We start from the raw sequence: 57,671 nt of genomic DNA, 5'->3' as shown, positions 1-57,671 counted from the left end.
AGCGGGAGCCTTATGCCCCATAATTAAAATGCGTTCCGCAATGGCATCCACAGCTTCGGCCAATTCTTTATATTGCATTTCAAATAATTCATGCAAACTTTTAAAATGCACTCCCTTAACATGCCAGTGATAATTTTGCGTTTTAAGATATAAAGCATAAGTATCGGCTAAAACTACTTCCAGCTTTTTAATTATTGTTCCCATCATGACTCCTTTTATAATTCTCATTATTTTGGATGATGCATTCCAAAAAATCTAGGCTAACTCCTGAAAAAACTATAGGGACGGTCCGGGACGGTCCGGGACGGTCCGGGACGGTCCGGGACGGACCCCTGCAGAAGGTGCACAGAAGGTACAAAAATTCCAAAGGCTGTTTATATTTCTACCCTTTTGGCTCAAGCTAACGAATATAAACAGCCCCTATAAATAAAAAACCCGTCTTGAAGACGGGTTTTTAAAGGAATAGGAGTTGAGCTGGGCTTACATCATGCCGCCCATGCCTCCCATACCACCCATACCACCCATGCCGCCCATATCACCAGCAGCTTCATCTTTCTTTGGTAAATCAGCAACCATGCACTCAGTGGTCAGCATTAAACTAGCTACAGAAGCAGCATTTTGTAATGCCATACGAGTTACTTTAGTTGGATCCAAAATACCCATATCAACCATGTCACCAAATTCACCAGTCGCAGCATTGAAACCATAGTTATCTTTGTTTTCAGATACTTTGTTCACAATTACTGAAGCTTCATAACCAGCATTTGACACGATCTGGCGCATTGGTGCTTCAATAGCACGACGAAGAATGTTGATACCCATGTTTTGATCGTCATTGTCGCCTTTCAAAGAATCCAGAGCTTTTTGAGCACGAATTAAAGCAACACCACCACCAGCTACAATACCTTCTTCTACAGCGGCACGAGTAGCATGTAATGCATCTTCAACACGAGCTTTCTTCTCTTTCATTTCGACTTCAGTAGCAGCACCCACTTTGATGACCGCAACACCGCCAGAAAGTTTAGCAACACGCTCTTGTAATTTCTCACGATCGTAATCAGAAGTAGTTTCTTCGATTTGAGCACGAATTTGAGTAATGCGCGCATTGATTTCAGAAGCTTTACCTTCGCCATCAATAATTGTGGTGTTTTCTTTGGTTACTACGATACGTTTTGCAGTACCTAAATCTTCTAAAGTAGCTGCTTCTAAGCTCTTACCGATTTCTTCGGAAATGACTTGGCCACGAGTCAGAATCGCGATGTCTTGTAACATTGCTTTACGACGATCACCAAAGCCAGGAGCTTTAACTGCACATACTTTAACAATACCACGCATGTTGTTAACAACTAGAGTTGCTAAAGCTTCGCCTTCGACATCTTCAGCGATAATCAACAATGGACGTCCTGATTTTGCAACCCCTTCCAATACAGACAACATGTCACGAATACTGGAGATTTTCTTGTCAACCAACAGAATGAATGGATGCTCAAGCTCACAAGTCATGTTTTGTTGATTGTTGATGAAGTATGGAGAAATATAACCGCGATCAAACTGCATACCTTCAACAACAGACAATTCATTTTCAAGCCCATTACCGTCTTCAACAGTAATAACACCTTCTTTACCCACTTTATCCATTGCACTAGCAATAATAGAACCAATTGCTTCATCAGAGTTAGCAGAAATAGTACCTACTTGAGCAATTGCTTTATTGTCTTTGCAAGGCTTAGACATAGATTGCAATTTTTTGGTGATTGCAGTAACAGCTTTGTCGATACCGCGCTTCAGATCCATAGGATTCATACCCGCAGCAATTGCTTTGTACCCTTCAACAACAATCGCACGAGCCAATACAGTAGCTGTAGTAGTACCATCTCCAGCAGTATCAGAAGTTTTAGAAGCAACTTCTTTAACCATTTGCGCGCCCATATTCATGAAGCGTTGGTCAAACTCGATTTCTTTCGCAACAGATACACCGTCTTTAGTTACAGTAGGTGCACCATAAGCTTTTTCTAATACCACATTACGACCACGTGGGCCCATAGTCACTTGCACTGCATCAGCTAATGCATTAACACCAGCTAACATTTGTAGACGAGCATCGTCACCAAAACGTAATTCTTTAGCCATTATCTCTCTCTCCTAATGAAACGATTACTTCTCAATTACACCCATGATGTCGTCTTCACGCATCACAACCAGTTCTTTACCGTCGATTTTGACTTCAGTACCTGAGTATTTACCAAACAGGACAATATCCCCCACTTTTACTGCTAAAGCGCGAAGATCACCGTTGTCTAATATCTTACCTGCACCAACAGCGATGATTTCACCACGCATTGGCTTTTCAGTAGCGCTATCTGGAATAACAATACCACCCGCTGTGGTACGTTCTTCTTCCATACGACGAACAACAACTCGATCGTGTAAAGGACGAATTTTCATGCTTCTATCTCCTGATTAATTAATCTTTAAAAGTCAATTTGCAATGTTACTGACTGGCATATGGGGACAAGGAAAAGAGTTTCAAGGGTTAAAATAAAAAAAATTTTAGCTTTAATTTTTTTACACCAGACGATGTTCTGATATAGTTACAATATATATTATTAAAAACCCTTGTAGTGGCTAGTAAGTTCATGATGTTCAGAAAACCCGGGTTCCGCTTCGCTGCACCCAGGCTACATTTATTAATAAAGGTTTCAGAATGAGAAAATGTTTTTTATTGTTACTTTGCTGGATAACCACATTTGCTCTGCATGCAAACCCTCTTCCTGCTGCAGAAGTATTCCATGTAAATGTAACTACAGTGGACCCTAATACGTTTGCCATCAATTTTCAGATAAAGCCCAATTATTTTCTCTACAGCGAACGGATTAAATTAACCACAGAAAAGAACAGTACGGTTCAATTAGGTACCCTTAGGTTTCCTCCTACAGAAAAAAAGGTAGATAAACAAGGTCATGTGTATACTGTCTATCGTAATCAAGTCACCATTCCAGTAGGTATTTTAGGAAATAAACCTGGAAAAGCTTTAGTTGACTTACACTATCAGGGATGTTCGGACGATGGTTTTTGCTATGCTCCAGAAACTAGAACAATTCAGTTAACTATCGATGACAGTTTGGCTTTAACCCAAGCAAGCCTGGGACAACCAAACAATATCCAACCTACGGCCACTGAAGAAACTCAAAATGAGGGAATCACTAAAGTGTTTTCGAGCCATAATTGGTTCTTAATTTTGATTACCTTTTATGGTTTTGGTTTGCTTTTATCGTTCACGCCTTGCATCTTACCCATGGTTCCAGTTTTATCTGGAATTATTATTGGCCACGGCAAGGAAATTACGACAAGAAAAGCCTTTTTTCTCTCATTAAGTTATGTGTTAAGCATGTCAATTACCTATTCGATAATTGGTGCAGTTGTTGCTTTACTTGGAGCCAATCTGCAAATTAGCATGCAATCGCCTTGGTCCGTAGGTGTATTTAGCCTGGTTTTTTTGCTATTGGCTTTATCCATGTTCGGATTTTATGAATTCAAGTTGCCGCATTCCTGGCAAGCGAAAATACACGGTTCCAGCAATCAAAGAGGAGGTCACTATCTTGGGGCTGCGATCATGGGTTGTTTATCTACCTTGATTCTTTCACCTTGCGTTACAGCTCCATTAATTGGGGTATTAACTTACATTGCTCAAACTGGAAATATTCTTTTAGGTTGTCTGACTTTATTCGTTTTAGGTCTGGGAATGGGTACCCCCCTGCTGCTCATTGGTACTTCTGCGGGCAGATGGTTACCTGAAACAGGCAGCTGGATGAATACCATCAAAGCGCTCTTTGGTATTATTTTTATTGGGGTGGCCATTGAGCTCATTTCGCGTATAACACCTCCTTTGCTTAGCATGCTCTTATGGGCAAGTTTGCTTATTTTCTCGGGAATCTACAGTGGCGCACTCACTTATTCAGCAACACATCGCGAAAAATTCAATCAAGGAGTGGGTCTCATTCTACTCGTCTATGGTTTCTTGATTTTGGTTGGAGCCAGCATGGGTGCAACAAATCCCTTACAACCCCTAACAACAGCACAATCAGCAAGTGCCGCTCCAATTAGCGCTCAAATCAAAACACAACAAGAGCAAAATTTAGGCACTATAAAAGAAGCTTTAGCTGATGCCCAAGGTAACCCAGTGATGCTTGATTTTTATGCTGACTGGTGTACATCCTGTAAGGTAATGGAAGCAACAACATTTAAAAATCCTCGAGTACAAGAGGCTTTAGCTCGTTTTACAGTAATTAAAATTGATGTCACAAAAAATACCGCAGCAAATCAAGCCCTACTGAATCACTTTCATGTCGTGGCTCCACCAACTTTTATATTTTTTGATACGCAAGGCAAAGAGCTTAATAATCTCAAGTTGGTTGGTGAAGTGTCCGCAAATAAATTCTTAAAAACCTTAAAGCAGATAGACTAAAATTAATTTTAAAGTCATAAACTGGATCTCGAGAACAAGTCGCGGTACGTAGAAAGATACGGAAGCAATGGGAGCCGGTATTCCAATCATCGCCAGTAAAGCGGGCGGTGTACCTGAAATTGAAATGATACGATTAATAGATTTTTGATTACCCCTGGTGCTCCAGGCTTCGAGAATGCATCATAAAATTAATTAAAGATCGGAACCTATTAAAAAACTAAGCTTTACTTCTCTTGCTGCTTACCAAAATTTCCCTGCTGGGATGAAACCATGGCAAAGGTGTATGCATTTTTAAAGCAAAATAACTTAAAAAAATCTACCTCCCCCCAAAAGGAGAAAGTTAGTGAAAGGCGGGCTAGGGTCTAAACATAAATACCCCTCACCCCTGCCCCTCTCTCGAAACTGGGGAGAGGATTTTCTTTTCAAATTTGTACAGAAGAGAATGCTTTTGGTTTCGCTAATAAAAAGCTTTAGAGGTGTTGCCCTTGAAAAATATAAAATTAAAATAATTTAATCCCCATGATCCTGTCGACAATAATACTCAATAAGAGGTATAATTCGTTCACTTTTTTTACAGTTAGAGTTTTATGAATCATAAAGTAGGTTTTGTTAGCCTGGGTTGCCCCAAAGCTCTGGTAGATTCCGAACGCATCATTACCCAACTGCGTGCGCAAGGATATGAATTGGTATCCAGTTATCAAGATGCCGGTGTCGTAGTGATTAATACCTGTGGATTTATTGATAGCGCTGTTAAAGAATCTCTGGATACGATTAAAGAAGCAATGGCAGAGAATGGGCGTGTTATTGTCACGGGTTGCCTCGGTGCCAAAGCCGAGATCATCAAAGAAGCATGTCCGGATGTTCTGCATATTAGTGGTGCACATGCTTATGAAGAAGTAGTTAACGCAGTTCATCAGCACCTACCTCCACCCGCAGATCCTTTTACACAGCTGATTCCCCCACAGGGAATTAAATTAACACCACGTCATTATGCCTACTTGAAAATATCTGAAGGCTGCAATCAAAAATGTACGTTTTGCATTATTCCAACTATGCGTGGAAAATTGCAAAGCTATCCAATGGCCCAAGTCTTAACTGAAGCCCAAAAATTAAAAGATGCCGGTGTTAATGAAATTCTAGTGATCTCCCAGGACACAAGCGCTTATGGAGTGGACACTCGCTATCAACCCATAAGCTGGAAAGGAAAAACCATTGATACACGTTTTTATGATTTATGCGAACAATTAGGGGAGTTAGGCATTTGGATTCGCCTGCATTATGTTTACCCTTACCCACATGTAGATGAGATTATCCCTTTAATGAGAGATGGGCTGATTCTTCCATATTTAGATATCCCATTACAGCATGCTAATTCACGTGTACTTAAAGCAATGAAACGCCCTGCGAGTAGTGAAAATACCTTGCTGCGTATCGCTTCTTGGCGAGAAATTTGCCCGGACATTACATTACGATCGACTTTTATTGTTGGTTTTCCAGGAGAAACAGAAGCAGAATTTGAAGAATTGCTCGACTTTCTCGAGGAAGCTCAGTTAGATCGGGTGGGGTGTTTCAAATATTCTCCTGTGGAAGGGGCTAAAGCGAATGAATTAAGCGACCCTGTACCGGAAGAAATTAAAGAAGAACGTTACCATCGCTTTATGCAATTACAAGCGGAAATTAGCCGCGATAAACTTGAGAGTAAAATTGGCAGCATACAAACCGTATTAATTGATGAGGTCCATTCAGATCAAATCATTGCGCGAAGTCAAAGTGATGCGCCAGAAATCGATGGACTTGTAATTCTGCCACCAAACCCCAGCATTAAAGTCGGATCTTTTGCAGAAGTCATGATTACAGATAGTGATGACTATGATCTCTATGCCGAATTCCAATAAAGGGATTCACTTGCTCCCTGGGTTACGGCTTCGCCTTCACCCAGGCTACAATGATAAATGTAGCCTGGATGCAGCGCAGCGAAACCCGGGTTCTTGATATCATCCTTACTTCGCCTGATTAAAAAGTTCTTTGCACACGCTCAATATCTTATCTTGCATGCTTTTTTGATTCATAACCCCTGGACGCAGTAAATTCTGATGCAGTAACTGATGATGTTTTTTATATGCTTTCTTTAAAAAACTATAGTGCTCTTTGCTTAAAACACCCGCTAAAAACAAATGACGGAGTTGACTTAATGTGTGTGTATATCGTGCTAAAGAAGGATCACCTAAATGAAGTATTAAAAACTGGACCAGAAACTCTAAATCCAACAAACCACCAGAAATAGGATTCCGGTCTTGATGTTGTTCCATTTTGGATCTCATCGCCAATACATCTTGCAGCAGCGTAGGTTTATCACGCGTTAAGAATAATACTGATTTTTTCAACTGCAAAAAAGTATGTTTAATCCGAGTATTTCCTGTCAGGATACGTGCTTTTAATAAAGCCTGATGCTCCCATGTCCATGCTTGATTTTTTTGGTATTCGACAAAAGCTTCAACATGACTTACCAAGAGCCCCGCAGCTCCAGAAGGTCTAAGACGCGTATCTACCGTATACAAGACCCCTGATTGGGAACGAGTAGTCAACATATGCAAAATTTTTTGAGTTAAACGGGTAATCAATGCTTCTTCTGACAGAGGTGCTGAATGTAAAAACACTAAATCCAAATCAGAAGCATAATTCATTTCACGGCTGCCCAATTTACCATAAGCAATGATTGCAAAGTGTGATTTTGCTCGCTTCATTTCTGGATACCGTGCATACAATTGCTCACTGGCAATTATTAAAACCTGGTTTACAATGACTTGGGCCACATCCGACAAAAATTGTCCAATACGCACAGCATTACACAAACCATAAAGCTCTGCCCGTGCCGCCATTAGCCAGTTGGTTAACTTAAATTGACGCAATATTTCTTCTTGTACTTCAACATCCTGGTGAAGGGTTAATTTTTCAACGAGTAATCCTTGTAATTGGTGCAAGGATTGAGGGCGCCATTCTTCCCCCTGATCCAACAATACTTCCAACAAAAAAGGTTGGTTCACGAGTAAGGAAGTAATAAATGGACTTTGAGCAAACCAAAACAACAACTCAGTTAAAACCTGAGGGTTCTCCGTTAACAAAGCAAGATAAGCACTTCGTCCTACTATATTTTCGAGTAAATGCATGACTTGCAATAAAACTTCATCTGTTTTTTCAACATGTGTCAATTCTGCAAGCAACATGAGCATGAATCGATCCAAACGCATTCGTGCGCCTTGTGTAAGACGTCGGCAACGGGGACTGTGACGAAAAGAGTGAATCATTTGATAGCAATGAGAAGCATTAGCAAAACCTAAACTAGTAAGCAAATTAATTGCCATACTGGTTTCAACATGTCCTTGCCAAAGACTGGCTAATTGATTTGCTAATAATCTTTTCTCATCCTCATAATCTTTGACCTTACCGAGCACTGAATGAAACGCATAGCTAATAATCCGTTGATATTTATGCAACTTATTAAGCAAATCGTCCCAAGACAGATATCCCATAGCCAAAATAATTTGTTCTTGTTTCAGCAAATCTTCAGGTAAAGAATGGGTCTGCTGATCATTTAAACTCTGAAGTGTGTTTTCAAGTTTGCGTAAAAACAAATACGCTTGCTTTAAAGCATCTGTATGAGGTAACAATTTCTCACGTTTTAAAATAGTAAGTGCAAGCAAAGCATTTTGCACTTGCAATTGCGGTAAGCGACCGCCACGAATTAGCTGAAAATTTTGAATAACAAACTCTACTTCTCTGATCCCGCCTTTGCCACGCTTTATGTCATCCAACCGTGGATTTAATTGCACTTCTCGTTCAATCATAGCCTTCATACTACGTAACGATTCAATCACACTAAAATCCACATACCTTCTGTAGACAAACGGTACAATCAATCGTTCAAACCAGGGATGCGGCTCCGCTGTTTCAGCAATTACCCTTGCTTTAACCATAGCATAGCGTTCCCAATCACGACCTTGCTCTTGATAATAAGTTTCCATTGCCGCCAAGCTAGAAACTAGTGGGCCACTGTCTCCATTAGGACGTAATCTTAAATCGACTCGAAAGACAAACCCATCAGGAGTTACATTTTGTAAAGTCTGCACTAATTGCTGCACTAATCGACTAAAATAGTGTTGATTATCGATACACTGCTCACCGTCAGTTTCTCCCACAACAGTATAGGCAAAAATGAGATCAACATCTGAGGAGTAATTTAACTCTCTGCCTCCTAATTTTCCCATGGCAAGCGTAAATAGTTCGACTTCATTTCCTTTTTCATCACGTGGAATACCATAACGCAAAGATAATTCTTTTTTGCAATAATTGATGGCATGCAAAATGAGTGCATCCGCACAATCAGACCATGCACGCATAATCTGTTCTGTATTGGCAATATCTGATAGTTCAAGAAGAAGTAAGCGCAAAAAATGCGTATTACGAAATTGTCGCAATGCACGAAAATAAGCTGCCTGAGGTAAGCTAATTGACACATTCTCTATGCTACGAAAATAATCTTCACGAGACAACAATGAACAGCACTCATCTTCCTTGATTAAGGCTTTTAATAATTGAATTTGTCGACACGCATAATCACTGACAAGGAGCAACTTGCTGACCTTATCAAGTAAGGGATGATGCAAATCCGACAGATGCTTTTCAATGAACCATGCTTTTGATTCCAGTAACTTAGGGATTTCTATTTGCATAAATTTGATATTTTTCATTCCCAAAATTAATACTCTCGTTATAATCTATAAAAATCAATAATAATTCCATAATTAAAAATGACACGATTAATTCTGATTGCATTTATTTGCTTCACTTCCTCACTTTTCGCTCAAGGAGAACCTCTAAATGTAGGGATTGAAAGCTTTGATCCTCCATTTGTTATGCAAGGAACTCGCAATGAAGCCTATGGCTTTGATGTTGATATGATGAACAGCCTATGCAAGATTATGGATAGAAAGTGTGTCTTCCATGTGATGCGTTTTGATAAGTTAATCGATGCAGTAGTTAATAATAAATTAGATATTGCAATTAGCTCCATCACGATTACTAATGAACGGGCAAAAATAGTCAATTTCAGTTTGCCCTATCTACTCAGTTACTCTCGATTTTTAGAAAGACAGTCTAATTCAAAAGAAGCTTTTAGCCTAAATCTTTTGAATAGTAAAAGAATAGGATTAGAAACAGGTACTGTATTTTTAGATCAACTTAAGGAAATGGGGGTAAATAATCCCAACATTAAGGAATATGCCGGTATTGAGGATCAACTTGCTGCCTTGAGCAGAGGAGACGTAGACGTTATCCTACTCGATAATGCGACCGCCATTTATTGGGCATCTAACTCAGCAGATACATTTAAATTAATAGGACCACCGTACATGTATGGATCGGGTTATGGAATAGTCGTTAATCCTGCAAATCCAAACTTATTAACCGAACTAAACCAAGCCTTGGTCAAATTTCAAAATTCAGATGAATACAAACAAAATTATAATAAATACCTGCTTGAATTCTAAAAGATAACACCGTTCAGGGGATATGTTTGAATCTTTGGGGAAACAGTTGGATTTGAGCACAGGTTGTGAGATTAATGTAACGTTTGTCCCTGAGTCAAACAACGGGTAATGACTTGTCGTGTTACAAAATCACCCTGGCTCACGCCATACATTGAATTAAAATGTTTTGCTAAAATAACAACCCAACCAGACAAACGGAAATTCATTTTTTTTTCCGCTTGATCTACAACAATTTCAAAAAGACCTAAGGTATCACTTTCGCGCTCAGTAGCATACTCTTCCATAATCACACGGGCAGCTTGTAAATCTTTGTCTCTGGTAGGCCAGTTTTGATTCATATTATTCTCCCTAAGAAGCATGATTAGGATCAAGTAATTCTGTTATCATATGGAGATAACTTTCAAATTACAAGAGCTGAAATAGAAGCATATTGTCTCATATTTTGACCAAATTCTCAAGATATAAGGCATAACGGGAAACATGAGACTTAACTTATTTAGACATAAAAATTAAAAAAGAAATTGATTTGAATGCAACACTCGTGGAATGTTTTATCAAGACAGAATATGATATACCTATTCGTCCAAATTAAAAAAATATTCTATGACTTATCATATATTACCCTCGATTTTATCTGCTGATCTCACTTGCCTGGGCAATGAAGTAGAATCTGTTATGAATGCAGGAGCTGACTTTATACATTTTGATGTTATGGACAATCATTATGTTCCTAATCTCACATTTGGTCCTGCTTTCTGTGAGGCTTTGCTTAAACGTTTCCCTAAACTTCCCATTGATGTCCATCTCATGGTTGAACCTGTTGATGCATTAATTGAATCATTTGCAGAAGCAGGAGCAAAACGAATTAGTATTCACCCTGATGCAACAATCCATTTGGATCGCAGCTTAAAACTTATCAACGATTTAGGATGTGAGGCAGGTCTTGTATTAAATCCAGCAACCCCCATTGAGGTACTGGCGTGGTGCGCTCATAAACTCGATTTTATACTTGTAATGACCGTAAATCCTGGCTTTGGGGGACAAAAAATGATTACTGAAATTATCGATAAAATACCTCAAATCCGCAGACTCTATCCTCAAATTGATCTTTGTGTCGATGGGGGAGTAACCATAGAAAATATTGCTACTTTGGCACGCGCGGGAGCGAACCAATTTGTGGCCGGTGCTGCTGTATTCAAGAGCAAAAATTATAAAGAGACCATTGACGCCATGCGACAACAATTAGCAGGTATTAACTAAGAAAGAGATTATGAAAAAAATTATTTTACTCTTATGCGGATTGATTAGTTCCCAGACATGCATTGCCCTCTCGGGAGAGGCATATATGGAACGTTTCAATACTTATTTGTCTTTTAGCCAAAATCTTCCTACTGCTACGCCCAGTAACTCATTCTTGGATTTTATTAATGGAACGACTCCTTTATCCACAAAATTACGTGAAAAATGGCTGTATGAATTAGCTAGAAACAAAAATTGGGTGAGCTTTAGCCAATACTATCAACCTTCTAATGATTTGAACCTTGCTTGTTATGAGCAAATAGCAAACTACAATACAGGCAAGCAAGAAGAAGCATTAAAAGCATCTACTCCACTGTGGTTAAGTGGTGATTCAAGACCTCCTTCATGCAACAGTCTATTTGACATGCTTTTAAAAGATAAGAACTTTGATCAAAATTTAATTACTCAACGAATTGTTTTGGCTTTAGATCGACGCAATATTCAATTAGCCCGCTATTTATTAAAGCAATACAAAATCCCCCATACATCCGAGTTAAATACTTTAAATATTGTTTATCAAAACCCGGCAAACATTAGCAAGCTGAATCCAGGTGGATTAAATAGTGAGATTTACCTTTACGGCCTTAAACGCATGGTTTCTATTAACATGAATAAAGCGCTGATGTTATGGCAACAAAGCAAAACACAAAAAATGCTTAACCATGCACAACAACAAGCTTTTTTAGCCCATGTAGCACTTTATAAAGCCATGCGCAATCATGAAGATGCACTGGAATGGTTCGACAAAGTTAAACCTCAATATTACAACGATGTTTTGCTGGATTGGCAAATACGTTTTGCTTTAAAACGTAAAAACTGGGCAGAGGTCGCTTCATTAATTAACGATTCAAAACATAAAGATGAGCCTTGCTGGCAATATTGGCTGGCACGTTCTTTAGAAGAACAAGGAAAAAAAGCAGAGGCAAAAGCAGTCTATGAACCTTTAGCCAAAAACAGGCAATACTATGGATTTCTTGCGAGTCTTCGGCTTAACAAAACGCCTAGTTTTACTAATGAAACGCCAACTACAAATCTTGATGTATTGAAGCCCTATCAAACATTTATTGATCAAATTCAAACGCTCTACATGACCAAACAAACTGTGCAAGCATCACGCCTACTCAATGATTTCATTAGTGAGTTACCTAAAGATGAGGCAAGTGCACTGGTTTATTGGATCGATCAGAAACTGCAATGGCATGGTAAATCCGTTTATTTAAGCAATAATGAAACACTTAATAATCAACTTTCGTTAAGATTTCCTTTAGCTTATAAAGACAGTATTTCACTCTATTCAAAAAAATATGCTGTTGCTCCAGAGTTTATTTACGCCATTATTCGTCAGGAAAGTGGCTTTAGAGATGACGCAACCTCTTCTGTAGGTGCTCGAGGCTTAATGCAAGTCATGCCCTATACTGCGCGAGTCGTCTCAAAAGCAGATAAGATCCCATACAGCGATCAAAAACAATTATTTCTGTCCCAAAAAAATATCAATATTGGAGTGGCGTATTTAAAACAACTTGCAAAACGATTTGATAATCACCCCATACTCATTGCTGCGGCATACAATGCAGGACCGAAGCAAGTTGTTTATTGGTTAAGAAAACATCCACCTAAAGAAATCGATGTATGGATAGAGACTTTGCCTTGGCAAGAAACACGTAACTACCTTAAAAACATTATGGCTTTTTATGTAGTTTACCAATACCGCCTGGGTCAAAAACCTAATCTAGGAAATTTCCTAGAGCCGCTATAATATTTTCTGGGTGTTTGTAGCCTGGGTGAAGCGCAGCGGAACCCGGGGGCAGTTTTATTGCATTTCCCGGGTTCCGCTGCGCTTCACCCAGGCTACAAATATCTTGCCAATATCGCCAATCAATACTCAATAATTAACCAATTTGTTCTATAATTATACAATTAAGACGAAAAGGCAATACGCTTGTATACCTTAAGGGGCGATTTTTATGATAAAGACTAGCTGCTCAATTAGTCTCTTAGGGACACTACTCATTCTAACAGGATGCGCTCCGACTGCTTATGTTGTTGGTACATCAAATCCGCCACTTAATTACTCTTTCGCTCCAGGATACAATCCCCCGCAAGCAGCATATCCCGATGTACCCTTGGATGCAAACACCTCAATAGACAGCCCTGCGGTTATCCAACAGGAAAACGCCATCAATGCCATGAATGACTCCATTGCTGCTACCCAACAACAAAATGAGGCCGCACAACAACAAGCAATTCAGCAACAACAAGCGATTCAGCAACAACTCAATGCCATGAGAATGCCATGACAATGCTTCAATGATTAGGGTAAATTAAACGAATTGCAGATCGATGAAAGCAAGCAGTGATACTGCTTGCTTACTGATTAATTACATGGGCATGCGGCAGTATGATGATAATCAACAAAAAGATGGTCTTGTATCAGTCTATTGAATTTTCGAACATCCCTTTCAGTCAATATTGTTTGATCCACTATGTCCAACATAGTTTTCAATTCTTCTGGCTGGAACGCAACAATCATAGGAAGATTACTTAATTCATCAATGACTTCTTTCCGATCTAATATATTATTAGTTCGACAAATTTTTTGATAATTTATCTCATCTAACATATCTGCATGCTGCAAAAGTTTCATAAAGTGAAATGCGCCAGCACCTAATTGACTTACTTTGACTACACTCTCAGGATTAGAGGGAGAAATAAGTGATGCTTCCCGTAATAACAAAACATTTTTAGCAAAGATATTGGCATTTTGAGGATTAGTTTCAAGTAAATCAAAATAGTCAGGGAATAAGCATTTTTCTGCGGCAAGCTTTTTAGCACCTTCATAAATTTTATCGATATATTTTTCTTGTCTTAGAAAGACATCAACTATCTCTGGATAATAGAGGTTATTTTCTAATAGTAAATCAAGCAAATTAAGCACTGTATCCATACGCTCCGCTGCAATTGAGGCTCCATAAAGTTTATTTACTATAATTGAAGTCTTGTAGGCATGCGCCTGGATGGTATTAAGCAATTGTGATATTTTTAATGCGAGTTCGGGATAAGCAAGCAGTAATTTAAAAGTATCTGCATCCAGAAGACCCATCTGTTCCAAATCTCGAGTGCTTTGAGCGATGGATGTATCAAATTTTGCAGCATTAAATAAAAGCTCCAAAGAAAGAGATTTTGGATCAATAAGTACTTCTTTTTTTATCAATTCGAACAAATTGACAACCCCACCGATTTGAGAAATATTATGTGTGATAAGGTCCACAAGGGTTTCAGTCAAGTCGATTCCATGCTCCTTAAGCGCTTTAAATAAAGAAATCAACCGGTTACCATAATTAGGATGTTTTTGAATAAGGGCCATCATTCGAAACTCATTTCCCAAATTTAATCGTCTCAAACGCTCGGCAAAAGAATCGGCTGGGCTACGTACTTCTGTGGCTGTACTTGGGTCTAATTTTTTAATAATTATGCTTGTGCTGTCATTATCTTTTCCAGCCATACATCGTCCCTTAATTGGTCTCTAAGGTCATAAATATAACACAAAAGACCATCTTAAAGCAATTTTTCGTTTCTTACAAATTGAATTTGCTGGTTAAAACATGCTTTTGAATCATTTCAATCAATTCATGTTTATCGGTATCACTGCTGGGCTCTTTAGTAATTAAAACAAGCATTTGTTTTAATTCTTCTTTCTCGAAAGCGACAAATAAGGGAAGGCTACATAAAGAGTCAATAACCTCTTGCTGGTTCAGTAAAGAATTATGATGGCACACTTTTTTATAATGTTCCGCATCCAACATCCCTGCTTGCTGCAAGTGCATCAAGAAGTGAAATGCACCAACCCCCAATTTGCTTGCTATTAAGAGATCTTCTGATTTTTTATAATCAACGAGTAAGGGGTTATGCAAAATAATATTAGCAAGAATATTGGCATTTTGAGGATTTTTTTCGACAGCGTCAAAATAATTTGATGTCAGTTTATTTTCTGCGGCAAGCTTTTTAGTGCCCTCACAAATTTTGCTGATGTATTCTTGCTGCCCTAAAAAAATGTCTAAGCACCCAGAGTAATAGAGGTTTTTATTTAAAAGCAGAGTAAGTAATTCAATTACGGTATTGATGTTTTTTGCAGAGAATTTACCCAGTTTTTCCACTATTTTTTCAGTAGAATATGAATGTGTTTGAAAATTAATGATTAAATCAGCAAGTAAGTAAGATTGCTCAGGATAAGAAAATAGAAGCTTTAAAGTGGTTGCATCAAGCGAGTTATGGGCGATAAGCTGGCGCATCCCATGCTTTAGTGTTGTTTCTGATTTCGCAACTTGAAACAACAATTCCAGTGAAATAATAGTAACATCAAAGCCTTCTTCATACAAAAATTCTAATAGATTAACCACATAACTGGCATTAGAAACATTATTTGCGATGATTTCATGGAGCTTATCATCCAGCTTAATGTTATACTTTTTCAAAGTATTGAATAAAGAAGTCAATCGATTGAGATGCTGGAAATTCTTTTCAAGAGTTTCCAGCATTCGTTCATCCGGCTCCAGGCCTAATTTAGTTAAGCGGGTCATAATTTTACTTTTTGTCTCAGTCATTTGATTGATCTTAGTATATGTCATTTGGTACCCTCACGATCCTGTGTCGTCTACCTACCTATAAAAATCTTTATCTGTTATCTCTGAGTTTATCATCAAAAAAGAGCACAGAGCTCAATATATTATCAAACAAATGAATTTTAAAGTACAGTAAGTGACAAAATAAACCCATAGCTCATTCACCATCACAAGCTTATATATTCCTGTTTATATACCCCGGATCCTTCACTTCCACCCCTTTAATAAATGATTAATTTATCCTCAATAAAAACACTTAATAGTCACTTAATATTCTTTTTGTATAATCGCCAACATTAAGTACGTTGGGATTTTCACCTCTCAAATTAAACAACAAAAGCACTTAATGGTTACTTAATATTTCTTTTGTATAATATCGAAGCATTAGGCGATCAAAACATTAGGCGAGAGATCACCTAAGGTTCAAATATAATTTATAAGGACCTGGATTATATTTTTAAATTTTAAAAATTATTCTATGGGGAGATTCTTATGGGCGCCAAAAGCGAAATTGTTGACAATCAAATTGCAAATCTTAAGGATTACGCAGATACAGTTGCAGCGGTTCATTTATTAAAAGAAGTTGTAACCAACGGAGCAGTGGTTACAGTAGGTTCGGCAAAAGACATTATTGCTATTGAAAACACAAAAAAGGATCCTAAGATTGCAAATATCGTTAAAGCGATTTTAGCGAAAGCAGGTTCGCCTGGAGAGCCCAAAAGCCAATGGACAAAAAAAGAAGACGAAAAGTTGCATCTTGAAGCGGCAATTACTATTGGTGGTGCTGTTTATACCGTGGATTTTACTTATGATGGTATAAAAGACTCTCAACAAGAATACACTGTTAATATAACCAGCAAATTAAGTGCGGAAGTGAACCGAGGTAAATTATTTTTCGATCACGACCATACAGCCACTGTTAAATTAACCTATGATAGAGAAGGCGATCTTCGTGCGGTGACTAAGAATGGGTTATCTATCTCCGATGATAAGAAAACTTTTATTCCACATGCATATCAAAACGAGATATTAGCCAAATTTATTGATAGCCTGATTGCAGGAAAACAACAACGCCTTGCAGTCATGGGAACAGGTTCGGGCAAAAGTATTGTTATGGCCGGGATTGCTCAAGCCGTTGGACGCACAGTTATGATTGTTCCTGATAAGACATTAGTTGATCAGCAATCATCTGAAACCCAAAAAATGTTAGGTGCCGGAAAAGTCAATGGCAGTACACATATTCCTACCGTGTTTACCTTGGAAGCGATCAAACCTAACGTCGATGTTGATTGGAGTAATCTAAAGGAAGATTTAAGTGATATGGAGGAAGACGATAAACAAAAAATTAAGGAATATTTTGCCAAAGTAATTGCTGGTACTGAGCCTTTTGATCAAATCATTCTGCAAGCTGAACATCCATTATTTAAAATCATTGCCAGCGAAATAAAAGACTCAATGGTATTAATTGATGAAAGCCATCGTCATACATTTACTGAAGAAGATGCACAAGTTTTGGAAGGATTAAAAAGCCGCAACTCAATGCTTGCATTAACAGCGACACCAACTTCTAAATTATATGCTCTCTTTCCTGGTGATCCTTTAGATGATTTAAGTCTTGGGGCTGCAATTCAGTTAGGGACAATTCGCCCAATTAAACCTGAAGTGGCTTACTTGGAAGAAAAAGATTTGATTGATCAAGCAGTGATTCATTACTTTGATGACTATTATCTCGAAGAAGGAATGAATGGTTATGTTGATCCGGTCGCATTAAAAGAACAGATCAAGAAAGGCGGGGTTGAAGATTCTGTTGCACAAAAACAAGCCATTGATCAAGCTTTAGAATTGAATCGCATCCGTGCTCAACGCAACATGGGCTTTTCTGATGACAAAGCAACTCGTGAAAAATTGGCTGACACTTATCAGAAACTTGCGAATGGAGATGGACCTACCCTTGAAAAATATCAAGCGAAAGTAGCGGAGCTCAGAAAAGAATCTGAATCTAAAGCCAGAGTAGAATTGGCCAAGAAATTTGGAGCTGTAAATGAATTAGCTGTGCGTGGAGAAGTTCCTTTACGTGAAGTGAATTTAAAAAATGATATTGATAAAGAACAACAAAAAGATATTCAAAGAACAATCAATAGCTTTGCTCTTGCACTTATCTTTAATGAAAAGTTCACCGATATTGCTGAGAAAGACCGGTCTCATAAACTGGAAGAGTATTTAAAAGACTGTGATGGACATATCAGTAAATATAAAACAAAAGATGGAGAAATACCTGCTCATATTTTAAGTAGGCTTCAAGAATGTGATGTAACAAACAGGGTAAAATTAAATAGCGCCTTAACACAATTGGGTGCACCAATTTCCAAGTTGCCTACTGCGCAAAAAGAAGCCATGGTCAAATTGATTTTGGATAGAGCGGAAGCAATAGCGGCTAAGATCAAAACGTCACAACCCATAACTGATGTTGTAACTAAGGCTGCACCTGTTGATTTGGTTGCGTTAAAAGCGACAGAGGGTTATGCCAGTGCTATTGATATGAAAACGAAGCAAGATGTAATTGATGCACAACTTGCTCAAATTGAGGTAGGACTGAGAACGCACATTATAGCAGATGAGGTTATTGCCACAGGGGTGAGTATTAGAGATATCTTGAATGTGCAAGTGATCAACTCCAATTCGCCAGTTATTGAATCCAATATCAATGCGATTAATGGAATATTGTCAGGACCTCAAGCAACTGGACGTTGTGTACGGAATAAAGATGTTGAAGCTCGTGCTCAACAGTACATTGATAAGCGATATCAAGACAAAGGTCTCATCCTTACTGTACACGATATCATTGATCCTAAAGATTCGGCTGCAAAAACAAGAGAAGTTATGCTGAATAGAGAGCAACAAGCTAAAAAAGAAGCAAAAGTTCTTCATCTTCTGAAGACCGAGTTAAAAGGTTTCGATGCGTTTACGTTGTTCCAACGATGTGTACCTTTACATGACAGGATTGAAGGGCTTATCGAAAAACTGGACGTAGCCAAGAATTTATTAATCGATAAAGAGAAAACTCTTGACGTTCAAAAAGATAAAGTAGCTAAAACTTCTGAAAAACATGAGTCTAGCAAGAAATCTCTTCTTCAAGAAATCGATACTCTTGATAAAGAATTGTATATTGTACCAGGAAGAAAAGATAAGGATGGAGCAATTCCACTTCCATCTGAGTATGCTCGAAATCCATCGCTTTATTTAACATGGGTAAAAGCAACTCTTAAAAGAGCGACACTCGCATCAGAAACAAAGGAAGTACTCGAAGCGATTAAGGCGCTTGAAGTCGAGATAGATAAACTAGAAAAAGATATAAGTGAACTTCAAGTAACGATCAAAGAGGGAAGCTTAGAACTAGCTAAACTGAAGGAAGAGGAAGAGCGAATGATTCAAAAAATGGAAGAAGTCAGCAAGCTTGAGTTGTCTTAATTTTCTACTGTATAAGACCCTCCCTCGTGGAGGGTTTTTTTTATAATTAATAACGCTTAATGTAACCTGGTTGCAAGGATTACATTCTTTAGTTGACACAGTGAGTTCTCACATCACTCATCCTTAATAATTAAATAGATTAAAAGAACTAAAAAAGTAATAAATATATGGAAGGCGGGTATTAGAGCCCCTCTAAGCGATGAAGACATCCATATACCAAACCACTCACCGGCAATTGACATAAAAGTGACCTGCCAGGTTAAAAAACCCAAAGTTAGACCAGCTACCGCCCAACTTTTAGTGCTATTAAAAATCAGCGCACTTGCATGCCTTACTTTAAATAACTTCCAAGCACCGACAACACAAAGCACCGTGGTTAACATTTCCAAGCCAATGATAATAAGATAGGCTATTTGATGCAGTATGGGATTGGAAATAGCTCGATAACCAATTGCAGAATCCGCAATTAGGTCGTTCATCATCAACGTTCGTTCTACCAAAGTATAATTGGTCTTATAATCGGTCACATTACCCAGAACAACAAGAAAACAGTAAAAAGCAATTGCGAGAACACAAAGTATTTTGGATATTCTTATCATTTTGATCCTGTAGTATTTCTCACAAAACGTGACAACACATGATTAGTGCGTACCGTTGATTCCCGTAACGCCTCATTAGGGGTTAAAAAGCCTGCAAACATCGCTTCCAAAATCTCATCGTTAATGCCACGAATTTGATTCTGTGGACCGAAACGCGGTAACGGTTTTTCCTGCAACTCCCCTGCTAAATCAATACGCGCCATCAATAAAGTTGGATGATGGCTGTTGCGCAAAATATCCGCGTAGACACCTTGTAACCCTATAGGCAGATAACCTGTATGTTCATGCCAGCGTTTTTGTGTTTCAGGTCTGGTGATAAACGCAAAAAATTGGGCTATCCCTTTATACTGTTCTTTTGTTTGTCCAGCTACTGCCCATAATGCAGCACCACCAGCAACATTTGCATGTCTTATCTTACTCGCCTTTGTATCTAATGGCATGCTGGCAATTCCTAAACGGAAGGGAACTAAAGCGGCTAAGCTATTATAAGCGCCAGAAGATTGACTAAATAAAGGACAAACACCACTGGTAAATAAAATAGTGGCATCATCAACCCTTCCTGCATAACGAAAATAATGCAATGTATACCAACGTTTCAAACGTTCAAAATGACTGAGTAATTGCGGCGTATCAAAAACAGCACGCGCAGGATTATCTTGGGTTAACGGCAACCCATGAATCGCTAAAAAGGATTCAAAAAGAACCCATCCTGGGTAAGCTGTTGTATAAGTACAATCATAGCCTGCTGCTTTTAACTTCTCTGCCAATACTTCCATCTCTGCCCAAGTACGTGGAAAATTAGCTTGGGAATACCCAACTTTAGCAAGAATATCCAAGTTGTAATATAAAGTTGCGACGGAGAGATTAAAAGGCAAGGCCATTAATTGGTCATTTTTGCTATAAAATTCACGTACAGATTGAATAAAGTCCTCTTTAGGCAAGCTTATTCCTTGCTCCTGCATCAGTTCATCTACTGGTTTGATTACTCCTTTTGGGGATTCCATAATGGCGGTTCCCACTTCAAAAATTTGTACAATCGCCGGTGGATGATGTGCTCTGAATGCAGCGGCAAAACTTGTTAATGTCTCAACATAATTGCCCTTGTAAACAGGTTTAATAAAGTATTCATTTTGACTTTGGTTAAAATCATCAGCAAGCAATCTGACTTCATCACCCAAATGTCCAGCCATTCCATGCCAAAACACCAGTTCAACCCGTTTTGCCTGGGCAGATAGAGTAAAGATGACGAATAAAAGAAGAATTAATTTTTTCATGCCAATAAGTCAGGATAATCACTAAAAACCGAATCAACACCCCAGCCAAATAGCTTATGAGCCAAACGTTTGCGATTCACCGTATAAGCACAAAGAACATAACCTGCTGCTTTAATTGCCTTAACACGCTCCTCAGTTAAAACCCTGCGATTACAATGAATTGAAAAACACTCTAATTGCTTTGCCTTTTGCAACCATTGTTCATCCCAAACATGCAGAAGTAAACCCAATGGCATTTCTGGAGCGATACTTCGACATAAAACTAAAGCATCCCATGAAAAACTGGAAACCAAGGGTAAATCTTTTCCCTGTGGCCAATAACGTTGAATGTGGCTCATCACCGCTACCGCAGTTTGTTCTTCAGCACCAGGATAGGGTTTGATTTCTACATTTGCCTGTACACCCGAAAAAGACAGCCACTTCAATACCTCTTTAAAATGAGGAATATGTTCGCCTTTAAAATGTCGTGAAAACCAGGAACCGGCATCCAAAGAGTGTAAATAAGTCGACTCAACCAAGCCTACATCACCACGTCCGTTCGTTGTTCTTTTTAAATTATCATCATGAATTACAAAAGGCTCTCCATCAACACTGCACATGACATCAAATTCAATGAAATGACATCCTAAAGCCAATGCTTTGTTGAATGAAGCTAATGTATTCTCAGGAGCATAAGCAGATGCCCCTCGGTGCCCAATAATTTTTTCAACAACCAACAAAATTCATTCCCCTTTTTGTAACATGTAATATCCCTTCTCCCCCTTGGGGAGAAGGTGCCCGTTAGGGCGGATGAGGGTGATATAATGCTTCCCTCACCCCTACCCCTCTCCCATCACTGGGAGAGGGGATTTCTTTTTAACATTAATGTCAACAAAACTACTTTGTACTTTGTTTCCTATTCGAAGCAACTTCAACCAGCGCTGTTAGAATTAATTCATTACTTACCGTTAAAGCAGGAGCTGCAGCAGATGCTTCACCTACCATCATGGTATTCATCGCCTTCGCTTGCAAAGGTCTTGGCTGAGATGGATTATTTCCTTCAACAAAAACCAAATTACTCACACTGTAACTTTGTCCTGGGTACGCCTTATTAATGCGGTCAAGCTCCTCATTCACCTGTTGATACAACCGTTGCCGAATTTGACTTAAAACAGTCTGGGTTTCATCAAAACTTGGTTTAAAATCCACACTGGATACCTCATATTTGGCACCAGGTAAACTGACGTCCTTGGCATTTTTATAAATATCAGTTAACGCTTCCTGATTGACTCGTGCTTGTGCCTGCACATAGAGCTTTTCAAGTCCAGAACTATCCTGAGAGCGATCAAACTCAATCAAGTGCCAATCCCCTTTCGCGATTTTACTTAATCGCTCCATAATATCAGCGCGCGCTTTGACCAAATCAGCACTCGTTAAAGTCACATTAATACTAACTCCCAATAAAGCAGTTTGCGTTGTGACCCACTGTTTCGCTGAAAGTTGGAAATCAATTTTATCAAGAACCAATTGAGGTTGCGGTGGAGGTGGTGGTGGTAGAACATCTTCAGCAAAAGCAAACGGTGTGATAACCAGTAAAACCAGGATTCTGGCAACTATTTGGCGCATAACACTCTCCAGTCTGATGAATAATCAAATTAGTGTATACCAGCAAGCCTGAAGATACCAAATTATTAACTATACCATTGATTTAATCAAAAAATAGGAATATAACTTCTGCAAAATATTTGCAAGAGGAACATAAACAATGATTTCTGTGGACAATATATCAAATAGTAACCAAATAATAACCGAAGATGATTTCCTCGATTACGCCCTCTCTCATGATTTTGGTGACTTACACTTTAAAGTAGATCCTAAAACTGGGATGAAAGCAATAATCGCTATTCACAATACCAAATTAGGTCCCGCTTTAGGTGGTTGTCGTTTCATTGAATATCCAAATACTTATGCAGCGATTCAAGATGCAATGCGCCTTGCCCGAGGAATGAGCTTTAAGGCAGCATCGGTCGACTTACCTTTGGGGGGTGGTAAATCAGTTATTATTAAACCCAAAGGTCCATTTGATCGTGCCCAATACATGCATCAATTTGGTCGATTCGTTAATGAGTTAAATGGCCGTTACATTACTGCCCTTGATAGTGGAACCGAATTGCCCGATATGGACATTATTGCGGAACACACGCCCTATGTAGCCAGCTTATCCAAATATGATGGTGACCCTTCACCGTCTACTGCCAGAGGTATTTTGCGCGGTATCCAGGCAGCAGTCGCTTTCAAACTAGGAAAAGAAAGCCTGAAAGGAGTTCATGTGGCCATTCAGGGTTTAGGTCATGTTGGATCTTTGCTCGCCAGACATTTGCATGAATTAGGTGCTACATTGACTGTTGCAGATGTTTCTCCAGCTGCAGTAGAGCGCGCTGTTACTGAATTAGGTGCTAAATCGGTCAGTACTGATCAAATTCATAAAGTTCCCTGTGACGTTTTTGCTCCTTGTGCTTTAGGTGCAATTATCAATGATATTACCATTTCTCAATTGCAAACAACTATTGTTGCAGGTGCGGCAAATAACCAGTTAGCGCACACCTATCATGGAAATAAATTGCATGATAAAGGCATTCTATTTGCAGTGGACTACGTCATTAATGCAGGGGGATTAATTTTTGCAGCATCTAAATACCTTCATACTCCAGAAGAAAAAATTAACGAACAGATCGATGCAATTTATACTCATTTAACTGAAATCTTTGTCCGTTCTACTCGAGAAAACTTACCTACAAGTGAAATTGCAGATAATTTGGCAAAAGAGAAATTATCTTAGAGGCTGTTGACACGTCATCCCGAGTACGCGAGGGTTCTCCTCGCTGTTACTCGGGATGACACTAGTATGTGCATATCGGAAAACATAAAATTCGCGCCATATTGGCCCAAAAAAGTAAAATTTTAGGAATCTATGAAACATTTAAGCCTGACTCCCGAGCTTTATGAATACATGCTGGACAAATCTTTGCGTGAGCATCCTTCCCTAGCTGGTCTACGCAAAGTGACCTCCACTATGGAGCTGGCGAATATGCAGGTTGCGCCAGAACAAGCACAATTTATGCAATTGCTTCTCCGTCTGATCCGTGCAAAAAATGTTTTGGAATTAGGAACATTTACTGGCTATAGTGCTTTAGCCATGTCCTTAGTTTTGCCTGATGACGGTAAACTCATTACCTGTGACATCAATTCAGAGTGGACAAGCAAGGCACATCCCTTCTGGAAAGAAGCACAGCAAGACCATAAAATTGAATTAAGACTCGGCCGTGCATTAGATACCTTACAAGCCCTCATAGCCGAAGGCTGGGAACAAAAATTTGATTTCATTTTTATTGATGCCGATAAAACTAATTATGTGCATTACTATGAATTGGCATTAAAACTGATTCAGCCCAAAGGGTTAATCGCTATAGATAATATTTTCTGGGATGGTAAAGTAATTGATAAAAATGAAATTGGCGGACAAACCAGAGAAATCAGAAAACTGAATGATTTAATTAAAAAAGATCAACGCGTGTTTATTAGTCTATTGCCTATAGCTGATGGATTATTTTTAGTACAACCATCCTGAAGACAAAAAATCCCGGGTTCCGCTCGCTTCACCCAGGCTACAAATGTCTTGCTTTCCCTTCCCACCTGAGGAGAGGAAAGGATTTTATAAGTACCAAATCATTTTAAAGGAGTAATCAATAATGCAAACAAACAACAACCCCTGTGGATTAGATGGTTTTGCTTTCCTAGAGTTTTCAGGCCCAGATAAAAAACGCCTGCATCAACAGTTCATGGATATGGGTTTTCAAGCTACTGCGCACCATAAGAACCAGGATATCACCTTATTTCAACAAGGCGAAATTCAGTTTATAGTCAATGCAGCAACCGATTGCCAAGCAGAAGATCATGCCAAAACTCATGGAGCTGGTGCTTGCGCCATGGGATTTAAAGTGAAAAATGCCAAGGTTGCGTTCGAACATGCAATCAAGCATGGAGCCAGTGCATTTGAAGATTGCTCTCATGCCCATCATGGTTTACTGGGTATCCAGGCTATAGGTGGTAGTGTGATTTATTTTGTTGACGATCAACATCAACCTTTCTCAGCTCATTGGGAACATCAACCCAATAAAAAAGTAGAAGGTAATGGCCTAATACTCATTGATCATTTAACCCATAATGTATTTCGTGGCAATATGGATAAATGGGCTCAGTTTTATGAATCCATTTTTAACTTCCAGGAAATTCGTTATTTTAACATTAAAGGAAAAATGACTGGATTATTAAGCCGTGCTCTTGGTAGCCCTTGTGGAAAAATTAAAATCCCCTTGAATGAATCCAAAGATGATTTATCCCAAATTGAAGAATTTCTGCATGAATACAAGGGCGAAGGCATCCAACATATCGCATTAACTACCAACAACATTTACCATACGGTACATACATTAAGAGAACAAGGTGTTAAATTCCTTGATGTTCCAGATACCTACTATGAAATGCTGCATGATCGTCTTCCTTGGCATCAAGAATCAGTGAATCAACTTCAAGAAGAAAAAATCTTGATGGATGGTGAAAGCGATCCAAAACATGGTTTATTGCTGCAAATCTTTACTGAAAATATCTTTGGCCCAGTGTTTTTTGAAATTATTCAGCGCAAAGGAAATCAAGGATTCGGTGAGGGTAACTTTCAAGCGTTATTTGAGGCTATTGAAAGAGATCAGATTAAGCGTGGAACTTTAAAAGAAAAATCAGCTTAAAAAAATAGCATTGTAGTTTGTAGCCTGGGTGAAGGCGAAGCCGAAACCCAGGGTTTCGGATAAAAAATACGCTCCCATAACCCGGGTTACGGCTTCGCCTTCACCCAGGCTACAATCACAACTACTAAATGGGGAACTTATGAAACTTGCCAGTTTAAAATCAACATCATCACGCGATGGAGAGTTATGCATAGTTAATCAAGCATTGACTCGTGCAATACGAGTACCTCAGATCGCACCCAACTTACAATATGCCCTAGATCATTGGGATGCAGTAAAAGAAAAATTGCACGAAGTGTATCAGCAACTTAATGAAGGACGCTTGGAAAATACTTTTAATTTTGATCCACAACAATGCAGCTCTCCTCTTCCCCGTGCTTATCAATGGGCTGATGGCAGCGCTTATGTTAACCATGTCGAACTGGTGCGTAAAGCTCGTGGTGCTGAGTTACCAGAGAATTTCTGGACTGATCCCTTGATGTACCAGGGAGGCTCTGATTCTTTTTTAGGACCTAGAGACCCCATTTTGGTAACCGATGAGGCATACGGCATCGATTTTGAAGCAGAAGTCGCAGTAATTACTGATGATGTCCCTATGGGCATAAGCCATGAACGTGCAGGGCAACATATTAAACTACTGATGTTGGTCAATGATGTCTCATTGCGAAATTTAATCCCAGATGAACTGGCAAAAGGCTTTGGCTTTTTCCAATCCAAACCGTCAAGTAGCTTTTCTCCTGTAGCCATCACTCCTGATGAATTAGGTTCTGATTGGGATGGCCAACGGGTGCATCTGCCTTTATTAAGTCATCTGAATGGTCAATTATTTGGCCAGCCCAACGCGGGAATTGATATGACGTTTTCTTTCCCAAAACTGATTGAACACGCTGCCAAAACCAGAGAACTACGTGCTGGAACAATTATTGGCTCAGGTACAGTCTCTAATCTCGATCGCAGCAAAGGTTCGTCGTGTATTGCTGAAAAACGAATGCTAGAAATCATCCAACAGGGGCAAGCAAAAACATCTTTCATGCGTTTTGGTGACAAAATTCATATTGAAATGCTCGATAAACAAGGTAAAAGCCTGTTTGGAGCAATCGATCAAGTTGTTAAGCAGGTATAAGCAATGAAACTATATGATTATTTTCGTTCAACAGCATGTTATCGTGTTCGTATTGCTTTGAACTTAAAAAATATTGCTTATGAGAAAATAAATATTCACCTCGTGAATCATGGTGGGGAACAACACAGCCCAGAATATCGGGAGGTCAATCCTCAAGAGTTAGTTCCCAGCTTAGAAATCAATGGACAGGTGATTAGCCAATCACTTGCCATTATCGAGTATCTGGATGAAACGTACCCTACTCCCGCATTATTACCTCAAGATCCGTGGGAAAAAGCTACTGTACGATCTCTTGCCTTAATCGTCGCTTGTGATATGCATCCTTTGAATAATTTAAGGGTATTAAACAGATTAAAAGAGCAATTTCAAGCAAGTGAATCTCAAGTCTCAGAATGGTATCATCATTGGCTCAAAGCTGGGTTTGATGCGTTTGAAACGAAGTTACAACGGATCAAACGCAGACAACTCTTTTGTTTTGGCGATACAGTGACATTGGCCGATCTCTGTCTTATACCTCAAGTCTACAATGCACACCGTTTTCATTTTGCTATGGATAACTACCCTCTTATCAATGAAATCAACGCTCATTGCTTGACACTTGAAGCATTTCAAAAAGCAGTTCCCGAGGTTCAATAAGGTATATATGTAGTATAAATGTAGCCTGGGTGCAGCGCAGCGGAACCCGGGAAAATTGGTGGTTTAAAACCCGGGTTCCGCTGCGCTGCACCCAGGCTACAAAACACTGCAAATAAAATTTGTTTTAAAACCATGCCTTCTTTAATTCTACGGTAACAACCCCTTGAGGTGTTTTCTGAAGCATACTCCAAACATTTTTGCACCGCTGTAAATGACCGACTAGATAACTTTTACTGCTGCATTTATAACGCACAGGCATCTGATCATAAATTTTGCCTGAATTAATCGCCATACAACGCTCACCATTGGTCAACTCGATACCCCAAGGATAAGTAAGAGACATATCTAATGTTTTATTTTGCTCATTATTCAAAGGTTCATTCACCTTAATCAGCACACTGTCTGCAAGCCAAGGGGATTGAGGACATAAAGCTTCTGTCCTGTTTGGTCCTGACTTAACGAAGCAAGGATCATACGTTTTACCGCCTGCAAGACAACGCCAAGCATCTTCTCGTTCAATTAATTGAGATTGAGAATAACATTCTCCCATGAGTGTTTTTTTTACTTGCGGACTCACTTGGTCCGTCACATCACCATAGGGTCTGTATAATTTTAATATCGTATCATCAGCTGCCGCCCCTAAAGAACAAAAAAACAATGAGATACAGAACACTTTTCGCAACATAATGTTTCCTCAAAGACTACACCGAAGCACTTTCATTCTTGTTTGGGATTATCCTAATGAATCGAGAAAATCAACGTATTTTAGCACTAAGATAGTAGAAATGCTGATAACCCCGGTGTATCATCTCATTTTTAGTTAAAGGTATCTATACTTCGCGAAGCCACAAATTGGGATTGGCATTACCTAGTCCCGCTAACCAGACGAATTCTTCAATCGGAAAATGCATGGTGTAACGCAATATTTGCGCTTTATTTCAATAAGCGTATATAGACTGATAGAATTTCAATGCAACAAAACAGTGTCTTGTGACTGCGCAAAATATATTCAGAGTGAGGAGTAAAAAAATGAGTGAAGTTTTTACCATAAAGCAGTGTTTAGATGGTGAAATCAGCATTGACGAGCACGTTACCGTTAGAGGTTGGGTTAAAACCCGCCGCGACTCCAAAATGGGCTTGTCTTTTATTAGCTTGCATGATGGTTCTTGTTTTGCTCCCATTCAAATCGTAGCAACAGACAATTTAGACAATTACCATGATGTCAGCAAACTGACTGCCGGATGTTCTATAATTGCCTCAGGAAAATTGGTAGCCTCTCAAGGTAAAGGCCAAGCTTTTGAAATTCAGGCTGAGTCTATTAAAGTGGTGGGTTGGGTAGATAACCCAGATACCTATCCAATTCAAGCCAAACGACATACACTTGAATTCCTGCGTGAGGTAGCTCATCTACGTCCTCGTACCAATACGATTAGCGCAGTAACACGAATTCGTCATTGTTTATCGCAAGCCATACATCGTTTTTTCCACGAACAAGGTTTCTTTTGGATTCATACCCCCATTATTACTTCCAGCGATTGTGAGGGGGCTGGTGAAATGTTCCGGGTCTCCACCTTAGACCTCTTAAATATTCCTAAAAATGAATACGGTCAAATTGATTTCAATAAAGATTTTTTTGGTAAAGAGACATTCCTCACCGTTTCAGGACAGTTAAACCTTGAAGCATATTGTATGGCTATGTCCAAAGTATATACTTTTGGACCGACATTTCGCGCCGAAAACTCCAATACAAGCCGTCATCTGGCTGAGTTCTGGATGATCGAACCCGAAATCGCTTTTGCTACTTTGCACGACATTTGTGCTTTAAGTCAAAAGATGTTGCGTTATTTATGTAAAGCGGTTTTGGAAGAGCGTGCTGATGATATGGACTTTTTCAATCAGTTCGTCGCACCAGGATGCATTGAGCGTTTGGAACACATTGCTGACTCTGATTTTGAAATCATGACTTATACCGATGCCATTAAAATTTTGGAGCAGTGCGGACAATCATTTGAATTCCCAGTGAGTTGGGGTTTAGACTTACAGTCAGAGCATGAGCGTTATCTGGCAGAAATTCACTGTAAAAAACCCGTGATACTGACTAACTACCCCCAAGAAATCAAAGGGTTTTATATGCGTCTCAATGATGATGAAAAAACCGTTGCGGCCATGGATGTTTTGGCACCTGGAATTGGTGAAATCATTGGGGGCAGTCAGCGTGAAGAGCGTCTAGACATCCTGGATAAGCGCATCGAAGAATGTAATCTAAACAAAGAAAGTTATCAGTGGTATAGAGATCTACGTCGATATGGTACCGTACCACATGCAGGATTTGGTTTAGGTTTTGAGCGATTGGTAAGTTATGTTACTGGCTTAGCTAACGTACGTGATGTCATTCCTTTCCCACGTACACCAGGGCATGCAGACTACTAAATTACATTCTGCTTGTCTGTCCTGGGTGAAGGCATAAGCCGTAACCCGGGGAATAGACTACATAGGGGTGAAAATCTTAGTGGACAATGGGTATTTATGGATGAAAACCCGGGTTTCGCTTCGCTACACCCAGGCTACGCTCTATTTTCGGCCAAGTGATCATCTTAAGGGCAATTTTTGGAAACTGCTTCATCTTCTTTTTCTTCTGTTTCACCTTCAGCAAGAAGAGGTAGTGTTTGAAGTTTCTTTTCGCTTACGCTTTTATTTTTTAAGAATCGATTAGGGTTTACTCCCATGTCGACTAAATCATAAGTTGCTTTATCTTTACTAACTCCATTTAAGAAGTTTTTCTTAAGCTTGGCTACAGGAGATGGTTCACCAATTTGCCCATCCGTTTTTTTAAACATTCTTGTTAACTCCTATGTCTGTTGATAAAACTTATCTGAAACATCAATAACTCAGGTAAACATCCCATAATAAACATTATTGAAACTCAGATAAAACACCTTCTCCCAGTACCAAAACTCGATCCATTTGTTTTGCCAACTGCTGATCATGAGTCACAATGACCAAAGCTGTATTCATTTTTCTATTCAACCCCAACATTAAATCAAACACTTTTGTTGCAGTTGCCTGATCCAGATTACCTGTAGGCTCATCGGCCAATACGCAGTATGGTTGATGTACCAAAGCTCGGGCTATGGCAACCCGTTGTCGCTCTCCTCCTGAAAGTTGAGCGGGTTTATGTGTTTTTCTCTCTTTCAGTCCAACGTCATCCAGCATTTTGCTTGCTTCAGCCGTGGCATCCTTCACTGAGATATCCGCTAACAGCAGAGGCATTGAAACATTTTCAAGAGCGGTAAACTCAGGCAACAAGTGATGAAACTGGTAGATAAATCCCAAACCTTGATTACGTAATCGGCAACGTTGCTTTTCATTTACTTTTTGCCAATTAACATCCCTAATTAAGACATCGCCGCTTGTTGGTTTATCCAGCCCACCCATTAGATGCAATAAGGTGCTTTTCCCAGATCCTGAAGGACCAATAATTGCCAAGCGCTCACCTTTAGCAATGGACAAATCGATTCCTCGTAATACATCAACTTTAGAAGCACCATCGTTGTATGATTTACATAGTTTTGTAGCATTTAAAATAACATCACTCATAATGCAAAGCCTCCGCAATCACTGTTTTTGAGGCGCGCCACGCAGGATAAATTGTTGCAAGGAAGCTCATTAATAAAGCCATAACACAAACTGTCCATAGATCGCTCAACATAATCTTAGAAGGTAAATAATCAACAAAATAAATACTGGATGACAAGACCTTAAAATGAAACCAGGTTTGCAGATGATTCACGATTGTGGTCGCGTTTTTAGCCAATACTAATCCACCAAGCAAACCAAAAAACGTACCAACAATTCCTACCATCATTCCCTGCACAATAAACGTCCATAAGATGGTTGAAGGGGTCGCACCTATCGTTCTTAGAATTGCAATTTCTGCTTGTTTGTCATTAACAACCATTACCAAAGAAGAGACCAGATTAAATGCTGCTACAGCGATAATGAGCAATAAAATCATAAACATCATCGTTTTTTCCATTTTGACTGCCTGGAAAAACGCACCATACTGCTGCGTCCAATTGCCGACTTGATATTCTTCACCTAACAAATGAGATAATCGAGAAGTCAATTCGGGCGCTTGGTACACGTTATCTATTTTCATTTTGATACCCGTGACATCATCACCCATTTGTAATAGCTTCTGGGCATCTCCCATATTGATAAATGCCAACTTTGTATCAAAGTTAAATCCAGTCCCAGCAGAGAACACACCAACAACGGTAAATCGCTTAAAACGAGGAATCATCCCGGCAGGAGTCACTGTGGCCTGCGGGATCATCACGGTGACTTTATCGCCAATCATCGTTCCCATACTGTCTGCGAGACCTCTACCTAAGATAATGCCAAAATCTTTTAAATTGCTTAAACTCCCTGCCAGCAATTTATCTTGCAAATGACTCATCGTTTCTTCTTTTTCAGGCAATACTCCCGTTAAGACAATAGGTAAAACCTGTCCTTCATGCACCATTAATCCCTGTCCACCTACATAAGGAGCTAATGCTTTAATTTCAGGAACTGTTTGAATTTTTTTAGCCACTTCAGGCCAATCATTGAGTCGTTCGTTGGGTCCAGAAACCGTAATTTCTGGTGCCATACCAAAAAAACGGTTATGTATTTGTTCATCAAACCCATTCATTACTGATAAAACAGTAACAAGAACCATCACTCCCAAACCAATACCAAGCATGGAACTCAAAGAAATAAAAGAAACAAAATGATTCTTTTTTCGAGAACGCGTATAGCGTAACCCCATAAAAAGAGCTAATGGTTTATACATAATTGCTTTTACTTTAGTTAAAGTCTTATTGTAGAGAAAAAATCATTCAAGAGATATACCCTATAGGCCGTTCAGCGATTTTATTGTTTCGTCATCAGATAACCCACATACTTATCCACAAAATTTGTGGATATTTAGTCACTATCATAAACTGTACAATGGATTTCTACTGAGGTCTTAAGCTCTGCAAAACCATTAATCCTACAAATTGTAGATTTAATTTATTAAAAGCAATATGATTCATCAAGGAAACCAATATTTGACTTAGTAAGGAATCATCATGGCTTCATCACGCCTCGAGGTCCAAAAAATCATTCTTAGTGATAAGCTTACGGCCTTAATTAACACACCTCATGTTCGTTTTGATGAAATTAATGCAGCATTAGACGAGGAGCTTCGTACTGTTTCTGGAGGAAGAGCACTCGATCAGCTAACTGATTTCATTCACTTAGTTTCATTCATTAAAGCAAAACATTTTTCTAATCCGATTAGGGCTCTGCAACTATTTGCGGATAAAGAAACGCCCCCTGAAACACGAAAAGCTCTAATTAAAGCAATTGGGATGGCTCCTGAACGAGATGATAGAATTTATGATATCGTCTGTCTTTTAGCTCAAAATGATAAGCTTGTACGCTATTTCGACATGACACATCTGACTCCACTTCGTTTTGCTATGAGAGAAAGAGAGGATAGTTATGTGGAGGAACACAGCGCCTGGTATTTAGCTTTTGACTTATTTGGACTTTGTAAAAAACTGCCGCACGAATTAATTCCCTTAGTAGCAAAACTATTGAGCGCTACTTATCCTTCAACAGAGGATCTTCAAGCCCTCGAATTATTTTTTAACTATTTAGACAAATTCAAGCTGTTACAAAATGAAATAATAGCAGCAATGCTACCCCAACTAAAAAATAAAAAAAGCATAGAGAATCTTCAATCCCTGCTGATTTATTTACAACAAAATGATTTGCTGAAACCGCAAATTTTGGAGTACACCCTGCCTTTGTTACATCAGTTAGACGCGCTTAAGATTTTTTTCTCAGTCTATAGTGAAGAACTACGGTCAGCCAAATCCTGCCAAGAAACATTAGAAAAGCTCCCCCCATATTGTCAACTGTCTCTTCTTGAAGAAAGCAGTTTTGATGATGTGGTGACTACAAACACCCCATTACACCTAGCGGTTATTCAACGTAATCTTTTTAGTCTGAACCAAGCATTGCATTTAGCGAACGCCAAATTCCTTTTAGCAACCTCTTATGATAATACCGCCTTGGTATTAGCATGCAAGCTGGCTGATAAACAATCTGCGCAGCTTATTTTGTCACGAATGCGCGAGTTAGGCTGTGATGTAAATCAGGCGGATCACCATGGGATGACAGCGCTTCATTGGGCGAGATTTTATCATTTCGATGATTTGGCTACGGAACTTATTGCTGCAGGTGCCAAGGAGGAGTTAAAAGCAACAAATGGAAAAAACAGCATCTATTTCTCAAAACATCAATTTATACTCGCAGATTTTAAAATAGAGGGAGGGTCTGAAATTATTGAAGATAATTTCAAACTACACAATTGTGCCTTAACCGATATTGCCTTTCATGCAGAGAAAATTGCTTTAAATTTAAAATTAACTAACTCTGATGAGGTGATGGATTTGTATCAAAGTGACGAACGAGCTCAAATTCGTACCTCCAATCGGTTTTACTTGTTTTTTAAAACATTCCGTCCTCGATTAGTTGATTGGTTAGAAAAACAAAGAGAAATGGATTATCAAGTCAGTCATCAAGCTACTCCTAGCTAAACGTATGGTAGTTGTAGCCTGGGTGAAGCGCAGCGGACCCGGGATTCGAAACAGAATTCTAAACATGAATGAGATTTCAACCCTGGGTTCCGCTGCGCTTCACCCAGGCTACAATGTTCTATAGCACCCAGGAAGGTAGCTCATGAGGGTATTATTTTAATAAACTACCGGGTATTCTATATAAACACTATGTAAAACCTGTTGTCAGGTAAGGTAATTTGTATGAATCCTAGCTCTTGGTATTATCCTTCACTCATTGCTTTATGTCTTTATGGCGCCTGGGGATATTGGGGCACAAGAGCATCAAGTTTTATTAATCCTTTGTCCATCACGTTTTATTCAAGCATAGGCGTATTAATTTCAGGGGTCATCGCCTTGATATTACTAGATTTTAAACCGGATCTTTGCCCCAGAGGAGGGACCTATGGTTTATTGAACGGTTTGGCGAGTGGTATCGCCTGTATTTTTTTCATTTTGGCATTACGGAATGGACCTACAATGCCTGTGGTGCTCGTCACATCCATGTATCCTATGATTACTTTGTTGTTATGCGTTATATTTCTCAAACAAGGCTTAACCGTAAAGCATGGGCTAGGGATGGTTTTTGCGATTCTTGCTTTAATCTTATTTGCAACAGAATAATTGGATGATTGGTGCCCAGGGCCGGAATCGAACCGGCACGGAGGTTAAGCTCCGAGGGATTTTAAGTCCCTTGCGTCTACCTGTTTCGCCACCTGGGCAATCGAGTTATGGAGGCTGAGGCCGGAATCGAACCGGCGTACACGGCTTTGCAGGCCGCTGCATGACCACTCTGCCACACAGCCTCATTTGATACTTCTAATACGTCTATGTCTTTAAGCTCTAAAAAAAAAGCGACTTTCTTTGTCGCTTTAATTTGGAGCGGGAAACGAGACTCGAACTCGCGACCCCAACCTTGGCAAGGTTGTGCTCTACCAACTGAGCTATTCCCGCGTCTCTACGGGGTGTGATTCTACCGAAATTTAACACCCTGTCAATAATAAAATTAATTTTTTTTCGTTAATTCTGGCCAAGCAATTGCCAAGTAAATAATCATCGACCAAATCGTTAAAATTGCAGCCACATAAAGTAAGACAAAACCGAAAATACCACCCCAAGTATCTAACGAATTAAAAGCTAACAATAAAAATAAGGCGATCATTTGTAAAAAAGTTTTTATCTTACCAACATAACCAACGGTTACACTTGCACGTCGGCCAATTTCGGCCATCCATTCGCGTAATGCCGAAATAACAATTTCACGTCCAACAATTACAATAGCCGGAATAGTAATGTAATTAATTTCCTTAGCACCTACGAGCAACAATAAACTTGTAGAAACCAGTAACTTATCGGCAACAGGATCAAGAAAAGCACCAAAAGGAGACATCATTTTAAGTTTGCGTGCCAAATAACCATCTAACCAATCCGTAAAGCTAGCCGCAGCAAAAATACTTGCTGCCAACATATGCGCGAATGAAAACGGTAAATAAAATACGATAACAAATACCGGAATCAACACGATACGCAGTAAAGTTAATAAATTTGGCAAACTGGTTAATGTACTCAACGTTTGATACTCCCTTTACATATAACTAAATAAAGCAACTCCCATCCTATGTGTAGCGAAAAATTAAACCTAAGCCTGTTTATGGGGCAAAGTAAAATTCTACTGCTTAAACCACCCTGCAGGGATGATCAGAACACTTAACTTATGCTATACAACTTCATCTGCACCAAACAGTTAGCTACCTTTGGACAAATTTAAAAAATCCGCTACCTGTTTATAATCATCAAATACTGCTACTGCTCCAGCTGCTTTAAGAACAGCTTCTTCTTGTTGATGATAAATATCTACCCCTACAGCGGTTACTTGGACACTCTTTGCCATTTCCATATCAGTAAGTGAATCACCTATCATCAAGGTCGTAGCTGCAGTTCCACCGTATTCTTCAATAATTTCTTCCAACATTTGTGGGCAAGGTTTTGCTGGTACTTGTCCTGCAGAACGAGTTACTTTAAATAATTTATCAAGCCCAGCAGCTTGTAAGGCCCGAAACAAGGATTGATGTCCTTTGTTGGTTGCAACTGCCAGGTTTATCCTGGCTTCATGTAATTGATAGATCAGTTCACGTACTCCAGGCATCAAACATACATCTGAAGAACGAGAATGCATAGCCAATTGTACTGCTTGTAATAATTGTTGATGTTGTGGCGCAGTCAAATGAGGATATGTTTTTTTCAAAGCCTGTACCAAACCCAAGTCAACAAATTTTCTCGCTTGGTGAGGATCAAAATCACCAAATCCCAGCAAATTCGCTTCTGTAGCAACAACATGTAAAACGATCCCTAAAGTATCCGCAATAGTACCTTCCCAGTCAAATACTACTAAATCATATGGATTGCTCATTGCTCACTACGCTCCTCGCACGTAATAGTTTTAGTGCGGTAGAAAAATGGTTGTCTGCATCAGCTTGAAACAAATGCTTTGTGCCATTCAATTCAAATTGAATGGACCGTGCGTGTAAAAAAAGACGTTGATGCTGATTATCTATCCCTTCTACTTCTCCTGCAAGTGATCCATATTTTTTATCTCCGACTATAACATGGCCTAAATGCGCGCTATGTACGCGGATTTGGTGTGTACGCCCAGTTTTAGGACTGGCCTCAACCCAACATGCCTGTTGATAGTTTTCAAGAAGTTTAAATCGTGTTTCAGAAGCTTTCCCTTCTTCTTTAACGGATACAATACGTTCACCTGATTTTAAAGTATTTTTTTCAAGTGCAGCCCGAACAGTCACTTGTTTTTTACCTTCCCAGCGATGAGTCAATAACGTCCAATAAGTTTTTTGCACCTCACGCGACTCAAGTAATGCATGCATGGCCCTCAAAGTACTTCTTTTTTTTGCTAATAAAAGACACCCCGAAGTTTCCTTATCAAGGCGGTGGATCAGCTCCAAGTATGCTAAATCGTGTCTGGTCTTTCTCAACGCTTCGATTACTCCAAGACTCAAGCCACTTCCACCATGAACAGCAATACCTGCTGGTTTGTTAATTACCAGGAAACAAGAATCTTCAAAAATGATGCACTCTTTCAGTCGCTTAGCCAAAGCATCACCCACAAAGACTTCTTTTGATTCAGACACGCGAATTGGAGGAATACGAATACTATCTCCAGCATACAATCGTGAATTAATTTGCGCTCTTTTTTTATTAACTCGAACCTCACCGCCACGTATAATTCTATAGATATGGCTTTTGGGGACACCCTTTAAAATACGAATTAAGTAATTATCCAGACGTTGTCCTTCTTCTTCATTACTGATTTCTCTATAACTAACTTCACTCATTGTCAATAAACCTGTTTGCTGGACGTGATTTTTTTGATATGATCACCTATAGCGTGGGAAAATTTCCATGCAACCGAATTATAACGCATTTAAATAAAAAAAGCGTAACTATTTACTTTAAAGTATATGCTAATCATTGAGGAAGTTGAGCCTTGGCCCATCTAAATGAATGATTGAGTTACATAAAAATAGCGCTTCCATTTAAGCATAAAGATATAAGGAAGCGACCCAATGCCAGAGATAAATTGAGCATATTTTTGACAGAAACCTACGCATGCCAGACATGCTTTATACCGATTACGAATTATTTCAGGGCTTTCGCACGCCGTTGGCTACCTATTTCAACCCGTTTGATTTGTAACCAGTATATTTCACAGTATGCACCTCTCATTAGACCTCTTTCGAAACTCGCAGCAGAAAAACAAATGCACGAAAGAACTGTTGAACAGGGAGCACGCGTAAAGTCTGTTTATAAGGCTATGGGCTCGCATAAAGATCACATCGCTTATTGTTCAATACCAGGTGCTACTGATCAATTTCCGACTTGCGGCAACCCTCCCGGATTTTCAAACATTGCAACAAAGCATGCAGACGTGTGCCACGAAGCACAGAAAATCCAGACATCAGCCAAAAGCGTAGAAATATCAGTAAATCCAATTGAACCTCTAAGGTATTTTGAGCCTTATATTAGGGTTTTTTTATATTTCACTAGCAAAACTGGTATGATTTCCGAACACCGAAGCGCAGCATACATATAGTATGTGAGCATCGAAATGCAGAAAATCAAGCAAGTTTGGCCAAGATAGTAGAAATGTAAACAGCCCCTGTTTCAGCTTAAATGACGGCGCCCTAAATTATGGGGTAACAGATGGAAAAAATGTTAATCAATGCAATGCAAACTGAGGAAGTTCGTGTTGCACTTATTAAAGACCGTTATTTGTTTGACCTGGATATCGAATGTCCTGGTGAAATGAAAAAAAAGGGGAATATTTATAAAGCAACTGTCACGAGACGAGAACCAAGTCTCGATGCTGTTTTTGTAGAGTACGGCTCTAAACGCCAAGGCTTCTTGCCTCTTAAAGAAATTGCACCTGAATATTTAAGCAAAAATCCTGAAGAATTTGGCGATGAAAAACCACCAATCACCTCATTAATCCGTGAAGGTCAGGAATTGCTAGTCCAGGTTGACAAAGAAGAACGGGGCAGCAAAGGAGCTGCACTGACTACTTATATTACATTAGCAGGTTGCTACCTTGTTCTTATGCCTAATAATCCTCGTTCTGGCGGCATATCAAGACGTATCGAAGGTGAAGAACGTGATGAACTGCGTGAAACACTCAATGCACTGACTTTGCCCGAGGACATGGGACTAATTATCCGTACAGCGGGAGTAGGCAAAAGCCAAGAAGAATTACAAGATGACCTGGATATGCTGTGTAATCAATGGCAGTCTATCAAACAGGCTTATAACACAGAACTTGCACCTTCATTGATTCATCAAGAAGGGGATGTCATCATTCGTTCCATTCGTGATAATTTGCGTAAGTCTATCAGCGAAATCATCATCGACGATCAGATTTCTTATATTAAAGCCAAGCAATATATTGAGCGAGTAAAACCAGAATTCTTACCTAACTTGAAGCTCTATAACAGCAGCATCCCTTTGTTTAATTTCTATCAAATCGAAAGTCAGATAGAAACTGCATACCAACGGCAGGTTATGTTGCCATCTGGAGGTGCTTTGGTGATCGACAGAACTGAAGCCCTGGTTTCAATTGATGTCAACTCAGCTAAAGCAACTGGCGGAGCAGATATTGAAGCAACAGCATTCAATACAAATATCGAAGCAGCCGACGAAATTGCTCGTCAGTTACGTCTACGTGATTTAGGTGGCTTAGTTGTTATCGATTTCATCGATATGAGTTCCAGTAAAAATCAACGTGATGTGGAAAATCGTCTGAAAGAAGCATTACAGGCAGATAGAGCACGCATTCAGGTTGGCCGTATTTCCCGCTTTGGTCTTTTGGAAATGTCGCGCCAACGTCTGAGACTATCACTTGGTGAAAGTGCTCAGGAAGTGTGTCCACGTTGTGAAGGACGAGGTACTGTTCGTAACATTCAGTCTCATGGACTGTCAATTACGCGTCTTATTGAAGAAGAGGCATTAAAGGAAAAGACCGCTGAAATCCAAGTACAGCTTCCTGCAGAAATGGCAACCTTCATCATGAATGAGAAGCGCAGTTTCATTAAAGACATTGAAAAAAGACACAGTGTTTCGGTAATGATTATCGCTAATCCTTACATGCATTTACCACAGTACTCAATCACTCGTCTAAAAGAAGATAATGTAGGTAAATCGAAAAAGCCTAGTTATTCTTTAATACAACAACCAGAATTACATGTTCCCGGTAATGAGGCAGAAGGTTCTTTACGAGATGAACCAGCAGTCAAACCAATAACGGAACATCAACCGGTTAAAAGTGCTCAAACCAGCTTCATCAAACGCCTCTGGTCAAGTCTGTTTGGTGGGCATACTGATTCTTCGGTTGCAGCACCACAAAGCCAATCTAAAAGAATGCCAGGCCGACATCATGCTCAGGCAAAGACTTCCAAAGGCTCTGGTGACCGCAGATCGCAAAACAGAAGGCGTCGGCCCAGTGGTAACCAACAACAACGAAGCGGTGCAGGTAGTAGTTCAGCTTCCTCTAACCAGAATCGTAGAAGAACAGGCCAACAGCAGCAAGGAAATATCAAAGCGGTTGCTAAAGGAGAAGGGAATAAGAAAAGAGAAACTGCAGTAAAAGAATAAATTGACAGAATCGTAGCCTGGGTGAAGGCGCAAGTCGTAACCCGGGTTTTAGATAAAAAATTCACTTTTCATACCCCGGGCTCCGTTGCACGCCACCCAGGCTACAATTTGAGCCCCATGTGTGAATAGTTATTCTTCAATTAAAGCGTTCATTAGCTTTCAAATGAATCAAAAATTTTATAGTGTTCCTCTTCCACAACAAAAAAATATTCGACACAACAAGGAGCGTTTTAAATGATACCTGTAAAAGGCTATGCTGCTGAACGTGCGAAAGCACCACTCAAACCTTATTCATTTGTACGTCGTGATGTTGAAAAAAATGACGTGCTGATTGACATCCATTATTGTGGCATCTGTCACTCAGATATTCATCAGGTTAAAGATGAATGGGGCGGATCTTTATTCCCAATGGTTCCAGGTCATGAAATTATTGGTGTAGTCAGTCAAGTAGGTCCATTGGTCACTAAGTTTAAAGTAGGAGACCGCGTTGGTGTAGGTTGTTTTGTTGATTCGTGTCGACAATGTGGAAGCTGCCATGAAGGAATGGAGCAGTTTTGCGAAGGCGGAGTGACTTTAACTTATAACAATCTGGAAAAACGTAGTGGTACTTTGGCTCAAGGCGGCTATTCTACACAAATTGTGGTTGACGAAAATTATGTTCTAAACATTCCTGCAAATTTGCCTATGGACGCAGCAGCACCGCTGCTTTGTGCCGGAATTACCCTTTACTCCCCTTTAAGGCATTGGCATATTGGTCCTGGAAAACGTGTTGGTATTTTAGGATTGGGTGGACTTGGGCATATGGGAGTCAAACTAGCCCATGCAATGGAAGCTGAAGTTACCGTTTTAAGTCATTCGCTAAGTAAAGAAACTGATGGTCGACGCATGGGGGCCGATCATTTTTATGCTACTTCGGATCCGCAAACCTTCCAAAAGTTAAACAATTATTTTGATCTCATTATCTGTACCGTTTCTGCTAAAATCGATTGGAATGCATACATCCAATTACTCAAACGTGATGGGGCTATGGTTGTTGTTGGTATTCCCGAAGAATCTATTCCAATCAATGCATTTTCCCTAATCGCCAAACGTAGAAGTCTGGCTGGGTCAATGATTGGAGGTATTAAAGAAACCCAGGAAATGCTAGATTTCTGTGGCAAACACAACATAGCGTCTGATATTGAATTAATTCCCATACAACAGGTTAATGAAGCTTATGAACGTGTCGTCAAAAGCGATGTTCGCTATCGTTTTGTCATTGATATTGCCACTCTATCATAGAGTATCTAAATTTGTAGCCTGGGTGCAGCGTAGCGTAACCCGGGATCGTTGCCCACATATGGTTTTGATCCCGGGTTACGCTACGCTGCACCCAGGCTACGGTACTATTAGCTAAGGCACGGCAGTAAGTGATGCGGTCCCAAATAAACTCAAAATCAAGAATGCCAGGAAAATAACGATAAACAAAAAGAAGAGTACCTTAGCAATACTAGTCGCCGTGGACGCAATGCCGCGAAAACCAAATAAACCCGCAACAATGGCGACTACCAAAAAGATGAGCGCCCACTTTAACATGATGATCTCCTTATCTCGATCGATATTATTATCTTTTGATTATAGTTGAAAAAAATAGGAGCAACGGAAAACCACTAAACTACGATTGCTACGCTGTTATGATCAAGGGGACGGTCCGGGACGGACCCCAGTGTTTTTTGAACAATATGACTAATAATTAATGGGGTCCGTCCCGGACCGTCCCCCTGCGCGAAAACTTTCATGTCCGGAGTCCCGGGTTCCGCTGCGCTGCACCCAGGCTACAAAATCTACAAAATCATAAATCTGTGGCAACAGGATTAACACCAATATTGGGATTAATGCCGCAATCATCGAGAATTTTAAGTAAATTATTCCCTTTTTTGGTTAATCGTTTGATGCAATACTCTTCAAGATAACTTTTTAAAATATATTCATAATCAGGTAAAGTGAGAATTCTGAGTATTTTCTCTGCCATTTCCAAATGCCGCGCGTTTGTATAATTACAGGCTTGGAATAAAACACCACCCAACATTGCTGCAATACTGGCTTTTCGAACAGGATTGGCTAAATAAAATCGCTGAATGCATTCATCTATAGCCCGTTCCTTATCCCAAGATACCCACTCATCATAAAAGGCCATAGCAGGATCGGGATTAAAAAAATTGTTTTTTTCCAATTCTTGAATGGCATAAGCAACTGCTACAATTGCTTGGATATTGGCCCAAGAGCAATTACCGCTAATTTGCGAGCTAATTGGCATTTTTGCGACTGGAATCAATCCTAATTGCTGATTGATCACCTGATGGAAATAACGCCTAGGTTGTTTTTTATAGAGGAAATCTTGTAGAAAACGAGCATTCAGTGCTTCAAGATTATTAATTCTATAGATATTAACACTCCCTTCCTGCAGGCTGTTTTCACCTCGATCAATTTTAGCCCACCATGGACCCAAGCGAATAAATCCCATGGCATGTCCACGGCTTGCTGCCGGAAGAATCAACATAGGTGCCTTTAAAAATTCATTCAGGCGTCGTAAATGTTGTTCATTTAAAAAGGGTAAATGCTGATATTGTAAAAGCTCTTCTGAAATTGCAAATGCATCGACAATGGCATGTGCCAGCGGAAAATATTCACGCAAATGACGTGTTGAATAACTGTTGATAAAACGTCTTAGGGCATCTCTAATCACGGCAACAGTAAATTCAAGGATAAATCCTTCATAATCCAATTCAATAAATTCACCCTTAGCATTAACTATATCGACATCCCCTTGTAACTCAAAACGATGCCCAATGAGTTTGCCATTAATAAAATCAAGGGCAAAATCAAGTTTAGCCCCGTATTGATAGAGTAAGTGTTTGAGCGTCTCTTGATTGCGTAATACAGGATAAACTAATACAGAAAGTCCGTTGCGTGTATAAGCATTAGGATCTGCGCCACTATTTAATAACAACTGCGCCAACTCCACATCATTATTATCCACAGCCCAATGCAAAGGACCACGCCCCGTCACATCTGCTTTATTGACATTGACTTTACGAACAATTAATTCTTCAGCAATATGAATTTGCCGTGTAATAGCACACTCAATTAAGGGCGTAAAACCGTATTCGTCAATATCATCCAACGACTCCCCTGCTCGAAGATAAGCTTCAAAATCAGGCATCCGATGGCTGATTATGTCACTTGCAATTGTCATTAAGGACCTCTAGGTTTAGGTGTATTCGTGAATCGTGGCATATTACCCAAACGCAATTGCTTTTCTTGTTCCTGATTGCGTTGTTCGTTATCGAATTCACGTCGCGCATCAGTATTTAAAGGAGGCTCCGGATTTAAAGGAGAATCAATGCCGTCAAAACGCTGACTGTCTAATGCTGGGTGCTGTAAAATATTATTTTGCAACTCACCTTCAGGGCCGGGCGGAGCCTCTTCATTGGAGTGTTCACGTGCGTTCACGAGCGCTATCCGTCGCTCACCTTGCTGTTCGGCTAGACGTCTCTGTCGTTCCATCGCTTTGGTTTCAACCACAAGAAAAGAAGTTCTTGGTTCTGTGCGAGTGAGTACAGGAAGATCCGATACCTTTTTAAGCAAAACATATACCGCATTAATACCGCCATCACTAGGCTTTGCGCTATGAAAAGCAATTACCTCTTCGATTTGCGGTAACCAGTGATTTATTAAGTTCTTTAGCAGCGGAGGAGCATTTCTGGAGCTTTTTGTACCATGAACAATAAGTAAGGACGATTTATTCTTCTTCATTTGTTTTTGGATAAACTCCAGCAAAGCCCGACGAGCATCCTCTGGCTTTAAATTAGAGAGATCCAGTTTTGCTTCCCAAGGAATTTGTGCTGTTTTTAATTCATTAAACCGCTTACCAGAAACATTGGGAGTAACATAAGATAAAATACTGCTAGCGAGAACTGGCTCTTCAATATCATCGGTCAAATAATATTCATTTAGCATAGTTTAAAAATCCAATCGTGTTAATCAAAGTATAACTTAGGTTGTAAAAAGTAGGAGGATTTTTTTTAAAGTTCTGCTTATTGGTGTTACTGTAGCCTGGGTGCAGCGCAGCGGAACCCGGGGATAATGAATAAATAATAACTCCCGGGTTCCACTACGCTGCACCCAGGCTACAATAACACCAAATGTATTACAAAAATTCTCTTTGCAAAATTTCAGCAATTTGTACCGCGTTAGATGCCGCACCTTTGCGAATATTATCCGCAACAACCCACAAATTTAATCCATTAGGATGTGAAATATCTTGTCGAATTCGGCCAACAAACACCTCATCATGTCCTATAGCGTTTTTTAGGACAGTTGGGTAACTTGCCTTGCTCACATTATCAACTACCTTGACCCCTGGAGCTTTGGAAAGAATCTTACGTGCTTCTTCAGCAGTTAACGGCTTTTTTAATTCCAAATGGATGGCCTCAGAATGGCCGTAAATGACTGGCACTCTAACCGCTGTGGGATTGACCATAATGCTGTCATCTTCCATAATTTTACGCGTTTCCCACACCATTTTCATTTCTTCGCGGGTATATCCATTCTCTTCAAATTGATCAATATGCGGGATTGCATTAAAAGCAATCTGTTGTGGGTATACACTGATATTGGCAGGTCGCCCATTCAAAAGATCCCCTACTTGTGAAACAAGTTCGCTAATGGCTTTCTTTCCAGTACCTGAAACAGATTGATACGTAGCCACATTAATTCGAGCAATTCCTGCTGCATCATATATAGGCTTTAGAGCAACTACCATCTGAATTGTAGAACAATTAGGATTAGCGATAATGCCCCTATGTTTATATTCAACAATACGATGAGGATTAACCTCCGGAACTACTAAAGGAATGTCTTCTTCATAGCGAAAACAAGAACTATTATCAACCACAACACATCCACTTGCAGCAGCTTTGGGCGCGTATTCTTTAGATACAGAACCACCTGCTGAGAATAAAGCGATATCTGCTTTGCTAAAATCAAACTCAGCGAGGTCTAAAACGTCCAATTGCTCATTTCTAAACTCTACTGTTTTACCAACCGAACGAGAACTAGCTAATGGATAAAGATTTTTTATAGGAAATTTTCGCTCTTCCAATACGGTTAGAAATGTCTCACCAACTGCTCCAGTGGCGCCAACTATAGCTATATTTAATTCTCTGCTCATTCTTAACCTCTTCTGAATTCCATCATCATCCCCTCTCCCGTTTCGGGAGAGGGCTAGGGTGAGGGTATTTTTTAAATTAACTTTATCCCTCATCCGCCCCGCGGGCACCTTCTCCCAACGGGGGGAAGGGAAAATAATTAAGGAGGATTTAGGACAATGCCTTATTTCTCAAATAGTGATCCATCAACACTAAAGCCATCATTGCTTCAGCTATAGGCACAGCCCTAATTCCTACACAAGGATCATGCCGCCCCTTAGTTACTACAGTCACTTCGTCACCCGCAGTATTGATCGTCTTTCCAGGCGTAGTAATACTCGAAGTAGGCTTTAATGCAATACTCACTTCTATATTTTGCCCTGTAGAAATGCCACCCAAAATCCCGCCGGCATTATTACTAAGAAAACCCTGATGTGACATTTGATCACGATGTACAGAACCTAACTGATTCACCGCAGAAAATCCTGCACCAACTTCAACGCCTTTAACTGCATTAATTGACATCATAGCATAAGCTAATGTTGCATCCAGTCTATCAAATACAGGGTCACCTAATCCTACAGGTACATTTTTCGCAATCACATTAACCCGAGCGCCCACAGAATCTCCTTGGCGTCTTAAGCGTTCAATTGTCTCAGCAAGAGCCTGGATTTGAGTAGTGTTAGGACAGAAAAAAGAGTTATTATTAATCTCATTCTCATCAACAAAGTCCAAAATCAAATCGCCCATTTGCTGTAAGTAGCCCACGATTTCCAAGTTTAAATGGCGTTGCAAATACAAACGCGCAATCGCGCCGGCTGCTACGCGTGCGGCAGTCTCTCGCGCTGAAGAACGCCCACCACCACGATAATCTCTATGACCGTATTTATGATGATAGGTAAAATCTGCGTGACCTGGGCGAAATAAATTTTTGATTTCTTCATAATCCCGAGATCGTTGATCGGTATTATGAATCAATAAAGCAATGGGTGCGCCTGTCGTTTTACCTTCAAATACACCAGAAAGAATTTGTACTTTGTCTTCCTCTCGACGTTGTGTGGTGTATTTGGATTGTCCCGGCTTTCGTTTGTCCAGAAAGGGTTGAATATCTTTTTCTTGCAACATTAATCCTGGAGGACAGCCATCGACCACACACCCTATGGCTGGGCCATGGCTTTCACCAAATGTTGTCACCGTAAATAAAGTTCCAAATGTATTACCGGACATTAAAATACTCGCCTAGCTGCTGCTTCGTTAATAAAAATACACCTTGCCCACCGTGGCTCATTTCAAGCCAAGTAAAAGGAACATGGGGATAAGCTTCGCATAAAGCCGCTTCACTATTCCCTACTTCCACAATCAGGACACCCTCTTCATTTAAATAGTCATAGGCATTATGGAGAATTGTTTCGACAATGGCTAACCCATTATTACTGGTTTCCAAAGCTAAAACAGGCTCATGACGAAATTCATCGGGTAAAGTCTGCATCTCTTTTTTACCAACATAGGGAGGGTTGCTGACAATTAAATCATAGCCTAACTTTGGCACTTTGGAGAAACAATCGGATTCAATTAAAGTCAGTTGCTCTTCAACGTCTAACTGCTCGCGATTCATTGCAGCCACTGCGAGTGCTTCGCTGGAAATATCAACGGCATCGACCTGTGCCTCAGGAAAAGCATAACAACAGGCAATTGCAATGCATCCGCTGCCCGTACACAAATCCAAAATACGATGCACTTTATCCGCCTCGACCCAAGGAGAAAATTCATTTTTTATAAGTTCTGCTATAGGTGAGCGAGGAATAAGTACCCGTTCATCCACATAAAATGGAATATCGCAGAAATAAGCTTCTTTAATCAAATAAGGAACCGGCACCCGTTGATTAATACGCTTATCCAATTGCTGGTATAAATATTTCTTTTCACTTGTAGTTAAACGTGCATTAAGCCAATTTGATTCTAAATCGTAAGGCAAAGACAAGCTTCTCAGGATTAATGAATGCATATCATCCCAAGCATTATCGGTACCATGGCCATAATATAAATTCGCATGCATTGCACAGGACACACTAAAACGTAGAAAATCCAAAATCGTGACTAACTCTTCCGTTTCTTTAAGTATATAATTGCTCATGGTGCTTAGCTTCTCATCCAGAAAAAGTACAAATTGTACCCTATGTTAATCAACAAAAGTAGTCTGACTCTTGGATAACCTGAGTACAGTACAGCGGAACCCGGGTTACGGCTTCGCCTTCACCCAGGCTGCAACACCATAATACGACGTAGCCTGGGTGCAGCGTAGCGAAACCCGGGTTACGGCTTCGCCTTCACCCAGGCTACAACACCATAATACGACGTAGCCTGGGTGCAGCGTAGCGAAACCCGGGTTATACTTCAATTATCACTTATTATTTCTAGTACACTATGGCTGACGATTTTTTGTCCGATGAAGACAAAGCTCTGTTTCGCGAATACACGCGTTCTGTAAAACCATTGAATGAACAAACAAAGCGGGTAAAAGTTTCTCAGCCTAAGCCTTCCATCCCACCTAAAAAAAAGACGCCACAAAAAACACAAGAAAAAAAAGAGTATTACTTATCCGATATGATTGTCGATACAGTTCTTTCCGAAACAATCCTCTCCTATTGTCATCCCAGTCTTTCCAGCCAAAGATTTAAAGCATTAAAAAATGGGCAAATCCCATGGGAAGCCCGATTGGATTTACATGGTTTAAAAAGTGAAAATGCCCGTGATACTTTGTGCCAATTTATTCAAACCCAAGCTGAAAACAACAAAAGATGTATTTTGATTATTCACGGTAAAGGCGGCTATCTTGGCGCACCCCCTGTTATTAAAAATTTACTGAATCGCTGGTTACCCCAGTTAGATGAGGTCTTGGCTTTTCATAGTGCGCTCCCGAAAGATGGAGGAAGTGGTGCGGTCTATGTGCTGCTTAAACGAAAGAGATAATTCATGTAGATTTTTATGTAGCCTGGGTGAAGCGCAGCGAAACCCAGGTTTATGGATATGACTGAACTGTTCAATCCCGGGTTTCGCTACGCTTCACCCAGGCTACTTTTAAATGCTTCCTTTACTTGCGTTAAAGCCTCATTCTGGTGATAATTCGCTACATTAATAAAATATCAAGAGAGAACATGGAACACTTAGGTCAATTTATAATACATCATTGGCAGCTATGGCTCGCCTTTATCGTGATTTTATTTTTAGTATTTATCAACGAACTGGTTACCCAGAAAAAGAAAGCAAAAGAACTCACGCCTCAAACTGCTGTTGATTTAATCAATAATGAAAATGCAGTAGTCATTGATTTGCGTGACAAAGAAGCTTATGCGAAAGGACACATTATTGATTCAGTCCATGCTAAAAGCGAAGATTTTGAACAACAGAAAATGAATAAGTATAAAAATAAACCCATTATTCTGATCGCCGCACGTGCTTTTGATGCTCAGGCAATTGCCAACAAAATTCGTGCTCAAGGTTTCCAACCCCATGTACTCGGTGGTGGGATCGCTGCTTGGCAAAATGCCGAATTACCCTTAGTTAAAGGAAAATAAGTTTATGGCTGAAGTCATTATATACAGTACCGCTTATTGTCCGTACTGTATCCGAGCGAAAGAGTTATTACAGCAAAAACATGTTTCATTTACAGAGATTCGTGTTGATATTCAACCCGAATTACGTGATGAAATGATAACCAAAAGTGGTAGACGTACCGTACCGCAAATCTTCATTAATGGCCAACATGTTGGTGGCTGCGATGATTTATATGCCCTGGATGCCCAGGGAGAACTCGATAAATTACTAAGAGGATAGCAATATCATGAACGAACAAACAAATCAGGCACAACAAAATCAAAATGAAACACAATTCATGATTCAAAGAATTTATACTAAAGATTTATCTTTTGAAACGCCTAATACACCTGCTGTATTTCAACAACAATGGGAACCTGAACTGAATCTTGAACTCAATACCGCCAATACAAAACTTGAAGAAGGTGTTTTTGAAGTTGTATTAACCGTTACTGCAACAGTAAGCAATAAGAAAACAACTGCGTTTCTTGTTGAAGTCAAACAAGCAGGTATTTTTACCATTCAAGGCGCTCCAGCGAATCAACTGGATCATTTATTAAACAGTTTCTGCCCCAATATTTTATTCCCTTATGCTCGTGAAGCCATTACGTCACAAGTAATTCGTGGCAGTTTCCCACAACTGGTACTGGCACCTATTAATTTTGACGCTTTATACATGCAACAACTTGCAGAAAAACAAAAAGAAGGTCAAGCTTAAGGAAATCTAACACCATGTAGCCTGGGTGCAGCGCAGCGAAACCCGGGTTACGGCTTCGCCTTCACCCAGGCTACAGCTAATTCTTGTTTAAGAACATAAAATGAACAAAAAAACTATTGCTATATTAGGTGCCGGCTCTTGGGGCACTGCAGTTGCAATTCACCTCGCCCAAGAGGGGCATCGTATTTTATTGTGGGGGCATGACCCACAACACGTAGCGCTTATGAGGGAAAAAAAAGCAAACCCGCGCTATTTACCAGATATCGATTTTCCTAATACTTTGGAACCCTCCGCTGATTTTGATCAATGTATTAGTGAAGCCAACTACGTCATTATTGCGGTTCCCTCTCATGCATTTGCCGAAGTCATTGCAAAAATAAAAAAACCACCCCAAGGCTTAGCCTGGCTGACTAAAGGCATCGATCCACAAAGCCATCAATTATTAAGTAATTTAGTAAGCCAAACTTTTGGTTCTGCTTTTCCTCGAGCAATTATTTCGGGTCCATCGTTTGCCAAAGAAGTAGCTCATTTTTTACCTACTGCCGTGACTTTAGCTTCCAATGATCCTAAATATCAAAAAAACATTCGCGAATTACTTCATCACCACAATCTGCGCGTTTATCTGAGTGACGATCTGATCGGGGTTCAAATTTGTGGTGCGATAAAAAATGTCTTAGCTATTGGCTGTGGAATCAGTGATGGTTTAGGCTATGGTGCGAATGCCAAAGCGGCATTAATAACACGCGGCTTGGCAGAAATGGAGCGCCTGGGCCTTGCTTTGGGAGCACGCGCAGAGACGTTTCTTGGTTTAGCGGGTGTTGGTGATTTAGTATTGACCTGCACGGATGATCAATCACGCAATCGTCGCTTTGGTTTACTTTTAGGACAAAACATTAGTATCACCGACGCTGAAAAACAAATTGGCCAAGTTGTAGAAGGGAAATATAACGCATCACAAGTTTGCTTCATCGCCCAGCAATATCAAGTAGAAATGCCTATATGTGAGCAAATTAATGCGCTGTTACAAGGCAAAATTAATGCAAAACAGGTAGTGCAAAATCTGATGAGCCGCCCACCTAAGGAAGAGTAACCCCACCCCGGGTTACGGCTACGCCTTCACCCAGGCTACACGATACCACATAAAGTAGCCTGGGTGCAGCGCAGCGAAACCCGGGGTATGGGAGCATGATTGGTTATATAAATCTCGAACAAGCATCAGCTCTTCAGAGTTACATAAATGATTAAGACTTAACATCCACCAGCTCAATATCATCCAATGCCAACTGCTCACCCAAAAATATCTCGCCTATAATCTGGAAGCGCTTAATGGAGTCGGTTACTAAATAAGTTACTTTTCTACTCAAGGAAGGAGCATCATTCAGCAAATCCTGCTTTTCAAGCAACTGATACAATGCAAGCGACGTTGCATGTGCTGAATCCACTATAGTGACCCCTTGAGGTAATAAACTGGTTAACAAAGACTTAAACACTGGGAAATGAGTACATCCCAACAAAACAGTATCCTCGTTAGTAAACCCATCCAGATAATGTTTTAACGCTTCACGCGCCACTTGATTGTTCACCATACCTTCTTCTGCTAAAGCAACCAAAACACTGCACGCACGGGTATTAATGACTGCCTGGGGTAGTTTTTGGATAATCAGCTTCTGGTATGCATTTGATGCAATGGTTGTTTCAGTCGCCAAAACAATAATATGTTTGTTTTCAGTTGCCGCAACAGCTGCTGCAGCTCCAGGGGCAACCACACCAAGTACGGGCATGTCGGGGAGCATTTCCTGCAAATACGGCAATGCGGCAGTAGTTGCGGTATTACAAGCGATGACTAAAGCCTTAATCCGCCGCTCTACCAGCAATTTTGCCATTTGCATTGCATATTGTTTTACAGTATCCGGGCTTTTAGTACCGTAAGGAAGCCGAGCCGTATCCCCTAAATAGATAAACGATTCTTGCGGCAATCCCTCTCGCAATGCACGCAAAACCGTTAGACCGCCCATCCCTGAGTCAAATACACCAATCGCCAGTTGGTTTGAATTCAATTATATCCCCTTTGTTATTAGTCGTTGCCATCTCCACCACCACCAAGAGAAGGAGCACGAGAACGAGACTCCTGCGATCCTTGTACGGCTATATTCTTCGTCGCAGTTGTTTCAATATCCACCGGTCTACCTTCAGTCATTTTACTTCTGTAGTGTTGCGTGCCTTTTTCTGCAGCTTTCTCCAGTTTTTCTTTTTTCTTGGTATCAACCAAAGCTTTAAACTCAGCTATTTGCGCATCAACAAGCCCGCTGGCTGTACCTTTGAATACTTTATTATAAACAGAATCAGCCGTATAACTTCCTTTCCAATCTGTTTGCGGATCCTTATAATGCCTCCAAGCACAAGTATTCTTTTTACTATATGCAATATCATTTTTAGTAACTTTAGGGTCGTGGTACTCACCCAGAAGATTGACTGCCGTCCATAAATATTTTAAGTGTTTCTCCGACGCCGCCCCACTCTTACCATTTAATAGAATTTTACTCTTCCCATCCCAGTCTTGTAACAACTTTTTAGCTGTAATCATACATTGTTCTGCTAAATAGTTACTATCTGTAGCGGGAACAGCTAAACTTACCGTTAAAGCCCTATCACCTTTTACTTCCTTGCCTACTAATTTTGGGTTAGAAGCAGTTATAGGATGATAATCAATGGTTACCCGTGCTTTAGACTCTGTTCCAGTAGTTCCATCTGGATTTTCTTTGACATGGACTATATCAACACCAAGTACTTTACCTTCTTTGGGTACGTCGAGTAGTTTAAATCTCGGGGTATCATCATCAACATTAGTAGTCAATCCCGTCATGCCGACACTTGCTCCAGGATTGTCTGGAATTGGTACTGTTTTTTCCTGACCTTTGGTAATTTCCGAGTAAACAATAGTATCTGACTGCGACACAACAGTTGCCTGACGCTTCATAAGCTTTTCAATACTTCTTAAGGCGCCATCTTCTCCGTTTATTTGTTGTTTCAGTCCTTTATAAAACTCCAACTGTTCATCAATATTTTCTATTTCTTCATTTAACGCTTCATGTAGCTTTGTTATTTCTGCTATTACTTTTTTACGAGCTTCAGTACCATCGTCAGCAGGTATAGGCGTCTTTTCAATACGCACTTTAAGATCAAGTTTGGCATTCTCTAAATGCTCTATGATCGTAGCAGATTCCTTTGCCAGTTTGCTATATTTCCCTATCATTTCCTGAGCTTTATGCTTTGCATTTGCTTCATTTGCAGCGTTATACAAAATAGGGAGTGATGAAAGCTCATCATTAAGCTCTTTTAAATATCCTTTATGTTTTTCAATCGTCGACGTAGTTTTTTTCAGTGCCTTTAAGTCTTTATTGATTCCTTCTATAGTCTCAAGCATGTTTTCATTAGTATCAAAATGAGCTTCAATTCTAAAAGCTTTTAATTCTCTGAATACCTCGGGCGTAAACTCTCTACTCAACTGCTCTTTCATTGTCTTAGCAGGATCAGTCGATGCGTTTGGAATTAATGTATCAAGAAAACCATGAACATTAGTGCTTTTATAAAATGCTTGATAAATCTGCTTGATACCCACCATGTTGTTATGGAGGGGAGTGTCCACGACACTGGTACTCATGGTATAGGTCGTTCCATCTGCCCGTGTAGTAAGAGTATGTGTGCCTTCTACTCTAGCCAGAATTTCCACAAATTTTTTCTGTGTGGGGGAAAGACCACCACCATTCTTCGTCCAAGGAGTAGCATCTGCAAGAGCAGCAAATAAAGGCTGGTTATTCACATGTGTACCTTGAATCTTGGCAGATATTGATGTAAGAGCAGCATCAACTGGCGTATTATTGTTGTGAGCTTGTAGATTAAAAGCTTGATAAAATGGATCATCATTCCTTTTACCAAGGGCAGTAGCAATGTCATCAATAAGGAACTTATAATTTCCAGCAGTTGTTATATCAAATGTTCCTGGATTATGTCTTCGATTTAATAAAGCTGTATTTATTTGATCAATCTTATCTTGGGTAAGAGCATCATCACGGCCTGCCAAAACTTTAGCTACTTCAGGATTACGAATTTGCCTAAGCAAAGCAGCTCGTTCATTTTCAGCAAGTAATAAATCAAAGTTCAGCGGGTCACCTTTAGAATCTGTAGTTTCCAAATGAGACTTAAGCTCTGCCTCAGTTTGTAAACTCATTAGCAGATCAACCTTTTGACGGTCTATATCCATTCCAGTGGCGGGGGGTGCTTTCTTTTTAAGTAGCTCATTTTGCTTTGCATCGGGTAATTTTTTAAATATTTCAACTAATTGTTTATGAGCATTTTCGCCTAGGCGAGCTTTTGCAAATTCTTTAACCCCATCTTTAAAATCTTTTTCACGACCTTTTCGGTTTAAGGCCTCTGCCTGCTCATTAACTGCCTTTGTTAATGCAGGTAAGTCGTCTTTCTTAAGAAAATCAAATGTAACTCCTGGAACTGCGAACTTTTCTGCGAGCGTTTTTCGGAAACTTGCAACATTTGAAGTAGAAGCCGAGTTTTGTAATGCTTTTAGATTAACAATAGAAGGATCAGGACCAGGTGCCGCCGCCACTGCAGTCCTACCTATTTTTCCAATTATATTTTTCGTTAACTCGACTTTAATTGCGGCTACGTTGCCCTCGGTTAAAGCCTTACCGGTAATAGTCTTATCATCAGGATCTATAATTATGAGATCTACGCTAGTTTTTAGCAGATCCTTATCTGTTGCTTTCAATGCGTTGGCTAGGTTTACACTATCAAGCCTTATATCTTCACCTGATATCTTTGCTTTCAGATATTTTTCACATAATCTTTGTTGATGCTTCTTTCCCAGTGCCTCTTTTTGTTCTCTAGTTAAACCTCCCATTCTGTCCTTATATTTGTTCGAAGGGTCCTCAGGCATATTAGCAGCTAAGTCAGTAAAAAAATCTTCTGGCCCTTTTTTGAGCATATCTTTTAATGCTAAAAGCACTGGGGCTTTAGCATTACTTTCAAATACTTGCAGTTGTCTCTCAAACTCAGCTATGGCCTTTTCATCAAGTAGGGCTTTTTCTCGTTCCTTAGCTTTTGTATCTACTGCAGCACCTCCGCCATCTATAGTCAAAGCATTAGCAAAAGTATCGGGAGTCAGTCCCTTTGCTTGGAGATTAAATTGCAGTTCAGTAACAATTGCTTTTGCAGTTCTTTGTAGTTTTACGGGATCATTACTCGCATATGCTTCTTTTAGGTCTTTAAATAATTGAAGATTTTTTAGTTCAGGTTTGCTAACAAGTTCAAGTAATAGAGCGTTTGCATTATCATTCAAAACTTTTCGCTGAGCTTTAGCTTTATCAATTATTTCTGTAGATAACTCTAATGCCAAACTATCAGCAAACTTATCTTGTTGTGCTAGGGGGATCCCACCCGCAGTAGCAAGCGCTTTTGCGGCTGTTTTAATACCTCCTATATCCCTGTTTGCGTGTGCAGTAATTAAAGCATCAAATAATTTAGGATCGTTCAGTCTAGGTGTGGCCATCAATTTAAGTAATAGCTTGTTTGCTGCTTCTGTTTTAATTCTAGTTAAGGAATCTTTAGTCAGGATGTCTTCATTGGCGGTTGGGGTCCACCCACGTATCCCATTTAAATTAAATCTCAAAGTAGGTGATTTTGATTCTAAGTAGTCTCTAAGTAATTTTCCATTGTCTGTGAAATCAGTTGTTAAAATACCAATTAAAGTGTCGGAATCAGCATTTTCTAAGCTAAATTTGACGCGTTGCTCGGCGGCTACTTGCTTCATGGTTTTAAAAGATGGGGCTGCAGCCATATTTAACCAGTCACCAGTTCCCCAGGAAGCTGCTGCAACCAGATTGGTGACATTTCCATCAAATGAGGTCCAAAATCCATTATGAGTCCTAACGGCACTTTCAAAAGAAATTTGCTCATCTGGATTAGCTGCCAATATGGCATCTAATGCATCATCTCTATTTTTTGGCGGGTGAACAGTTCTTAGCTGTTCCGTTTTCTTTAACGCATCTAAAAATTCTTGATTCTTAACAGCCATAATTTCACACTCCGCAAACCATTATGTATTTATTTTAAACTTATTTTATTAAAATAACCTTAAATTTAATTACTTCAGCACATCTTGCTTGAATAAAGGCGGTAAGATGGACTAACGTTATAACATTATTATAGCAAGATTAAAGGATTAAGTGGTGAAAATCATACTAACTGGACTATTATTTGCATTAATAAATTGTGTACATGCTCAAGGTTGCGTCATTGGTGAGATTCCTTCACAACCGCGTTATGTCTGTTTTGATGGCAGAACGCTGCAGCTTGCGGAAGATGGTCATTACCGCTGGAACGCGAAAAGAGGCTGTTTTGTCAGCGCTGTTCCCTGCTGTGCGTATAAAGCGACCCATTATGCATTTTATCCCAACCCCGCTAAGATTGGCGCCGCATATGCTCGTTGCCGCCATGATTACCCCTTCCATTTAGGGGAAATGCAAACGCATTAATTAAAACGCCACAACTCCCGGGTTCCGCTGCACTCCACCCAGGCTACATATATACTTGTAGCCTGGGTGAAGGCGAAGCCGTAACCCGGGAGTGGATTCTCAAAAGCGGAATGTAAAAAATTTGGAAATTATTTACTTCTCATTTTTCTAACCCTTTGATATTCTGGGCATAGGAAATCCAACCTCTACAATAATATGGTTCATTATCGACGTGATCTTACTGCCGGTGGTATGTATTTTTTTACTCTAACCTTACGCGACCGACACTCCAATTTACTTACCATGTACATCAAAAATTTAGGTAATGCATTTAGATCAGTTCGTAAAAATGCTTATTTTGATATGAATGCTTTTGCTATATTGCCGGAACATCTTCATGTGATTTGGCAATTACCCAATAATGATTTTGATTATTCCCGGCGTTGGCTTTTAATAAAAGCTCATTTTACTCGATCCTTAATAAAATCTGGATTACCACTACAACCCAATCAACGGGGTGAATATAACTTATGGCAAAGAAGATTTTGGGAGCATCGAATACGGGACGAATTAGACTATCAAAGGCATGTTGAATACATTCATTTTAATCCAGTAAAACATGGGTTAGTAGAGTCACCTAAGGAATGGCCATATTCGAGTATTCATCAATTTATTCGTCAAGGAATTGTTGATCCAAATTGGGGCGGGACAGCTTTTGAAGGAAATTTTGGTGATGTAGTGTAAACCCGGGTTCCGCTACGCTGCACCCAGGCTACATTACATCGCCTTATTTGTAGCCTGGGTGAAGGCGAAGCCGTAACCCGGGGTTCAGAAAAAAAATCATGCTCCCTTAACCCGGGTTCCGTTGCGCTGCACCCAGGCTACATTACATCGCCTTATTTGTAGCCTGGGTGAAGGCGAAGCCGTAACCCGGGGTTCAGAAAAAAAATCATGCTCCCTTAACCCGGGTTCCGCTGCGCTGCACCCAGGCTACATTGCATCGCCTTATTTGTAGCCTGGGTGA

At 39.8% G+C, this 57,671-nt stretch carries 50 protein-coding genes and 3 tRNA genes (1 of these 53 running past the window's edge); 24 read left to right on the top strand and 29 right to left on the bottom strand.

Features of this window, described 5'->3' with window-relative positions; genetic code table 11:
• From Lstg_RS14145 to groES, 3 genes are all read right to left on the bottom strand, one after another.
• Positions 1-204 carry the 5' end (the start) of a Dps family protein gene (locus tag Lstg_RS14145; RefSeq protein WP_058478324.1) on the bottom strand. Its footprint begins 231 nt before the window's first position, so 204 of the gene's 435 nt are visible here — the first part of the coding sequence; the start codon lies at positions 202-204; its stop codon lies off the left edge, out of view.
• 276 nt (positions 205-480) lie between these two features.
• Positions 481-2,130 carry a chaperonin GroEL gene (gene groL / locus Lstg_RS14140; protein WP_058478323.1) on the bottom strand — a complete coding sequence of 550 codons (1,650 nt, stop codon included), beginning with the start codon at positions 2,128-2,130 and terminating at the stop codon, positions 481-483.
• Between the two features lie 24 nt (positions 2,131-2,154).
• Complete coding sequence (gene groES / locus Lstg_RS14135; RefSeq protein WP_058478322.1) at positions 2,155-2,445, bottom strand: co-chaperone GroES; 291 nt, start codon at positions 2,443-2,445, stop codon at positions 2,155-2,157.
• Between the two features lie 259 nt (positions 2,446-2,704).
• Between groES and dsbD the strand changes: the two genes are divergently transcribed.
• Both dsbD and rimO read left to right on the top strand, forming a co-directional pair.
• Complete coding sequence (dsbD, locus tag Lstg_RS14130) at positions 2,705-4,465, top strand: protein-disulfide reductase DsbD (protein WP_058478321.1); 1,761 nt, start codon at positions 2,705-2,707, stop codon at positions 4,463-4,465.
• Between the two features lie 587 nt (positions 4,466-5,052).
• Positions 5,053-6,360, top strand: a complete 1,308-nt coding sequence (gene rimO, locus Lstg_RS14125; RefSeq protein ID WP_058478320.1) for a 30S ribosomal protein S12 methylthiotransferase RimO — start codon at positions 5,053-5,055, stop codon at positions 6,358-6,360.
• 105 nt (positions 6,361-6,465) lie between these two features.
• On the opposite strand, the gene glnE is transcribed toward rimO, so the two are convergent.
• Entirely contained in the window at positions 6,466-9,213 is a 2,748-nt protein-coding gene (glnE, locus tag Lstg_RS14120; protein WP_058478319.1) for a bifunctional [glutamate--ammonia ligase]-adenylyl-L-tyrosine phosphorylase/[glutamate--ammonia-ligase] adenylyltransferase, read from the bottom strand.
• A gap of 60 nt (positions 9,214-9,273) precedes the next feature.
• Between glnE and Lstg_RS14115 the strand changes: the two genes are divergently transcribed.
• On the top strand, positions 9,274-10,011 hold the full coding sequence (locus Lstg_RS14115; RefSeq protein ID WP_058478318.1) for a transporter substrate-binding domain-containing protein: 738 nt from the start codon (positions 9,274-9,276) through the stop codon (positions 10,009-10,011).
• A 71-nt stretch (positions 10,012-10,082) separates the two neighbouring features.
• On the opposite strand, the gene Lstg_RS14110 is transcribed toward Lstg_RS14115, so the two are convergent.
• Positions 10,083-10,349: a hypothetical protein gene (locus Lstg_RS14110; protein ID WP_058478317.1), complete on the bottom strand. Its 267-nt coding sequence runs from the start codon at positions 10,347-10,349 to the stop codon at positions 10,083-10,085.
• Between the two features lie 265 nt (positions 10,350-10,614).
• On the opposite strand from Lstg_RS14110, the gene rpe reads away from it, so the two are divergent.
• The 3 genes from rpe (at position 10,615) to Lstg_RS14095 (ending at position 13,607) form a co-directional block, all read left to right on the top strand.
• Positions 10,615-11,271 (top strand): ribulose-phosphate 3-epimerase, encoded by a 657-nt coding sequence (rpe, locus tag Lstg_RS14105; RefSeq protein WP_058478316.1) that lies wholly within the window; start codon positions 10,615-10,617, stop codon positions 11,269-11,271.
• Positions 11,272-11,281: 10 nt separating this feature from the next.
• The gene (locus tag Lstg_RS14100; protein ID WP_058478315.1) at positions 11,282-13,066 is read left to right on the top strand and encodes a transglycosylase SLT domain-containing protein; all 1,785 of its coding nucleotides are present in this window, start codon (positions 11,282-11,284) and stop codon (positions 13,064-13,066) included.
• Positions 13,067-13,274: 208 nt separating this feature from the next.
• On the top strand, positions 13,275-13,607 hold the full coding sequence (locus tag Lstg_RS14095; protein WP_058478314.1) for a hypothetical protein: 333 nt from the start codon (positions 13,275-13,277) through the stop codon (positions 13,605-13,607).
• 77 nt (positions 13,608-13,684) lie between these two features.
• On the opposite strand, the gene Lstg_RS14090 is transcribed toward Lstg_RS14095, so the two are convergent.
• Positions 13,685-14,812 (bottom strand): hypothetical protein, encoded by a 1,128-nt coding sequence (locus Lstg_RS14090; RefSeq protein WP_058478313.1) that lies wholly within the window; start codon positions 14,810-14,812, stop codon positions 13,685-13,687.
• Positions 14,813-14,885: 73 nt separating this feature from the next.
• Positions 14,886-15,935 carry a hypothetical protein gene (locus tag Lstg_RS14085; RefSeq protein WP_058478312.1) on the bottom strand — a complete coding sequence of 350 codons (1,050 nt, stop codon included), beginning with the start codon at positions 15,933-15,935 and terminating at the stop codon, positions 14,886-14,888.
• A 486-nt stretch (positions 15,936-16,421) separates the two neighbouring features.
• On the opposite strand from Lstg_RS14085, the gene Lstg_RS14080 reads away from it, so the two are divergent.
• Positions 16,422-19,397 carry a DEAD/DEAH box helicase family protein gene (locus Lstg_RS14080; protein ID WP_058478311.1) on the top strand — a complete coding sequence of 992 codons (2,976 nt, stop codon included), beginning with the start codon at positions 16,422-16,424 and terminating at the stop codon, positions 19,395-19,397.
• Positions 19,398-19,510: 113 nt separating this feature from the next.
• Here the strand turns inward: Lstg_RS14080 and Lstg_RS14075 are convergent, their stop codons facing one another.
• The 4 genes from Lstg_RS14075 to Lstg_RS14060 all read right to left on the bottom strand — a co-directional run bounded on the left by Lstg_RS14075 (position 19,511) and on the right by Lstg_RS14060 (position 22,875).
• Complete coding sequence (locus tag Lstg_RS14075) at positions 19,511-19,996, bottom strand: DUF2165 family protein (protein WP_058478310.1); 486 nt, start codon at positions 19,994-19,996, stop codon at positions 19,511-19,513.
• A complete protein-coding gene (locus tag Lstg_RS14070; RefSeq protein ID WP_058478309.1) occupies positions 19,993-21,270 on the bottom strand; it encodes an extracellular solute-binding protein in 1,278 nt (425 codons plus the stop codon). The genes Lstg_RS14075 and Lstg_RS14070 overlap by 4 nt, the downstream gene beginning before the upstream one ends.
• A complete protein-coding gene (gene ugpQ / locus Lstg_RS14065; protein ID WP_115324592.1) occupies positions 21,267-21,986 on the bottom strand; it encodes a glycerophosphodiester phosphodiesterase in 720 nt (239 codons plus the stop codon). The genes Lstg_RS14070 and ugpQ overlap by 4 nt, the downstream gene beginning before the upstream one ends.
• 160 nt (positions 21,987-22,146) lie before the next feature.
• Complete coding sequence (locus tag Lstg_RS14060) at positions 22,147-22,875, bottom strand: hypothetical protein (protein ID WP_058478307.1); 729 nt, start codon at positions 22,873-22,875, stop codon at positions 22,147-22,149.
• Between the two features lie 139 nt (positions 22,876-23,014).
• On the opposite strand from Lstg_RS14060, the gene Lstg_RS14055 reads away from it, so the two are divergent.
• The 5 genes from Lstg_RS14055 to maiA all read left to right on the top strand — a co-directional run bounded on the left by Lstg_RS14055 (position 23,015) and on the right by maiA (position 27,810).
• The gene (locus Lstg_RS14055) at positions 23,015-24,088 is read left to right on the top strand and encodes a Leu/Phe/Val dehydrogenase (protein WP_058478306.1); all 1,074 of its coding nucleotides are present in this window, start codon (positions 23,015-23,017) and stop codon (positions 24,086-24,088) included.
• A gap of 132 nt (positions 24,089-24,220) precedes the next feature.
• Entirely contained in the window at positions 24,221-24,877 is a 657-nt protein-coding gene (locus Lstg_RS14050; protein WP_058478305.1) for a class I SAM-dependent methyltransferase, read from the top strand.
• A 121-nt stretch (positions 24,878-24,998) separates the two neighbouring features.
• On the top strand, positions 24,999-26,051 hold the full coding sequence (hppD, locus tag Lstg_RS14045; protein ID WP_058478304.1) for a 4-hydroxyphenylpyruvate dioxygenase: 1,053 nt from the start codon (positions 24,999-25,001) through the stop codon (positions 26,049-26,051).
• Between the two features lie 139 nt (positions 26,052-26,190).
• Entirely contained in the window at positions 26,191-27,174 is a 984-nt protein-coding gene (locus Lstg_RS14040; RefSeq protein ID WP_058478303.1) for a fumarylacetoacetate hydrolase family protein, read from the top strand.
• A gap of 3 nt (positions 27,175-27,177) precedes the next feature.
• Positions 27,178-27,810, top strand: a complete 633-nt coding sequence (gene maiA, locus Lstg_RS14035; RefSeq protein WP_058478302.1) for a maleylacetoacetate isomerase — start codon at positions 27,178-27,180, stop codon at positions 27,808-27,810.
• Positions 27,811-27,934: 124 nt separating this feature from the next.
• Here the strand turns inward: maiA and Lstg_RS14030 are convergent, their stop codons facing one another.
• Positions 27,935-28,495, bottom strand: a complete 561-nt coding sequence (locus Lstg_RS14030) for a hypothetical protein (RefSeq protein WP_058478301.1) — start codon at positions 28,493-28,495, stop codon at positions 27,935-27,937.
• A 344-nt stretch (positions 28,496-28,839) separates the two neighbouring features.
• On the opposite strand from Lstg_RS14030, the gene asnS reads away from it, so the two are divergent.
• Positions 28,840-30,240, top strand: a complete 1,401-nt coding sequence (asnS, locus tag Lstg_RS14025; RefSeq protein ID WP_058478300.1) for an asparagine--tRNA ligase — start codon at positions 28,840-28,842, stop codon at positions 30,238-30,240.
• Positions 30,241-30,404: 164 nt separating this feature from the next.
• On the opposite strand, the gene Lstg_RS14020 is transcribed toward asnS, so the two are convergent.
• The 3 genes from Lstg_RS14020 to Lstg_RS14010 all read right to left on the bottom strand — a co-directional run bounded on the left by Lstg_RS14020 (position 30,405) and on the right by Lstg_RS14010 (position 32,644).
• Positions 30,405-30,647 carry a hypothetical protein gene (locus Lstg_RS14020; RefSeq protein WP_058478299.1) on the bottom strand — a complete coding sequence of 81 codons (243 nt, stop codon included), beginning with the start codon at positions 30,645-30,647 and terminating at the stop codon, positions 30,405-30,407.
• A 76-nt stretch (positions 30,648-30,723) separates the two neighbouring features.
• A complete protein-coding gene (gene lolD, locus Lstg_RS14015; RefSeq protein WP_058478298.1) occupies positions 30,724-31,407 on the bottom strand; it encodes a lipoprotein-releasing ABC transporter ATP-binding protein LolD in 684 nt (227 codons plus the stop codon).
• The gene (locus Lstg_RS14010; RefSeq protein ID WP_058478297.1) at positions 31,400-32,644 is read right to left on the bottom strand and encodes a lipoprotein-releasing ABC transporter permease subunit; all 1,245 of its coding nucleotides are present in this window, start codon (positions 32,642-32,644) and stop codon (positions 31,400-31,402) included. Before Lstg_RS14010 ends, lolD begins: the two co-directional genes overlap by 8 nt.
• 280 nt (positions 32,645-32,924) lie before the next feature.
• On the opposite strand from Lstg_RS14010, the gene ankQ reads away from it, so the two are divergent.
• Together ankQ and Lstg_RS14000 are read left to right on the top strand one after the other, a co-directional pair.
• A complete protein-coding gene (gene ankQ / locus Lstg_RS14005) occupies positions 32,925-34,442 on the top strand; it encodes a Dot/Icm T4SS effector AnkQ/LegA10 (protein WP_058478296.1) in 1,518 nt (505 codons plus the stop codon).
• A 222-nt stretch (positions 34,443-34,664) separates the two neighbouring features.
• Complete coding sequence (locus tag Lstg_RS14000; RefSeq protein ID WP_058478295.1) at positions 34,665-35,084, top strand: EamA family transporter; 420 nt, start codon at positions 34,665-34,667, stop codon at positions 35,082-35,084.
• A gap of 9 nt (positions 35,085-35,093) precedes the next feature.
• Here Lstg_RS14000 and Lstg_RS13995 read toward each other — a convergent pair.
• The 6 genes from Lstg_RS13995 to Lstg_RS13970 all read right to left on the bottom strand — a co-directional run bounded on the left by Lstg_RS13995 (position 35,094) and on the right by Lstg_RS13970 (position 37,810).
• Positions 35,094-35,182, bottom strand: a tRNA-Leu gene (locus Lstg_RS13995).
• A 10-nt stretch (positions 35,183-35,192) separates the two neighbouring features.
• Positions 35,193-35,266: transfer RNA gene (locus Lstg_RS13990), tRNA-Cys, on the bottom strand.
• A gap of 72 nt (positions 35,267-35,338) precedes the next feature.
• Positions 35,339-35,414: transfer RNA gene (locus Lstg_RS13985), tRNA-Gly, on the bottom strand.
• 52 nt (positions 35,415-35,466) lie between these two features.
• Complete coding sequence (gene pgsA, locus Lstg_RS13980; protein WP_058478294.1) at positions 35,467-36,030, bottom strand: CDP-diacylglycerol--glycerol-3-phosphate 3-phosphatidyltransferase; 564 nt, start codon at positions 36,028-36,030, stop codon at positions 35,467-35,469.
• Between the two features lie 174 nt (positions 36,031-36,204).
• Positions 36,205-36,870, bottom strand: coding sequence for an HAD family hydrolase (locus Lstg_RS13975; RefSeq protein WP_058478293.1), 666 nt, complete (start codon positions 36,868-36,870; stop codon positions 36,205-36,207).
• Positions 36,854-37,810, bottom strand: coding sequence for an RluA family pseudouridine synthase (locus Lstg_RS13970; RefSeq protein ID WP_058478292.1), 957 nt, complete (start codon positions 37,808-37,810; stop codon positions 36,854-36,856). Before Lstg_RS13970 ends, Lstg_RS13975 begins: the two co-directional genes overlap by 17 nt.
• Before the next feature lie 868 nt (positions 37,811-38,678).
• Here Lstg_RS13970 and Lstg_RS13960 point away from each other — a divergent pair.
• A complete protein-coding gene (locus Lstg_RS13960; protein WP_058478291.1) occupies positions 38,679-40,619 on the top strand; it encodes an Rne/Rng family ribonuclease in 1,941 nt (646 codons plus the stop codon).
• 234 nt (positions 40,620-40,853) lie between these two features.
• Positions 40,854-41,900 (top strand): NAD(P)-dependent alcohol dehydrogenase, encoded by a 1,047-nt coding sequence (locus tag Lstg_RS13955; protein WP_058478290.1) that lies wholly within the window; start codon positions 40,854-40,856, stop codon positions 41,898-41,900.
• 111 nt (positions 41,901-42,011) lie between these two features.
• Here Lstg_RS13955 and Lstg_RS13950 read toward each other — a convergent pair whose 3' ends face one another.
• The 6 genes from Lstg_RS13950 to prmB form a co-directional block, all read right to left on the bottom strand.
• Entirely contained in the window at positions 42,012-42,194 is a 183-nt protein-coding gene (locus tag Lstg_RS13950) for a DUF1328 domain-containing protein (RefSeq protein WP_058478289.1), read from the bottom strand.
• A 256-nt stretch (positions 42,195-42,450) separates the two neighbouring features.
• Positions 42,451-43,854 carry a Dot/Icm T4SS effector AnkH/LegA3 gene (gene ankH, locus Lstg_RS13945; protein ID WP_058478288.1) on the bottom strand — a complete coding sequence of 468 codons (1,404 nt, stop codon included), beginning with the start codon at positions 43,852-43,854 and terminating at the stop codon, positions 42,451-42,453.
• The gene (locus tag Lstg_RS13940; RefSeq protein ID WP_058478287.1) at positions 43,854-44,618 is read right to left on the bottom strand and encodes a Smr/MutS family protein; all 765 of its coding nucleotides are present in this window, start codon (positions 44,616-44,618) and stop codon (positions 43,854-43,856) included. Before Lstg_RS13940 ends, ankH begins: the two co-directional genes overlap by 1 nt.
• Positions 44,619-44,808: 190 nt before the next feature.
• Positions 44,809-45,831 carry an aspartate-semialdehyde dehydrogenase gene (locus tag Lstg_RS13935; RefSeq protein WP_058478286.1) on the bottom strand — a complete coding sequence of 341 codons (1,023 nt, stop codon included), beginning with the start codon at positions 45,829-45,831 and terminating at the stop codon, positions 44,809-44,811.
• Between the two features lie 148 nt (positions 45,832-45,979).
• Positions 45,980-47,035: a chorismate synthase gene (aroC, locus tag Lstg_RS13930; protein ID WP_058478285.1), complete on the bottom strand. Its 1,056-nt coding sequence runs from the start codon at positions 47,033-47,035 to the stop codon at positions 45,980-45,982.
• Entirely contained in the window at positions 47,025-47,942 is a 918-nt protein-coding gene (gene prmB / locus Lstg_RS13925) for a 50S ribosomal protein L3 N(5)-glutamine methyltransferase (protein ID WP_058478284.1), read from the bottom strand. The genes aroC and prmB overlap by 11 nt, the downstream gene beginning before the upstream one ends.
• Positions 47,943-48,232: 290 nt before the next feature.
• On the opposite strand from prmB, the gene Lstg_RS13920 reads away from it, so the two are divergent.
• The 5 genes from Lstg_RS13920 (at position 48,233) to Lstg_RS13900 (ending at position 51,210) form a co-directional block, all read left to right on the top strand.
• A complete protein-coding gene (locus Lstg_RS13920) occupies positions 48,233-48,778 on the top strand; it encodes a Smr/MutS family protein (protein ID WP_058478283.1) in 546 nt (181 codons plus the stop codon).
• Between the two features lie 185 nt (positions 48,779-48,963).
• The gene (locus Lstg_RS13915) at positions 48,964-49,383 is read left to right on the top strand and encodes a rhodanese-like domain-containing protein (protein WP_058478282.1); all 420 of its coding nucleotides are present in this window, start codon (positions 48,964-48,966) and stop codon (positions 49,381-49,383) included.
• Between the two features lie 4 nt (positions 49,384-49,387).
• The gene (gene grxC, locus Lstg_RS13910) at positions 49,388-49,642 is read left to right on the top strand and encodes a glutaredoxin 3 (RefSeq protein WP_058478281.1); all 255 of its coding nucleotides are present in this window, start codon (positions 49,388-49,390) and stop codon (positions 49,640-49,642) included.
• 7 nt (positions 49,643-49,649) lie between these two features.
• On the top strand, positions 49,650-50,120 hold the full coding sequence (secB, locus tag Lstg_RS13905; protein WP_058478280.1) for a protein-export chaperone SecB: 471 nt from the start codon (positions 49,650-49,652) through the stop codon (positions 50,118-50,120).
• Between the two features lie 100 nt (positions 50,121-50,220).
• Positions 50,221-51,210: an NAD(P)H-dependent glycerol-3-phosphate dehydrogenase gene (locus Lstg_RS13900; RefSeq protein WP_058478279.1), complete on the top strand. Its 990-nt coding sequence runs from the start codon at positions 50,221-50,223 to the stop codon at positions 51,208-51,210.
• A 151-nt stretch (positions 51,211-51,361) separates the two neighbouring features.
• Here Lstg_RS13900 and murI read toward each other — a convergent pair whose 3' ends face one another.
• Together murI and Lstg_RS13890 are read right to left on the bottom strand one after the other, a co-directional pair.
• Positions 51,362-52,177, bottom strand: coding sequence for a glutamate racemase (murI, locus tag Lstg_RS13895; RefSeq protein WP_058478278.1), 816 nt, complete (start codon positions 52,175-52,177; stop codon positions 51,362-51,364).
• A 17-nt stretch (positions 52,178-52,194) separates the two neighbouring features.
• A complete protein-coding gene (locus Lstg_RS13890) occupies positions 52,195-55,944 on the bottom strand; it encodes a hypothetical protein (protein ID WP_133129219.1) in 3,750 nt (1,249 codons plus the stop codon).
• A gap of 415 nt (positions 55,945-56,359) precedes the next feature.
• On the opposite strand from Lstg_RS13890, the gene Lstg_RS13885 reads away from it, so the two are divergent.
• On the top strand, positions 56,360-56,668 hold the full coding sequence (locus Lstg_RS13885) for a hypothetical protein (RefSeq protein WP_058478276.1): 309 nt from the start codon (positions 56,360-56,362) through the stop codon (positions 56,666-56,668).
• 195 nt (positions 56,669-56,863) lie between these two features.
• Positions 56,864-57,391, top strand: coding sequence for an REP-associated tyrosine transposase (locus tag Lstg_RS13880; RefSeq protein WP_058478275.1), 528 nt, complete (start codon positions 56,864-56,866; stop codon positions 57,389-57,391).
• Positions 57,392-57,671 lie beyond the last annotated feature (280 nt).

Origin of the sequence: Legionella steigerwaltii, assembly GCF_001468065.1 — a bacterium.
Classification (GTDB): Bacteria; Pseudomonadota; Gammaproteobacteria; order Legionellales; family Legionellaceae; genus Legionella; species Legionella steigerwaltii.
This window is presented reverse-complemented; position numbering and strand designations above follow the sequence as displayed.

Excerpts from the sequence above, each read along its gene's own strand:
- Lstg_RS13950 (WP_058478289.1), bottom strand. The coding sequence starts at position 42,194 with ATGTTAAAGTGGGCGCTCATCTTTTTGGTAGTCGCCATTGTTGCGGGT.
- hppD (WP_058478304.1), top strand. The coding sequence starts at position 24,999 with ATGCAAACAAACAACAACCCCTGTGGATTAGATGGTTTTGCTTTCCTA.
- secB (WP_058478280.1), top strand. The coding sequence starts at position 49,650 with ATGAACGAACAAACAAATCAGGCACAACAAAATCAAAATGAAACACAA.
- Lstg_RS14055 (WP_058478306.1), top strand. The coding sequence starts at position 23,015 with ATGATTTCTGTGGACAATATATCAAATAGTAACCAAATAATAACCGAA.
- Lstg_RS13890 (WP_133129219.1), bottom strand. The coding sequence starts at position 55,944 with ATGAAGCAAGTAGCCGCCGAGCAACGCGTCAAATTTAGCTTAGAAAAT.
- Lstg_RS14095 (WP_058478314.1), top strand. The coding sequence starts at position 13,275 with ATGATAAAGACTAGCTGCTCAATTAGTCTCTTAGGGACACTACTCATT.
- Lstg_RS13955 (WP_058478290.1), top strand. The coding sequence starts at position 40,854 with ATGATACCTGTAAAAGGCTATGCTGCTGAACGTGCGAAAGCACCACTC.
- ankH (WP_058478288.1), bottom strand. The coding sequence starts at position 43,854 with ATGACAATTGCAAGTGACATAATCAGCCATCGGATGCCTGATTTTGAA.
- Lstg_RS14110 (WP_058478317.1), bottom strand. The coding sequence starts at position 10,349 with ATGAATCAAAACTGGCCTACCAGAGACAAAGATTTACAAGCTGCCCGT.
- rimO (WP_058478320.1), top strand. The coding sequence starts at position 5,053 with ATGAATCATAAAGTAGGTTTTGTTAGCCTGGGTTGCCCCAAAGCTCTG.
- asnS (WP_058478300.1), top strand. The coding sequence starts at position 28,840 with ATGAGTGAAGTTTTTACCATAAAGCAGTGTTTAGATGGTGAAATCAGC.
- Lstg_RS14085 (WP_058478312.1), bottom strand. The coding sequence starts at position 15,935 with ATGACATATACTAAGATCAATCAAATGACTGAGACAAAAAGTAAAATT.
- Lstg_RS13935 (WP_058478286.1), bottom strand. The coding sequence starts at position 45,831 with ATGAGCAGAGAATTAAATATAGCTATAGTTGGCGCCACTGGAGCAGTT.
- grxC (WP_058478281.1), top strand. The coding sequence starts at position 49,388 with ATGGCTGAAGTCATTATATACAGTACCGCTTATTGTCCGTACTGTATC.
- Lstg_RS13880 (WP_058478275.1), top strand. The coding sequence starts at position 56,864 with ATGGTTCATTATCGACGTGATCTTACTGCCGGTGGTATGTATTTTTTT.
- Lstg_RS14030 (WP_058478301.1), bottom strand. The coding sequence starts at position 28,495 with ATGTTGCGAAAAGTGTTCTGTATCTCATTGTTTTTTTGTTCTTTAGGG.
- ankQ (WP_058478296.1), top strand. The coding sequence starts at position 32,925 with ATGGCTTCATCACGCCTCGAGGTCCAAAAAATCATTCTTAGTGATAAG.
- Lstg_RS14010 (WP_058478297.1), bottom strand. The coding sequence starts at position 32,644 with ATGTATAAACCATTAGCTCTTTTTATGGGGTTACGCTATACGCGTTCT.
- Lstg_RS13970 (WP_058478292.1), bottom strand. The coding sequence starts at position 37,810 with ATGAGTGAAGTTAGTTATAGAGAAATCAGTAATGAAGAAGAAGGACAA.
- Lstg_RS14115 (WP_058478318.1), top strand. The coding sequence starts at position 9,274 with ATGACACGATTAATTCTGATTGCATTTATTTGCTTCACTTCCTCACTT.
- lolD (WP_058478298.1), bottom strand. The coding sequence starts at position 31,407 with ATGAGTGATGTTATTTTAAATGCTACAAAACTATGTAAATCATACAAC.
- Lstg_RS13940 (WP_058478287.1), bottom strand. The coding sequence starts at position 44,618 with ATGCTAAATGAATATTATTTGACCGATGATATTGAAGAGCCAGTTCTC.
- Lstg_RS14050 (WP_058478305.1), top strand. The coding sequence starts at position 24,221 with ATGAAACATTTAAGCCTGACTCCCGAGCTTTATGAATACATGCTGGAC.
- Lstg_RS14040 (WP_058478303.1), top strand. The coding sequence starts at position 26,191 with ATGAAACTTGCCAGTTTAAAATCAACATCATCACGCGATGGAGAGTTA.
- Lstg_RS13960 (WP_058478291.1), top strand. The coding sequence starts at position 38,679 with ATGGAAAAAATGTTAATCAATGCAATGCAAACTGAGGAAGTTCGTGTT.
- prmB (WP_058478284.1), bottom strand. The coding sequence starts at position 47,942 with ATGAGCAATTATATACTTAAAGAAACGGAAGAGTTAGTCACGATTTTG.
- Lstg_RS13915 (WP_058478282.1), top strand. The coding sequence starts at position 48,964 with ATGGAACACTTAGGTCAATTTATAATACATCATTGGCAGCTATGGCTC.
- groES (WP_058478322.1), bottom strand. The coding sequence starts at position 2,445 with ATGAAAATTCGTCCTTTACACGATCGAGTTGTTGTTCGTCGTATGGAA.
- glnE (WP_058478319.1), bottom strand. The coding sequence starts at position 9,213 with ATGAAAAATATCAAATTTATGCAAATAGAAATCCCTAAGTTACTGGAA.
- Lstg_RS14090 (WP_058478313.1), bottom strand. The coding sequence starts at position 14,812 with ATGGCTGGAAAAGATAATGACAGCACAAGCATAATTATTAAAAAATTA.
- Lstg_RS14075 (WP_058478310.1), bottom strand. The coding sequence starts at position 19,996 with ATGATAAGAATATCCAAAATACTTTGTGTTCTCGCAATTGCTTTTTAC.
- Lstg_RS14080 (WP_058478311.1), top strand. The coding sequence starts at position 16,422 with ATGGGCGCCAAAAGCGAAATTGTTGACAATCAAATTGCAAATCTTAAG.
- Lstg_RS14020 (WP_058478299.1), bottom strand. The coding sequence starts at position 30,647 with ATGTTTAAAAAAACGGATGGGCAAATTGGTGAACCATCTCCTGTAGCC.
- groL (WP_058478323.1), bottom strand. The coding sequence starts at position 2,130 with ATGGCTAAAGAATTACGTTTTGGTGACGATGCTCGTCTACAAATGTTA.
- Lstg_RS14000 (WP_058478295.1), top strand. The coding sequence starts at position 34,665 with ATGAATCCTAGCTCTTGGTATTATCCTTCACTCATTGCTTTATGTCTT.
- Lstg_RS13900 (WP_058478279.1), top strand. The coding sequence starts at position 50,221 with ATGAACAAAAAAACTATTGCTATATTAGGTGCCGGCTCTTGGGGCACT.
- Lstg_RS14070 (WP_058478309.1), bottom strand. The coding sequence starts at position 21,270 with ATGAAAAAATTAATTCTTCTTTTATTCGTCATCTTTACTCTATCTGCC.
- dsbD (WP_058478321.1), top strand. The coding sequence starts at position 2,705 with ATGAGAAAATGTTTTTTATTGTTACTTTGCTGGATAACCACATTTGCT.
- Lstg_RS14100 (WP_058478315.1), top strand. The coding sequence starts at position 11,282 with ATGAAAAAAATTATTTTACTCTTATGCGGATTGATTAGTTCCCAGACA.
- rpe (WP_058478316.1), top strand. The coding sequence starts at position 10,615 with ATGACTTATCATATATTACCCTCGATTTTATCTGCTGATCTCACTTGC.
- maiA (WP_058478302.1), top strand. The coding sequence starts at position 27,178 with ATGAAACTATATGATTATTTTCGTTCAACAGCATGTTATCGTGTTCGT.
- Lstg_RS13975 (WP_058478293.1), bottom strand. The coding sequence starts at position 36,870 with ATGAGCAATCCATATGATTTAGTAGTATTTGACTGGGAAGGTACTATT.
- Lstg_RS13920 (WP_058478283.1), top strand. The coding sequence starts at position 48,233 with ATGGCTGACGATTTTTTGTCCGATGAAGACAAAGCTCTGTTTCGCGAA.
- Lstg_RS14060 (WP_058478307.1), bottom strand. The coding sequence starts at position 22,875 with ATGCGCCAAATAGTTGCCAGAATCCTGGTTTTACTGGTTATCACACCG.
- aroC (WP_058478285.1), bottom strand. The coding sequence starts at position 47,035 with ATGTCCGGTAATACATTTGGAACTTTATTTACGGTGACAACATTTGGT.